This is a genomic window from Sporosarcina sp. CAU 1771, from assembly GCF_054482775.1.
Genome location: NZ_JBTLRN010000008.1, coordinates 1 through 57,671 on the forward strand (window position 1 = coordinate 1; position 57,671 = coordinate 57,671).

At 38.9% G+C, this 57,671-nt stretch carries 61 protein-coding genes, 5 tRNA genes and 1 rRNA gene (1 of these 67 running past the window's edge); 13 read left to right on the forward strand and 54 right to left on the reverse strand.

Going from position 1 to position 57,671, the window contains the following annotated elements:
• The 21 genes from ACXYMX_RS07820 to acpS all read right to left on the reverse strand — a co-directional run.
• A 16S ribosomal RNA gene (locus tag ACXYMX_RS07820) occupies window positions 1–142 on the reverse strand; the annotation flags it as partial.
• Between the two features lie 373 nt (window positions 143–515).
• A tRNA-Gly gene (locus ACXYMX_RS07825) sits at window positions 516–589 on the reverse strand.
• Between the two features lie 13 nt (window positions 590–602).
• Window positions 603–689 (reverse strand) — tRNA-Leu (locus ACXYMX_RS07830).
• A gap of 67 nt (window positions 690–756) precedes the next feature.
• Window positions 757–832: transfer RNA gene (locus ACXYMX_RS07835), tRNA-Lys, on the reverse strand.
• Between the two features lie 424 nt (window positions 833–1,256).
• Window positions 1,257–1,331, reverse strand: a tRNA-Gln gene (locus ACXYMX_RS07840).
• Between the two features lie 64 nt (window positions 1,332–1,395).
• A tRNA-Glu gene (locus tag ACXYMX_RS07845) sits at window positions 1,396–1,467 on the reverse strand.
• Window positions 1,468–1,697: 230 nt separating this feature from the next.
• Window positions 1,698–2,153, reverse strand: coding sequence for a SprT family protein (locus ACXYMX_RS07850; RefSeq protein WP_459043695.1), 456 nt, complete (start codon window positions 2,151–2,153; stop codon window positions 1,698–1,700).
• A gap of 25 nt (window positions 2,154–2,178) precedes the next feature.
• Complete coding sequence (locus ACXYMX_RS07855; RefSeq protein ID WP_459043696.1) at window positions 2,179–4,338, reverse strand: Tex family protein; 2,160 nt, start codon at window positions 4,336–4,338, stop codon at window positions 2,179–2,181.
• A gap of 131 nt (window positions 4,339–4,469) precedes the next feature.
• Complete coding sequence (locus ACXYMX_RS07860; RefSeq protein WP_459043697.1) at window positions 4,470–5,066, reverse strand: PP2C family serine/threonine-protein phosphatase; 597 nt, start codon at window positions 5,064–5,066, stop codon at window positions 4,470–4,472.
• Window positions 5,054–5,848 carry an RNA polymerase sigma factor SigB gene (sigB, locus tag ACXYMX_RS07865; protein ID WP_459043698.1) on the reverse strand — a complete coding sequence of 265 codons (795 nt, stop codon included), beginning with the start codon at window positions 5,846–5,848 and terminating at the stop codon, window positions 5,054–5,056. The genes ACXYMX_RS07860 and sigB overlap by 13 nt, the downstream gene beginning before the upstream one ends.
• Window positions 5,826–6,296, reverse strand: a complete 471-nt coding sequence (gene rsbW, locus ACXYMX_RS07870; protein WP_459043699.1) for an anti-sigma B factor RsbW — start codon at window positions 6,294–6,296, stop codon at window positions 5,826–5,828. Before rsbW ends, sigB begins: the two co-directional genes overlap by 23 nt.
• Complete coding sequence (locus tag ACXYMX_RS07875) at window positions 6,283–6,627, reverse strand: STAS domain-containing protein (protein WP_459043700.1); 345 nt, start codon at window positions 6,625–6,627, stop codon at window positions 6,283–6,285. The genes rsbW and ACXYMX_RS07875 overlap by 14 nt, the downstream gene beginning before the upstream one ends.
• Window positions 6,628–6,696: 69 nt before the next feature.
• A complete protein-coding gene (locus ACXYMX_RS07880) occupies window positions 6,697–7,710 on the reverse strand; it encodes a SpoIIE family protein phosphatase (RefSeq protein WP_459043701.1) in 1,014 nt (337 codons plus the stop codon).
• 14 nt (window positions 7,711–7,724) lie between these two features.
• Window positions 7,725–8,126: an anti-sigma regulatory factor gene (locus ACXYMX_RS07885; RefSeq protein WP_459043702.1), complete on the reverse strand. Its 402-nt coding sequence runs from the start codon at window positions 8,124–8,126 to the stop codon at window positions 7,725–7,727.
• Window positions 8,127–8,128: 2 nt separating this feature from the next.
• Complete coding sequence (locus ACXYMX_RS07890; RefSeq protein ID WP_459043703.1) at window positions 8,129–8,491, reverse strand: STAS domain-containing protein; 363 nt, start codon at window positions 8,489–8,491, stop codon at window positions 8,129–8,131.
• A gap of 2 nt (window positions 8,492–8,493) precedes the next feature.
• A complete protein-coding gene (locus ACXYMX_RS07895) occupies window positions 8,494–9,318 on the reverse strand; it encodes an STAS domain-containing protein (RefSeq protein WP_459043704.1) in 825 nt (274 codons plus the stop codon).
• Window positions 9,319–9,463: 145 nt separating this feature from the next.
• Window positions 9,464–9,814 (reverse strand): type II toxin-antitoxin system PemK/MazF family toxin, encoded by a 351-nt coding sequence (locus ACXYMX_RS07900; protein WP_459043705.1) that lies wholly within the window; start codon window positions 9,812–9,814, stop codon window positions 9,464–9,466.
• Window positions 9,815–9,818: 4 nt separating this feature from the next.
• Window positions 9,819–10,103 carry a transcriptional regulator gene (locus ACXYMX_RS07905; protein WP_459043706.1) on the reverse strand — a complete coding sequence of 95 codons (285 nt, stop codon included), beginning with the start codon at window positions 10,101–10,103 and terminating at the stop codon, window positions 9,819–9,821.
• 192 nt (window positions 10,104–10,295) lie between these two features.
• Window positions 10,296–11,417: an alanine racemase gene (gene alr / locus ACXYMX_RS07910; RefSeq protein ID WP_459043707.1), complete on the reverse strand. Its 1,122-nt coding sequence runs from the start codon at window positions 11,415–11,417 to the stop codon at window positions 10,296–10,298.
• Between the two features lie 68 nt (window positions 11,418–11,485).
• Window positions 11,486–12,505 carry a LolA family protein gene (locus ACXYMX_RS07915; protein ID WP_459043708.1) on the reverse strand — a complete coding sequence of 340 codons (1,020 nt, stop codon included), beginning with the start codon at window positions 12,503–12,505 and terminating at the stop codon, window positions 11,486–11,488.
• Window positions 12,506–12,563: 58 nt separating this feature from the next.
• The gene (gene acpS, locus ACXYMX_RS07920; RefSeq protein WP_459043709.1) at window positions 12,564–12,917 is read right to left on the reverse strand and encodes a holo-ACP synthase; all 354 of its coding nucleotides are present in this window, start codon (window positions 12,915–12,917) and stop codon (window positions 12,564–12,566) included.
• Between the two features lie 68 nt (window positions 12,918–12,985).
• Between acpS and ACXYMX_RS07925 the strand changes: the two genes are divergently transcribed.
• A complete protein-coding gene (locus ACXYMX_RS07925; protein WP_459043710.1) occupies window positions 12,986–13,597 on the forward strand; it encodes a rhomboid family intramembrane serine protease in 612 nt (203 codons plus the stop codon).
• A 4-nt stretch (window positions 13,598–13,601) separates the two neighbouring features.
• Here ACXYMX_RS07925 and ACXYMX_RS07930 read toward each other — a convergent pair whose 3' ends face one another.
• From ACXYMX_RS07930 to ACXYMX_RS07955, 6 genes are all read right to left on the reverse strand, one after another.
• A complete protein-coding gene (locus ACXYMX_RS07930) occupies window positions 13,602–15,098 on the reverse strand; it encodes a PH domain-containing protein (protein ID WP_459043711.1) in 1,497 nt (498 codons plus the stop codon).
• Window positions 15,091–15,570: a PH domain-containing protein gene (locus ACXYMX_RS07935; protein WP_459043712.1), complete on the reverse strand. Its 480-nt coding sequence runs from the start codon at window positions 15,568–15,570 to the stop codon at window positions 15,091–15,093. The genes ACXYMX_RS07930 and ACXYMX_RS07935 overlap by 8 nt, the downstream gene beginning before the upstream one ends.
• Before the next feature lie 220 nt (window positions 15,571–15,790).
• Entirely contained in the window at window positions 15,791–17,326 is a 1,536-nt protein-coding gene (locus ACXYMX_RS07940) for a DEAD/DEAH box helicase (RefSeq protein WP_459043713.1), read from the reverse strand.
• A gap of 329 nt (window positions 17,327–17,655) precedes the next feature.
• Window positions 17,656–18,360, reverse strand: coding sequence for an alpha/beta hydrolase (locus ACXYMX_RS07945; protein WP_459043714.1), 705 nt, complete (start codon window positions 18,358–18,360; stop codon window positions 17,656–17,658).
• Window positions 18,357–19,727 (reverse strand): UDP-N-acetylmuramoyl-tripeptide--D-alanyl-D-alanine ligase, encoded by a 1,371-nt coding sequence (locus tag ACXYMX_RS07950; protein WP_459043715.1) that lies wholly within the window; start codon window positions 19,725–19,727, stop codon window positions 18,357–18,359. Before ACXYMX_RS07950 ends, ACXYMX_RS07945 begins: the two co-directional genes overlap by 4 nt.
• 10 nt (window positions 19,728–19,737) lie before the next feature.
• Window positions 19,738–20,808, reverse strand: a complete 1,071-nt coding sequence (locus tag ACXYMX_RS07955) for a D-alanine--D-alanine ligase (protein ID WP_459043716.1) — start codon at window positions 20,806–20,808, stop codon at window positions 19,738–19,740.
• A gap of 238 nt (window positions 20,809–21,046) precedes the next feature.
• Between ACXYMX_RS07955 and ACXYMX_RS07960 the strand changes: the two genes are divergently transcribed.
• Window positions 21,047–22,231 (forward strand): FtsW/RodA/SpoVE family cell cycle protein, encoded by a 1,185-nt coding sequence (locus ACXYMX_RS07960; protein WP_459043717.1) that lies wholly within the window; start codon window positions 21,047–21,049, stop codon window positions 22,229–22,231.
• A gap of 66 nt (window positions 22,232–22,297) precedes the next feature.
• Here ACXYMX_RS07960 and ACXYMX_RS07965 read toward each other — a convergent pair whose 3' ends face one another.
• On the reverse strand, window positions 22,298–22,447 hold the full coding sequence (locus ACXYMX_RS07965) for an Lmo0850 family protein (RefSeq protein WP_459043718.1): 150 nt from the start codon (window positions 22,445–22,447) through the stop codon (window positions 22,298–22,300).
• A 305-nt stretch (window positions 22,448–22,752) separates the two neighbouring features.
• Between ACXYMX_RS07965 and ACXYMX_RS07970 the strand changes: the two genes are divergently transcribed.
• Window positions 22,753–23,931, forward strand: a complete 1,179-nt coding sequence (locus tag ACXYMX_RS07970; protein WP_459043719.1) for an MFS transporter — start codon at window positions 22,753–22,755, stop codon at window positions 23,929–23,931.
• Window positions 23,932–23,978: 47 nt separating this feature from the next.
• Here the strand turns inward: ACXYMX_RS07970 and ACXYMX_RS07975 are convergent, their stop codons facing one another.
• Window positions 23,979–24,563: an RNA polymerase sigma factor gene (locus ACXYMX_RS07975; protein WP_459043720.1), complete on the reverse strand. Its 585-nt coding sequence runs from the start codon at window positions 24,561–24,563 to the stop codon at window positions 23,979–23,981.
• Window positions 24,564–24,867: 304 nt separating this feature from the next.
• On the opposite strand from ACXYMX_RS07975, the gene cls reads away from it, so the two are divergent.
• Window positions 24,868–26,319, forward strand: coding sequence for a cardiolipin synthase (cls, locus tag ACXYMX_RS07980; protein ID WP_459043721.1), 1,452 nt, complete (start codon window positions 24,868–24,870; stop codon window positions 26,317–26,319).
• A 68-nt stretch (window positions 26,320–26,387) separates the two neighbouring features.
• Here the strand turns inward: cls and ACXYMX_RS07985 are convergent, their stop codons facing one another.
• Complete coding sequence (locus ACXYMX_RS07985; RefSeq protein ID WP_459043722.1) at window positions 26,388–27,248, reverse strand: M15 family metallopeptidase; 861 nt, start codon at window positions 27,246–27,248, stop codon at window positions 26,388–26,390.
• A gap of 122 nt (window positions 27,249–27,370) precedes the next feature.
• On the opposite strand from ACXYMX_RS07985, the gene ACXYMX_RS07990 reads away from it, so the two are divergent.
• On the forward strand, window positions 27,371–28,525 hold the full coding sequence (locus ACXYMX_RS07990; protein WP_459043723.1) for an MFS transporter: 1,155 nt from the start codon (window positions 27,371–27,373) through the stop codon (window positions 28,523–28,525).
• Window positions 28,526–28,684: 159 nt separating this feature from the next.
• Here ACXYMX_RS07990 and yidC read toward each other — a convergent pair whose 3' ends face one another.
• The 3 genes from yidC to ACXYMX_RS08005 all read right to left on the reverse strand — a co-directional run bounded on the left by yidC (window position 28,685) and on the right by ACXYMX_RS08005 (window position 30,849).
• Window positions 28,685–29,512: a membrane protein insertase YidC gene (yidC, locus tag ACXYMX_RS07995; RefSeq protein ID WP_459043724.1), complete on the reverse strand. Its 828-nt coding sequence runs from the start codon at window positions 29,510–29,512 to the stop codon at window positions 28,685–28,687.
• A gap of 91 nt (window positions 29,513–29,603) precedes the next feature.
• Window positions 29,604–30,380: a helix-turn-helix domain-containing protein gene (locus ACXYMX_RS08000; RefSeq protein ID WP_459043725.1), complete on the reverse strand. Its 777-nt coding sequence runs from the start codon at window positions 30,378–30,380 to the stop codon at window positions 29,604–29,606.
• A 157-nt stretch (window positions 30,381–30,537) separates the two neighbouring features.
• Entirely contained in the window at window positions 30,538–30,849 is a 312-nt protein-coding gene (locus tag ACXYMX_RS08005) for a hypothetical protein (protein ID WP_459043726.1), read from the reverse strand.
• Window positions 30,850–31,036: 187 nt separating this feature from the next.
• Between ACXYMX_RS08005 and ACXYMX_RS08010 the strand changes: the two genes are divergently transcribed.
• Window positions 31,037–31,534, forward strand: a complete 498-nt coding sequence (locus ACXYMX_RS08010; RefSeq protein WP_459043727.1) for a GNAT family N-acetyltransferase — start codon at window positions 31,037–31,039, stop codon at window positions 31,532–31,534.
• A gap of 44 nt (window positions 31,535–31,578) precedes the next feature.
• Here ACXYMX_RS08010 and ACXYMX_RS08015 read toward each other — a convergent pair whose 3' ends face one another.
• From ACXYMX_RS08015 to mntR, 5 genes are all read right to left on the reverse strand, one after another.
• Window positions 31,579–32,049: a DUF4064 domain-containing protein gene (locus ACXYMX_RS08015; RefSeq protein ID WP_459043728.1), complete on the reverse strand. Its 471-nt coding sequence runs from the start codon at window positions 32,047–32,049 to the stop codon at window positions 31,579–31,581.
• A gap of 129 nt (window positions 32,050–32,178) precedes the next feature.
• Window positions 32,179–32,460, reverse strand: a complete 282-nt coding sequence (locus ACXYMX_RS08020; protein ID WP_459043729.1) for a GNAT family N-acetyltransferase — start codon at window positions 32,458–32,460, stop codon at window positions 32,179–32,181.
• Between the two features lie 205 nt (window positions 32,461–32,665).
• Window positions 32,666–33,547, reverse strand: a complete 882-nt coding sequence (locus ACXYMX_RS08025; RefSeq protein ID WP_459043730.1) for a DUF1002 domain-containing protein — start codon at window positions 33,545–33,547, stop codon at window positions 32,666–32,668.
• Window positions 33,548–33,613: 66 nt separating this feature from the next.
• Window positions 33,614–34,471 carry a CvfB family protein gene (locus tag ACXYMX_RS08030; RefSeq protein WP_459043731.1) on the reverse strand — a complete coding sequence of 286 codons (858 nt, stop codon included), beginning with the start codon at window positions 34,469–34,471 and terminating at the stop codon, window positions 33,614–33,616.
• A gap of 19 nt (window positions 34,472–34,490) precedes the next feature.
• Window positions 34,491–34,907 (reverse strand): transcriptional regulator MntR, encoded by a 417-nt coding sequence (gene mntR, locus ACXYMX_RS08035; protein ID WP_459043732.1) that lies wholly within the window; start codon window positions 34,905–34,907, stop codon window positions 34,491–34,493.
• A gap of 453 nt (window positions 34,908–35,360) precedes the next feature.
• Here mntR and ACXYMX_RS08040 point away from each other — a divergent pair, with 453 nt between their 5' ends.
• Window positions 35,361–35,561: a hypothetical protein gene (locus ACXYMX_RS08040; protein WP_459043733.1), complete on the forward strand. Its 201-nt coding sequence runs from the start codon at window positions 35,361–35,363 to the stop codon at window positions 35,559–35,561.
• A gap of 68 nt (window positions 35,562–35,629) precedes the next feature.
• Window positions 35,630–35,785: a lmo0937 family membrane protein gene (locus ACXYMX_RS08045; RefSeq protein WP_459043734.1), complete on the forward strand. Its 156-nt coding sequence runs from the start codon at window positions 35,630–35,632 to the stop codon at window positions 35,783–35,785.
• 59 nt (window positions 35,786–35,844) lie between these two features.
• Here ACXYMX_RS08045 and ACXYMX_RS08050 read toward each other — a convergent pair whose 3' ends face one another.
• The 3 genes from ACXYMX_RS08050 to ACXYMX_RS08060 all read right to left on the reverse strand — a co-directional run bounded on the left by ACXYMX_RS08050 (window position 35,845) and on the right by ACXYMX_RS08060 (window position 39,508).
• On the reverse strand, window positions 35,845–36,966 hold the full coding sequence (locus ACXYMX_RS08050; RefSeq protein ID WP_459043735.1) for a GNAT family N-acetyltransferase: 1,122 nt from the start codon (window positions 36,964–36,966) through the stop codon (window positions 35,845–35,847).
• A gap of 78 nt (window positions 36,967–37,044) precedes the next feature.
• The gene (locus ACXYMX_RS08055) at window positions 37,045–39,153 is read right to left on the reverse strand and encodes a heavy metal translocating P-type ATPase (protein WP_459043736.1); all 2,109 of its coding nucleotides are present in this window, start codon (window positions 39,151–39,153) and stop codon (window positions 37,045–37,047) included.
• On the reverse strand, window positions 39,140–39,508 hold the full coding sequence (locus ACXYMX_RS08060) for an ArsR/SmtB family transcription factor (protein ID WP_459043737.1): 369 nt from the start codon (window positions 39,506–39,508) through the stop codon (window positions 39,140–39,142). The genes ACXYMX_RS08055 and ACXYMX_RS08060 overlap by 14 nt, the downstream gene beginning before the upstream one ends.
• Before the next feature lie 238 nt (window positions 39,509–39,746).
• On the opposite strand from ACXYMX_RS08060, the gene ACXYMX_RS08065 reads away from it, so the two are divergent.
• Both ACXYMX_RS08065 and ACXYMX_RS08070 read left to right on the forward strand, forming a co-directional pair.
• Window positions 39,747–40,163 (forward strand): universal stress protein, encoded by a 417-nt coding sequence (locus ACXYMX_RS08065; protein WP_459043738.1) that lies wholly within the window; start codon window positions 39,747–39,749, stop codon window positions 40,161–40,163.
• Between the two features lie 23 nt (window positions 40,164–40,186).
• Window positions 40,187–41,209, forward strand: a complete 1,023-nt coding sequence (locus ACXYMX_RS08070; RefSeq protein ID WP_459043739.1) for a P1 family peptidase — start codon at window positions 40,187–40,189, stop codon at window positions 41,207–41,209.
• A gap of 85 nt (window positions 41,210–41,294) precedes the next feature.
• Here ACXYMX_RS08070 and ACXYMX_RS08075 read toward each other — a convergent pair whose 3' ends face one another.
• From ACXYMX_RS08075 to ACXYMX_RS08110, 8 genes are all read right to left on the reverse strand, one after another.
• The gene (locus ACXYMX_RS08075) at window positions 41,295–41,504 is read right to left on the reverse strand and encodes a hypothetical protein (protein ID WP_459043740.1); all 210 of its coding nucleotides are present in this window, start codon (window positions 41,502–41,504) and stop codon (window positions 41,295–41,297) included.
• Between the two features lie 505 nt (window positions 41,505–42,009).
• Complete coding sequence (locus ACXYMX_RS08080) at window positions 42,010–42,369, reverse strand: Na+/H+ antiporter subunit G (RefSeq protein ID WP_459043741.1); 360 nt, start codon at window positions 42,367–42,369, stop codon at window positions 42,010–42,012.
• Window positions 42,347–42,631: a Na(+)/H(+) antiporter subunit F1 gene (locus ACXYMX_RS08085; protein WP_459043806.1), complete on the reverse strand. Its 285-nt coding sequence runs from the start codon at window positions 42,629–42,631 to the stop codon at window positions 42,347–42,349. The genes ACXYMX_RS08080 and ACXYMX_RS08085 overlap by 23 nt, the downstream gene beginning before the upstream one ends.
• Complete coding sequence (locus tag ACXYMX_RS08090) at window positions 42,631–43,113, reverse strand: Na+/H+ antiporter subunit E (protein WP_459043742.1); 483 nt, start codon at window positions 43,111–43,113, stop codon at window positions 42,631–42,633. The genes ACXYMX_RS08085 and ACXYMX_RS08090 overlap by 1 nt, the downstream gene beginning before the upstream one ends.
• Before the next feature lie 26 nt (window positions 43,114–43,139).
• Complete coding sequence (locus ACXYMX_RS08095; protein WP_459043743.1) at window positions 43,140–44,624, reverse strand: Na+/H+ antiporter subunit D; 1,485 nt, start codon at window positions 44,622–44,624, stop codon at window positions 43,140–43,142.
• Window positions 44,617–44,955, reverse strand: coding sequence for a Na(+)/H(+) antiporter subunit C (locus tag ACXYMX_RS08100; RefSeq protein WP_459043744.1), 339 nt, complete (start codon window positions 44,953–44,955; stop codon window positions 44,617–44,619). The genes ACXYMX_RS08095 and ACXYMX_RS08100 overlap by 8 nt, the downstream gene beginning before the upstream one ends.
• A gap of 3 nt (window positions 44,956–44,958) precedes the next feature.
• Entirely contained in the window at window positions 44,959–45,384 is a 426-nt protein-coding gene (locus ACXYMX_RS08105; RefSeq protein WP_459043745.1) for a Na(+)/H(+) antiporter subunit B, read from the reverse strand.
• Entirely contained in the window at window positions 45,377–47,779 is a 2,403-nt protein-coding gene (locus tag ACXYMX_RS08110; RefSeq protein WP_459043746.1) for a Na+/H+ antiporter subunit A, read from the reverse strand. Before ACXYMX_RS08110 ends, ACXYMX_RS08105 begins: the two co-directional genes overlap by 8 nt.
• Window positions 47,780–48,074: 295 nt before the next feature.
• Here ACXYMX_RS08110 and ACXYMX_RS08115 point away from each other — a divergent pair, with 295 nt between their 5' ends.
• A complete protein-coding gene (locus ACXYMX_RS08115) occupies window positions 48,075–48,743 on the forward strand; it encodes a histidine kinase (RefSeq protein WP_459043747.1) in 669 nt (222 codons plus the stop codon).
• Between the two features lie 66 nt (window positions 48,744–48,809).
• On the opposite strand, the gene murB is transcribed toward ACXYMX_RS08115, so the two are convergent.
• The 3 genes from murB to ACXYMX_RS08130 all read right to left on the reverse strand — a co-directional run bounded on the left by murB (window position 48,810) and on the right by ACXYMX_RS08130 (window position 50,817).
• A complete protein-coding gene (murB, locus tag ACXYMX_RS08120; RefSeq protein WP_459043748.1) occupies window positions 48,810–49,730 on the reverse strand; it encodes a UDP-N-acetylmuramate dehydrogenase in 921 nt (306 codons plus the stop codon).
• Between the two features lie 178 nt (window positions 49,731–49,908).
• Window positions 49,909–50,286, reverse strand: coding sequence for a hypothetical protein (locus ACXYMX_RS08125; RefSeq protein ID WP_459043749.1), 378 nt, complete (start codon window positions 50,284–50,286; stop codon window positions 49,909–49,911).
• 180 nt (window positions 50,287–50,466) lie between these two features.
• The gene (locus ACXYMX_RS08130) at window positions 50,467–50,817 is read right to left on the reverse strand and encodes a thioredoxin domain-containing protein (RefSeq protein ID WP_459043750.1); all 351 of its coding nucleotides are present in this window, start codon (window positions 50,815–50,817) and stop codon (window positions 50,467–50,469) included.
• Between the two features lie 230 nt (window positions 50,818–51,047).
• Between ACXYMX_RS08130 and ACXYMX_RS08135 the strand changes: the two genes are divergently transcribed.
• Both ACXYMX_RS08135 and ACXYMX_RS08140 read left to right on the forward strand, forming a co-directional pair.
• A complete protein-coding gene (locus ACXYMX_RS08135; protein ID WP_459043751.1) occupies window positions 51,048–54,092 on the forward strand; it encodes an efflux RND transporter permease subunit in 3,045 nt (1,014 codons plus the stop codon).
• Window positions 54,093–54,399: 307 nt separating this feature from the next.
• Entirely contained in the window at window positions 54,400–56,841 is a 2,442-nt protein-coding gene (locus tag ACXYMX_RS08140) for a sensor domain-containing protein (RefSeq protein ID WP_459043752.1), read from the forward strand.
• A gap of 112 nt (window positions 56,842–56,953) precedes the next feature.
• Here the strand turns inward: ACXYMX_RS08140 and ACXYMX_RS08145 are convergent, their stop codons facing one another.
• Window positions 56,954–57,151, reverse strand: coding sequence for a hypothetical protein (locus ACXYMX_RS08145; protein ID WP_459043753.1), 198 nt, complete (start codon window positions 57,149–57,151; stop codon window positions 56,954–56,956).
• A gap of 337 nt (window positions 57,152–57,488) precedes the next feature.
• On the reverse strand, window positions 57,489–57,671 hold the 3' portion of the coding sequence (locus ACXYMX_RS08150) for a DsbA family oxidoreductase (protein ID WP_459043754.1). It continues 525 nt past the right edge of the window; the window shows 183 of its 708 coding nt (coding positions 526–708); its start codon lies beyond the right edge, outside the window — the gene reads right to left on this strand; the stop codon is at window positions 57,489–57,491.

The following is a 57,671-nucleotide window of genomic DNA, read 5'->3' on the forward strand; positions in this document are numbered from 1 at the left end:
TCTGCAGGGCAGGTTGCCCACGTGTTACTCACCCGTCCGCCGCTAAACTTACAGGAGCAAGCTCCTATAAGTTTCGCTCGACTTGCATGTATTAGGCATGCCGCCAGCGTTCGTCCTGAGCCAGGATCAAACTCTCCATAATATCGGTTTTCGATACGCAGCACATTGCTTCGTCGATTTCACTCGATCAGTCAGTCACGTACTAATGTACGCTCCTTCCCTTTCTCGTTCATCTCCTAGCACTGCACTACGTCTCGAAACCCTACAGTATTACAGAAGAAAATGATTGCTCATTTCTTGCTGACTTTGAACCCGAAGGTTCGTTTTTCGCTTGAGTATAAATACTCTTGCGTGTATTTCTTGACGTTTTGCTGTTCAGTTTTCAAGGTTCATTTGCGTTTCTTTTATTATGTCCGTTGCAACTGCAACTTCTCTAATATAACATTCACTCCAGAAGTTGTCAACAACTTTTTTAAAAATTGTTTTTCACTTCGTTTTGAGTCAATTAAATAGTATGGAGCGAGTGAAGGGAATCGAACCCTCATCATCAGCTTGGAAGGCTGAGGTTTTGCCATTAAACTACACTCGCATTAAATGGTGTTTGGTGCGGTAAAGAGGATTTGAACCTCCACGGGGTTAACCCCCACTAGGCCCTCAACCTAGCGCGTCTGCCGTTCCGCCACTACCGCATTATTTTAGCGACAAATTTCATTATATACGCACCAATTGGTTTGTCAACCTAATTTACAAATAAAATGGTGAGCCATGCAGGATTCGAACCTGCGACCCTCTGATTAAAAGTCAGATGCTCTACCAACTGAGCTAATGGCTCTATATAGTATAGAGTGATTGCTTAAAGCATGTTTCAAGTCAAAGACCAACATGTGCTCATAATACCTTGCGGTATCACTCGCAAATCTTTTTAAACGCTAGGCGTTTTAAAATTCAAAACAAAGACCGACATGTGCTCCGAGTGCTTCGCACCCATCGCAAATCTTTTTAAACGCTAGGCGTTTTAAAGTTCAAAACAAAAACCGACATGTGCTCCGAGTGCTTCGCACCCATCGCAAATCTTTTTAAACGCTAAGCGTTTTAAAGTTCAAAACAAAAACCGACATGTGCTCCGAGTGCTTCGCACCCATCGCAAATCTTTTTAAACGCTAGGCGTTTTAAAGTTCAAAACAAAAACCGACATGTGCTCCGAGTGCTTCGCACCCATCGCAAATCTTTTTAAACGCTAGGCGTTTTAAAAAGATTGGCTGGGGTAGCTGGATTCGAACCAACGAATAACGGAGTCAAAGTCCGTTGCCTTACCGCTTGGCTATACCCCACCGTTTTAAACTAAGGTAACTATTCAATTACATAGTGAACTTTCCCTGATCGAAAAAGTTCTAATGACCCCTACGGGATTCGAACCCGTGATACCGCCGTGAAAGGGCGGTGTCTTAACCGCTTGACCAAGGGGCCATGATAAGGTGACTAAAATTAAATATCAGAATCTCTAGCATTTGAATTCATTTTAAAAGCAATCTTTTTTTAAAATGAAACTAATGAAATTCCGTATTCGTTTGAGTCGACTTTACCTATTATAGACAGGTCATATTGATTCGTCAACACTTTTTACAATGTTTTTTCGCATCACCCTACAAACACTGTTAAATCAACATTCTAGTGACCATTGAATTATATACACTTTATTATATAGGCACTTCTTTTATAGAGCCGGCACATTTGCCACATCTAAATTTATGAATATCCACCTTTCTCTTACGATGATACTTCAGCTGACATGAAGAACATTTGTATATATAGAAGGTGAGTGATTTTTGGTTCCTTTCTAAAAGAGGTTTACAAAACCTTGGAGATGAAGTTGCTGCTAACAGCTTTCTGAAATCCGCATCCCGATGTTTATAACCCTTTCCTTCTATATGAAGGTGATAATGACAAAGTTCGTGTTTGATAACTCCAATCAATTCTTCTAATCCATGCATTTTATATACGGCTGGATTAATTTCAATTGAGTGATCGGTAAGCAAATACCGACCACCCGTTGTTCTGAGCCTTTTATTGTGTCTCGCTAAATGGAGAAAAGGTTTCCTGAATACCTTAATAGACGTTTCTTCAATAAGCGCTTGTAGTTCGCTTTCCATCATAGCCATTCACTCCAAGATTCATACGTTAGTCTTTTGATGGCGGAAGCATAGTAAGTGAAATCCTACCTTTTTCTTTGTCAACGCCATCTACCCATACTGTGACGATATCACCTGAAGCAACTACGTCTAATGGATGTTTAACAAACCCTTTTTTCATCTTCGATATATGAACAAGTCCATCATCGGTTACCCCTATGTCAATGAACGCGCCAAAATCGACAACGTTTCTAACAGTCCCTTGCATTTCAATCCCTACATACAAATCCTTTAAATCTAGTATGTCTGCCTTCAGTAAAGGTTGTGGATAATCGTCACGTGGATCACGATTTGGTCTTTGCAACGTATCAATTATATCCTTCAACGTAACTTCTCCAACGTCTAACTCGGTCGCTAATTCTTTGATATCCAATGAAGATAAAGCTTCCGTAGTCTCTAGTTTTCCAAGATCAACTTTACGAACCCCGGCTTTTTCTAGTATTTGCTCCGCCACTTTGTAACTTTCCGGGTGAATTCCCGTTGAGTCGAACGGATCTGCCGCATCAGGTACTCGTAAAAAGCCTATTGCCTGTTCGTATGTTTTTGCGCCTAAACGAGGAACTTTCTTCAATTGATTCCTCTTCGTATATAATCCGTTCTCTTCACGCGATTTCACAATATTTTCGGCTACCGTTTTTGATAAACCCGCTACGTATTGCAAAAGAGATGATGAGGCCGTATTTACATTCACCCCAACCCGGTTTACTGCAGTCTCCACCACGAACGTTAAGGATTCTGATAATCTTTTTTTGGCGACATCGTGCTGATACTGTCCAACACCTACCGAACCAGGGTCTATTTTCACGAGTTCCGATAACGGGTCTTGAAGTCTTCGCGCAATAGAAACCGCACTTCTTTCTTCGACCATTAAATCAGGGAACTCATCTCTTGCCTGAGCTGAAGCAGAATACACACTTGCCCCCGCTTCGTTTACAATAACATAAGACACTTTCGAGTCTGCCTCTTTTATGCATTCTGCGATAAAGAGTTCGGTTTCTCTTGAAGCAGTACCATTCCCAATTGCAATAATTGAAACGGGATACTCTTTTAACAATCGTAAAATTGCTTGTTTGGATTTTTCTTTTTCTGGTTTTGGAGGATGCGGATAAATAACCGATACTTCCTCTAACTTCCCTGTTTCACTAACAATTGCTAATTTACATCCCGATCTAAAAGCCGGATCGACTCCAAGTACCACATTCCCTCTAAGAGGTGGTTGCAGCAACAAACTCTTTAAGTTCTCTGAGAATACATGTATCGCTTGTTCCTCTGCCTTTTCCGTTAATACATTTCTAATTTCTCGCTCAATTGAAGGGGCAATTAATCGCTTGAAAGCATCCTCTATTGCTTCTTCTACTTGAGGTGCGGAAGGCGAATGTGCTTTACGAATTAATTCCCTATTCATTCCACCAATAATACGTTCTTCCGGAAAACTAATACCCACTCGTAAAACATCTTCTTTTTCACCGCGATTAAGCGCAAGAGTACGATGCGGAACGATTTTCTTTAACGGTTCATCGTATTCATAATAGTTACCAAAGACTTTTTTATCGTCTTTCGCATTCTTTTTTAAACTCGATACTATAGAACCTTGAGACCAAGCCAACTTTCGAATGCTTTCTCGGATCGCAGCATCGTCTGCAAATATTTCTGCAATAATATCACGCGCTCCCGCTAATGCATCTTCTATCGTTTCAACTTCCGCTTCAACATTCACAAATGGTTGAGCTAGCGCCTCTAGTGAATCCGCAGAAAACTCAAGTAGTTGTGTAGCAAGTGGTTCCAACCCTTCTTCTTTTGCCATCATGGCACGGGTACGTCTTTTTTGCATAAATGGTCTATAAAGATCCTCAACGCGTTGCAATACAGTTGCGTTAACAATTGACTTTCTTAATTCATCGTCAAGTTTTCCTTGTTCCTCAATGATTCGAAGTACCTCTTCTTTTCTTTGTTCTAAACCTTTCACATACCCGTAGGCATCTTCAACCGCTTTAATTTGCACTTCATCCAAGGATCCTGTTTCCTCTTTACGATATCTCGCGATAAACGGAACCGTATTTCCTTGATCAAGAAGCGCAATTACTTTTTCAGCTTGATGGATACTTACAACAGCTCTTTCTGCAGTCGTTTTCAAAATATGATTAGTCAATTATAACCATCCTTTCCTTCACTTCCTCATTTTAACACAGGCTAGTAATTCAAGCAGATGAGAGCTATATATCTGACTTTACTTTCCGGCACACGCCTCATTTTTACATACAAAAAAGCCCGCCACTATAATTAAAGGAGCAGGCTTCCGGTTATAAAGGTAGCGTCATCATTATCTTTCATAGTGCTAGAAACTTTTTGATATAGATCGTATGCATTAGAACTTTCTTTCAACGCTTCTCTAGGATTTCTTAGTTCAACACCGTCCGAATGCATAAAGAATAGATCATTACGTTCATATTTATACACTTGTGTGTTTAGCTTTTGAGGTCTACCATTCAAATAACCCATTACAGGAAGAGGGTAAATCATCCTCTCCTTGCCCTGAAGCATGTAAAATCTAATATTTCCAACACAACTATATTGTATGGTTTTTAATTTGAAGTCCACTTTTACAATTGCGACCGCTGCCCCACGCTTACGCAACATTTCAACATTACAACGATTCAATAGACTATCAATCGATTCATGATGAAACTCCTTTAATACATTCGGAATAACTTCTGCTGATTTACGAGCAATCGGACCACTCCCAAGACCATCTGCAATCGCGAAAATAAAATACTCTTTTTCTGATTGAAGAAAATAGGCATCTCCAGATTCATTATTTCCATGCTTCGCTCTTTGATATGCATAAGCCTCTACATGTTCATTAATTATTTCACCCAACCAACTTCACCACCGGACTCAGAAATAGCTTTTTGTAACTTCTTAATTGCTTTTCGCTGCAATCTAGATACATGCATTTGAGAAATACCTAAAAGCTCTCCTGTTTCCTTTTGACTTAGTTCTTCAATGTATGTATGTTGTATAATCTGTTTTTCTCGCTCTGTTAATACATCAAGCACATTCTCAACAATCATATTTCTATCAATCGTTTCATAACCTTCATCTGATCCACCAACTAAATCAAAAAGCGTCACCGCTCCACCTTCTGAGTCATCCCCAAATCGATGATCCATAGAAAGCGCTTGGTAACTTCTTCCCATCTCCATTGCTTCAAGCACAACTTCTTCATCAAGGTCTAAGTATTCGGCAATTTCTGTAACTTGAGGGGAGCGCTGTAGCTCTACTGTCAACATTTCTGCGGTAGATCTAATTTTAGGACCGAGCTCCTTGATTCTTCGCGGGACATGGATTGCCCAGGTTTTATCCCGCATAAACCTTTTTATTTCCCCTATAATTGTCGGTACGGCAAAAGCTTCAAAACTTCTTCCAAGTTCGGGGTCGTATCTTCGAATTGCTCCCAGTAGACCAAGCATTCCAACTTGAGCAAGATCCTCATGATAAGATTTCCCATTGGAGTATTTACGAGCGATTGACTGCACGAGTCTTTCATAATGCAATACTATATTGGTTTGTGCTTCATCATCATTCGTTTCCTGATACAATTTAATCCATTGCAAAATCTGCTCATTGGTCCCTGCTTTAGGAGGAGATTGTTCCGACATCCTTTTTCACCCGCTCTCCGCCGAGATACTTAGTTATTAGAATCGTTACACCCTTTTCATGGTATACCTTAACTTCGTCCATAAGCGTTTCTATTAAATATAGTCCGAGACCACCTTCACGGAGAAATTTCACTTCCTCGTTTTCACTGTAGGGTCCCACACGTTTTTTAGTTTCTTCAAAATTAAAACTTTGCCCGTAGTCCGATACCATAATTTCAAGTTTGTCTTTAAAGATTGCACATCCAACAACTATTTCGCCGTCTTCATGTTCTTTATAAGCATGTTGAACTGCATTTGTAATTGCCTCACTAGCTGCAATTTTAAGATCTTCAATATCTTCATAAGTAAATCCCATTCGACTTGCCAGTCCAGAAATAGTTAGACGTGCTACACCGACATATTGTGCTTTAGCTGGTACTCTCACTTCAATATAATCATACAGTTGCATCTTTTGCCCCACCTTCTTCAAATTCAATATCCATAACCTCTATCAGACCGGTTATTTCAAATAGCCGTTTTAATCGAGTATTAACGCCGATAATCTTCATATGACCGCCGTTCGCTTTTATTGCTTTATAAAACCCAACAAATACACCTAAACCGGTACTGTCCATATATGCGACTTCAGAAATATCAAGTTCCGCCTGCATTCCCATTTCTTTGTGTGCGGTTGCAAGTCGTTCCTTTAATATAGGTGCTGTAAAGACATCAATTTCCCCAACAATTTTAAAACGTTGAACACTACTACTTTCTTCTACTAACTGGACTTGAAGCTCCATTTCTCCACCTCAAACTTTTCTATTCTTATTTAGGTTTCTATATACCTATGTACCACTACAACAAAAGAATTAAACCTTTGAGTTATCTTTTTTAAAAATTACAATTGTAAAATCATCGCGAAGAACAAAATCTTGCATTTGCCCCAATTTTCCATATACTTCGTCCACCATTGTTTGGGCAGATTCATCTTTTACTTCCACTAACAAGTTCTTTATAAAATCTTCTTCAATAAAGCCTTGGGTCGTTCGAGTTTCCGTTACACCGTCCGTAAGTATTACAATAAAATCATTCTCTTCAAGTTCGATAGAACGTTCTTCATAGACAACATTTGGCTGCACACCAAGAAGCAGACCTTTTGCGCCTAGTTCAATAAACGTTTGGCTCTTCGCTTTGTATAATAGTGCAGGCTCATGACCTGCAGATGCATAATAGAATACGGATTCCTTCGCATCGTACTTACCATAAAACATCGATATGAACATTGAGTCGTCGACGCTTTTCTCCACAATTCGGTTAACCATATCTAATACTTCACGCGGTCTTGTTTTGTTACTCTTTATACTATCCATGGCGAACTTGATCATTGACATGCAAAGTGCAGCAGGTATTCCCTTACCGATAACATCGGCGACTGCGACACACGCACATTTATCATAGTCATAGACAAAATATATGTAATCCCCATTCATTTCCTTAGCTGGGACGGATAACGCTCCTATATCTAAACCTTGTATTTTAGGTATTTTCGTTTTCAGTAAAGTCTCTTGTACTTTAATAGCTACATTCATCTCCAACTGGATTTCTTCTTGCTTCCGGACTAAACTTTGATTTTCCTTTAACGCTAGCCCATAATGAATCATCATTTCAATTAAAAAATCAAATGAATGCACTAGTTCATCCGGCATAGACTCCAACACTTCTTTAAGCGCTAATTTATGAATACTTATCACGTCTTCAGGAGATATCTTCTCCTCGATTAACTTTCTACTAAAGTTTTGCCCAGCATATAATTCTTCTTCTCTTTGATTTAATATATACTGGTTCAATAATTCTTTATATTGCTTCCCCAATTCAACGTGCATTCAGCATCTCACCCTTATCGAAGCCATTTTATTGCAGTAACTGTCGTCCCGCAACCTTTTTTTGTCTCCATATTAAATTCATCCATTAATCTTCTTACACCAGGCAATCCTGCGCCAAGCCCTCCAGATGTCGTATATCCGTCTTCCATTACTTTTCTTACATCTTCAATTCCAGGCCCTTTATCAGAAGCTATAATCGAAATTCCGTGTAAGTCATTCTCATGTAAATGCTCTATTTCAAGTTTGCCTACTTTTGCATACAAATAAATATTCCTTGCTAGCTCACTGATAGCCGTCGTTATTCGGGCTTGATCAACGACACCGAAGCCTATTTTCTTTGCTTCGTTCCGGCCTAGCTGACGTGCAGCAACAATATCCCACTCCGTACAAATATCTACAGAAGACCGGTCATCCATATCTAATCCTCCAATTCTTTATAAAGTTTCGATAATCCATTCTCTAAATCAAGAGCAGTTAAAACGTTTTCCAAACGAATTCCAAGTTCAATGAGAGTAATCGCAACAGCAGGTTGAATCCCCGTAATTACAACTTTCGTTCCCATCAACCCTGTCATGCTAATGACATCGCCTAATACTTTTGCAATAAATGAATCAATAAAATCAATTGGCGTCAAGTCAATGACTACTCCTGTCGCAGCTGTCTCATGAATTTTCTTCAACAAATCTTCTTGGAAATGAATCGCAGTTTGATCGTCTAACTCCCACTGTATCGAGACGAGCAATGTATCATGCAATTTCAAAATCGGAATTCGCATATGCATTTCTATTCTACCTCCACTATTGCACGATTTGTATATTCTAAAGCTTCTTTCATTCCGCGTCGTAGTGTGCTAGTCGTCGTAAAGTCATTGAGATTTATTCCTAGAGTTACGATAGTTTGTGCAATTTCAGGGCGAATGCCGACAAGCATGCATTTTGCACCTACGAGGCGGACTGCATCAGCAGCTTGAATAATATGGTGCGCAACCATTGTATCGACAATAGGAACTCCTGTTATATCCAATAAGACAACCTCTGACCGATGCTTCACTACTCCATAAAGTAAGTTTTCGATAATTAACTTAGCTCGTTCAGTATCAACCGCTCCAACTAATGGCATGACTGAAATTTTATCGAAAATCGGAATTAGTGGTGCGGACAATTCCTGTAATGCAACCCTTTGAAGATTAAAAGTCCGACTCCATTCAAGTGAGTAAGCTTTTATAATACTTGAGCGCAATGGAGAGATCCATTCAGTTAACATTTTCATATAACTTCTCAAGTTGTCATTCGTAATAATACCTTCATCTTCTAACCTTTTAAAAGTAATACGAGCAAATGTATCCACCGCTTTATTAATAAAGGTGATCGGGCAATTCAATCGTACCAGATTCCTAGTAAACTCTCTTGCAGCCTCCAACTCAACATCTTTAGGCGCAGTTAGATACATAACCATCAGTTTTCCAAACTCGCAACTCACCTCTTCATGATAATGAGCTGGAATAAAACTGCTCAAACGCTCTTCTGGACTCTCGCTTATCGAGGAATTCCAATCCTCAACAAGTTCGTCAATATTAGTACTCACAAACTTAACTAGTTGCTTATTCATGATAAATCTTGTCAGCCCCTTACTATCCGAATTTACTGTATAATCCCATTGTAACGAAAACGGGTTGATAATCCAGCTTTTTTAATAAAAAAATTGAAAAACACCATAAGATTTAACTCTTATGGTGTTCCAGTTATATGTATGCTCAGAATTTGACGAGGCCGAAACTCACTTCAAGAGCTTCATCAACCTGTTCCATCAAAAATTCGTCTAGTTGAGTGATCTTATCTGTCAATCTTGACTTGTCAATTGTGCGGACCTGTTCGAGCAAGATTACTGAATCTCGCTCGAAACCATAGCGTTCCGCATCAATTTCTACATGTGTTGGCAATTTTGCTTTTTGAATTTGTGCAGTAATTGCCGCAATGATAACTGTCGGACTAAACCGGTTCCCTATATCATTTTGAATAACAAGAACCGGTCTCGTTCCACCTTGCTCAGAACCTACGACAGGCGACAGGTCTGCAAAAAAGACGTCTCCACGTTTTATTGGCAACTTTTCATCCCCCGCTTACGAGACGTTCCACCTTATGCTGGGCTTCAAACTCTACGTGCAAGCATTCCGCGGCAATTTTTAAGTTAATATGTGACATTTCGATATAACCTTTTATCATTGTTTCCCGAATTGAATCAGACTTGCTATCAGTTATATACCTTTTTGTCGAAATATAAACAAAATCACCACGATCCGGCTCCTGATGGACGACCGTATGTTCATTTTCGTTCAACATTCGTTTAGGAATCTTAACGATAATTTCCCTGGTATTCTTATTTGCACGCAACATCAGCACCTCCAACAAACCCGCTCTCTAATTTGACTACGTCTCCATCTTATCACTTATACGTGACAAAGAGAAGACATAGAAGTAAATAGATAGACATGATTCAGCAAGAATACAAGATTCTTTGTCGAAAGTACTCAAATTATAGCCAATCGCTTCCCATTAACTTTCATCCAAATATCCTTGGATTCGTTTTCAGACAAACACTCTTGGCACTCTCTTCGAAATGGATGTTGCAATTTCATAGGGTATCGTATCCAGTTTATTTGCCCACTCTTCCACGGTAATCTCTTCATTACCTTGGATACCGATAAGAATAACCTTTTCACCAACCGGCATTTCATAAGGTAATTTAATCATACATTGGTCCATGCAAATCGTACCGACTATTGGAGCCCTCACCTCGCCAATAAGTACATCCTGCCCAACCAACCCACGCCGCAAACCATCTGCATAACCAATTGGCAGCGTTCCAATCCACTCATCAGTAGATGTTTCATACTTTGCCCCATAGCTAATCTTTCTTCCCTTTTCAACTAACTTTATAAAGGCAAGTTCACTTTCAAGCGTCATAGATCTTTCTAGCTTGAAAGGTAAATGCTCATTTACAAATTCAGAAGGGGCAATACCGTATAATCCTATACCTATGCGAACTGCATCCAATCCATATTCGGGGTATAAAGATGCTGCAGCAGTGTTCGCTGCATGGATTAGTCGAGGTTTTTCTGGTAACGAATTTACGAATTCCATAAACACCTTATACTGCAAATCTGTTGTAAAACGACTCTCCTCATCAGCACATGAAAAGTGAGTAAATATCCCCTCCATCAATACAGATGATGAGTGCCCACTAATTGCGGATGTTAAGAGCTGAAGCTCGTGAATATCCCTAAATCCAATTCTACCCATTCCACTATCAATTTTTACATGAATCTTTAAAGGTTTCACATTTTTTTTATATTCATCCAAAACAGCATACATCCACTTCAAATCTGATACCGCGATTGAAATATCTAATTCTACTGCCTTTTCCACAAATGAAACTGGAGACAACCCCATGACAAGAATATCTCCATCGATACCAGCCAGACGGAGCTGAACAGCCTCATCCGGCGTACTAACTGCAAGCATGTCTGCACCCGCTTCAAGTGCAGCTTTTGAAACTTCCAAATCCCCATGACCATAGCCATACGCTTTCACTACAGCAATTATTGATGTTTCGCTTTTTAACTTCTTTTTAAAGTGATTTATATTATTCTTAACTGCTTGCAGGTTGATTCGGGCAATTGTTGGGCGATAGTTCTTTGTAATATCCATCAGCGATTCCCTCATTTAAATGTAGTACATCTATTATGAATTCTTTGCCCGTCATACGTCAACAATTGTTATTTCATTTCTCCAGGAGACATCGATGATGCTACTTCGATTAACTCCGCTTTCGATAAGTTCTCGGAGGCTATGAAAAATGAAATTCCGTCACTTTCCCACCGAATGGATTTATCGGTAACTGCAGCAACTGCGAATCCAAGATCGACTGGATCTCCTTCTACAGAAACAGCCATGGCGTTCTCAGGTCGTGCAGCCGGCTCTTGAATAACTGTAAATCCTTTTTCACCACTAAAAGTCATAAAGGAGCGCTCCCCACCATCCGTTTTCACAATCCCCTCTTCTTCAAGTACGGCTGATTGAGTTACCATAGGATAATACGGGATAAAACGTGCCTCATCTTCTTGTTCTTCAGATTCATTTCCTTCAGTTTCTTCTTCCTCTTCAGTTTCTGCACTATTTAACTCCACTGCATAATCGGAAGCTTTTCGTTCTGTACCGAGGGTGATTTTCGTAAAAGTAATTCGGATTTTCTCTTCTTTACTTTCATCTAAAACTGATACATGCCCTGGTAATAATGTCTTTTTATCAATATAAATTTGTTGCGTTGGAAGTACTTTCTTATGATTATTTCTAGTTACAGTTTCAAAAATGTACATTTCATCCTTTTCCGTCATCGTCGCATTTTCGTCCGACTTAATATCATCAGATAAGGCACCAATTAAATACGGTTGGCTATTTTGGGCTGGCCAGTCACTTTGAAACTTATATGTCTTGCCTAGAGAAGGCGTCACAACAAACACACCGTCTTCATTTCTGACAATCATCTGTGAATCTTCTTTTCCTTCTTCCGTTACATGTACACGGTAAAGATCTGGTTTCGTGTGCCAAACTGTGACATCATATAACCTTGGCTCGGCCCCCGTCTTTATTTCCATTGTTGCTTGTAACTCGTACCCTTTCGTATCATTCCATTTTCCACTGAGCTTCTTCATAACATCTTCTTTCGACGGTGCCCCACAAGCCGCGAGGACAATCATAACTACAACAAACATGAAAGCAATTATTCGGCTACGCAAATAGTTCATCCTTTCTCATTTCAATCGGGTAAATCATCTTATGAGGAAGGACAGAAGTTTATGCGAGCAAGATAACCTGAGCTGCCGCAACAGTTTGAGTATGAGTTATAGAAATAAAACCAGAAACCTGTGCCTCTTTGAAATAAAGTAATGGTTTCCCCTTCTCGTCGGGCACAATTTCGATATCCAAAAAACTACATGACGCTCCAATTCCGGTCCCTTTAGCTTTGGCGAATGCCTCTTTTCCTGCAAAACGACCGGCAAGAAATTCAGTGCGTCGATGGTCAGTTAAAGAAGTATATATATCCATTTCTTTCTTCGTTAATATACGCGTTCTAAATCGCTCGTTGCGTGCGTCTAATTTTGCAATTCGCTCCAGTTCGATGATATCCAAACCAATTCCTTCAAGCATTAAAAACGTCTCCTTTCCACTATCGTTAAATACTATGTATAATGAACTGAAAGATTGAGGTGAAAATAGTGTTCATACGTAGAGAGAGTTTTTCCCAATACAAAAAACTGTACCCGGTTGTATCCATTTTACTTGCTTTAAACATCTTTATTTTTGTCCTCACCATCCTGCCATTCATCGGAAACAAAATTTATTTTTCCGGTATGGGTATTAACGCATACATCGCTGCAGGCGAGTGGTGGCGATTGTTCACACCTATGTTTTTACACGCTGGATTCATGCACATATTATTTAATATGTTTGCACTCTTCATTTTCGGTCCAGAACTAGAAAGAGTAGCTGGTAAAACAAGATTCCTTACAATCTATTTATTATCAGGGATTTTCGGAAACGTTGCCGTCTTTTTCCTTGAGGACTTAAATTACGCGCATGTGGGTGCTAGTGGAGCTATCTTTGGTATTTTCGGTGCTTTTGGAGCACTTGTTTACTATACTAAAAATGTTTTACCTGAATTACGACAAATCATTATACCAATTATAATCATAAGTGTTGTAATGACATTCCTACAACCAGGCATTAATATACTTGCGCACCTTATTGGCCTAGTCGTCGGATTCCTCATCGGTTTGAGTTACTTCCACCCTAAAAAAATTGTTAGTTGGCGAAAAACCAAGAGGTAGCATTCTACTTCTTGGTTTCATTTTCACCAGACGGTTCATACCAACCTAAAATACGTTCCGCTTCTGATTCTTCCATATGACTCACTTGTGCATTGAACATGGAGGCCCCTGATTTAATTCGGGCAGAAAGTGTTGCAACACCCTTCTTTTTATGAAAATAATTCTGTTTCATTTCCATAGACTGAATCCTTTTCTTCATCACGTAAACCGTTTGTAAACTAAACTGTCTAAAACGCATTGTTAACTGCTGATTGGTAAGTGTGTAAGCTGCTGAACGATGCTGCCACAATCCTAAAAGAACGACCAACGGCAAAACCAAGAATGACAACAGTCCATACGGAAAGAAAAAGTACGACACTGCTCCAAATAGTGGAACCATCCAAATAAAGTAAATGCGGTAATAATAGCGTTTTCCTTTACTAGGCAACTTATTAACAGGATCCTCAAATAGAAAGTCAGGGAATATCTCCTTTAATGGCTCTATAACTTTTTCTCTTTTTACTAGTGGAAGTAAAGTAATCCTCGCATCTTCTCCCAATCCACCTCCCGCATTATCAATTACTACAGTTGCATAGCCAAAGAATTGCCTGAAAGGGTTCTCGATTATACGTATACCTTGAATCCTATTTAGCGGGACTGTGGCCCTTTTCTTCTCAATAAGTCCTTTTGTAATAACAAGATCCTCTTCTTCTAGCGAGACTTTAAATCCATAATAAGAAAGAAACGTCATCGCTACAGAAATCCCCCACACGATTATTAAACCAAATAAGGCAGCAATAACGACGATGAAAACTCCAAACTTAACAAATCTGGCAAACTCATCATATACGGTTTCATATGGAAGTAAATCCCCAAACTGCATTATAAAAATGAATGCACCCGATAAGATTAAACCAATTCCACCTGAAGTCGTTGCCAATATAAGCAAATCTTTTATAGACATCGTAAAGACAGACTTGGACCTCGGTACTTCCACTTCAACCATCATGTCCATTTCTTCATTTTCTTCGATAGGAACAGTAATTCTTCTTTTTTTAGCCTCTGCTATTACTGTTTCGATACGCTTAGCATCTTCCTTTGTAATCGCAGTAAGCTCAGCCTCTGATTTTAACGACGCTGTATTGCCAGCCGTTTCCACCTTTACTTTAACTAACTTTAATGGTCTGTGCAAAATCCCCTCCGTATAATCAAGGCTCTGTATACGATCAAAGGGTATGTATCTTTTCTTTTTCACAAACAAGCCATACTCAATCCTAAGTTCATCTTCCTCAAACCAATACACAAAGCGTTTCCACTTAATAATTCCAGAAATGAAAAACGTAAGAATCAATACACCGAAAATAATAAATGTAAGATACTCAAAGTACCACTTTCCTGAGCCTGTATCTTTAAACCCATTCGCAAAAACGAGTACAAGTAGTGGAATTATCATCTCTTTTAACGTTTTCAACACTTCAATAACTGCAGTGACCCAATGAAGTTTGTACCTAGCATTAGACATCGTCTTCGGCCACCCTTGCAAGTGCAGAAATACGGCTTCGAAGTTCATCCGCTTCATCTATTAGTAATGCAGGGATTGTATGATTGGTTGCCGCTGTTGAAACTGTGATACCTGCCAAATTATATTTTCGAAGAATGGGCCCTTGTGAGGTATCCACATGTTGAACACGCACCATTGGAATTAGCGTCCGTTTAACGATAAATAAGCCATGTTGTAATTCTATCTCAGATTCTCGCACTTCATAACGCCAGCGCATCCATCTGACTTTTGGAAATAAATAAATGAATAAATACGCGTAAAGCAAGATGGCTACCGAAGCAATTGCATAGATCCACCAAGGTCCATCTGTCAGATAAGTAATTACACCAGCGCCTACTCCCAACAGTACAAATAAAACAGTTTGTATGATGCCATATAAACGCCAAACTTTTAATCCTTTTACTGAAATTTGATTCACCGGCTGCGACCTCATCTTAAACACCTCTTTCTTTCTTCTATTCTATACGAATGCAAGCGATAATGGTTTCAACTACGCATAAAGAACTTATTTCATTCGTTTTTTTCCTAACCCCCTATCGATTGCTCAGCTTTTTTATATGCGTTTCCAGTTCTTGTATTGACACAATGCACTTCCACAAAACAAAAAAGCCGGAAATACGCAAAATGCGATTTCCGGCTTTGGATATTTATTATTAAGATTCTGTACGACCACTGCGTGAACGGCTTGCACCTCTGCTACCGCCACCACTTTCACGTCCACGACGAGCTCCACCACTACGGTCTGAGCTACGGCCTCCGCCACTGCCGCCACGACTTCCGCCGCCACGTCCAGCATAAGGACGACCGCTTCCACCACTGCCGCCGCCACGGTTGCCTTTATAGCCGCCGCCTCCGCCAGATCTTCTTTGTGGAAGTGGACGCTCTTCTGAAATAGATACAGGAGCATCGTTTGGTTCAACTGTCATGTTTCGAAGAGCTGCTGCAACAATCTCAGTTGCATCAAACTTTTCAAGCATTTCAGCCGCAAGTTGTTTGTAATCACTTAATTCGTTTTTCTCAATTACTTCCGTCAACTGTTCAACAGAAAGACGTTGCTGTCCAATTAGAGCCTCATCAGATGATGGAGGAACTAAAGCAGTCATACGCTTCTTTGTTGTATCTTCAACAATTCGAAGATAACCCATTTCACGAGGTGTAACAAAAGTAACAGCTACTCCACTTTTCCCTGCGCGTCCAGTACGACCAATACGGTGTACATAACTTTCAGGATCTTGAGGAATATCGAAGTTGTAAACATGCGTAACACTTGAAATATCAAGTCCACGTGCTGCAACATCAGTAGCAACTAGAATATCGATTTTACCTTCTTTAAATTGACGAAGAACAGACATACGTTTCGCTTGTGTTAAATCGCCGTGAATTCCTTCTGCGATATAGCCACGAACTGAAAGTGCATTTGAAAGCTCGTCAACACGACGCTTTGTACGGCCAAAAATAATTGCGAATTCTGGCTGTTGAACATTTAAAATGCGTGATAATATATCAAACTTTTCACGTTCTTGCGCCTTCACGAAAAACTGATCAATGTTGTCAACTGTCATTGCTTTTGATTTAATTTTAACAACTTCTGGGTTTTTCATGAATGTTTCAGCAATTTTTTGAATCGGTCTAGGCATAGTAGCAGAGAAAAGAAGCGTTTGACGCTCATCTGGCACACTAGACATAATTGTATTAATATCTTCAATGAAGCCCATGTTCAGCATTTCATCTGCTTCGTCTAGGACGAGCGTTTGAACGCCATCAAGCTTCAATGTTTTACGTTTGATATGGTCTAGAATACGTCCTGGAGTTCCGACAACAATTTGTGGGTTGTTGCGTAACGCACGGATTTGTCGTCCAATTTCTTGTCCGCCATAAACCGATAGAACACGTACACGTTTGTCGTTACCGATACGGTGAATCTCTTCAGATACCTGAATAGCTAATTCCCGTGTTGGCGCGATTACAAGTGCTTGTACTGCTGTTTTTCTTGTGTCAACTTTTTCAATGATCGGAATACCGAATGCAGTAGTTTTACCTGTACCCGTTTGTGCTTGCCCGATAATGTCGCGACCTTCCATACCAAACTTAACTGTACCTTCTTGGATGGGTGTTGCTTCTTCGAACCCCATGTTTTTTAACGCACGTTGTGTGGATTCGCTGATATTTAGTTCTGAAAATTTAGTCAAACTTTTCAATCTCCTTTGTTTTCTTCATTTGACAATTGGTTACATTTGCAAATGAAAGCGCGGCAAATTCGAGCCTGAAAGGGGACGTTTCCGATATTTTTACATTCTCTATATATTCTTTATTAGAGGTTGTTGTTGAAAAGGAAAGCCCGGTCTTTGCCGAGCGGTTTGGTCAATGAACGCAAGTCCATAATTGAACGATCAAACCGTTTTATTCAAAAAAAAGTACTCTTCAACAATTGAAGAGCCCCGTTGAAATGTATCCAATGCTCAATACATTGTAGCATGCATAATGACATACCGCAATCAATCTGCTCAAGTACTAATAATCAGTTTTCAGGTGTTTTGTCGTCGATAAACTCGAGTACCTTTGGAAACCAATCTAAGTGGTCATCACTGTAACATATATGATGCTTTCCTAGTTCAGATTTTATAAATATCTTCTCTGAGGAACCCAATGTTTTATATAGATGTTCAGCTGAAGAAAAAGGGACAATGCCATCTTTCCTTCCTTGAACTATGCAGACTGGTGTTTTAATCTGTTCATAGTAAGGTTCCACCATTTTCACAATACGTAAAAATTCAACAGTTGCCTGAAATGGCGTATGTCGTAGTTTGTAGTTATACATTTGATGAAATGAGTTTGGTGGATACTTTTTAGTAATTGTTTCAATTAACATAACGCCCATGTCTTCCAGTAAATTACGTGGACTTATATATTTTGCAGCAGCACTTAGTAACACAAGTTTTTCAATCGGGTACCTTAGAGACAAGTACATCGCAATTAAGCCGCCCATAGAAAAGCCGACCACAACAACCCGGTCGGCCTCCGCCTGTAGCTTCCTCATTGCAAGTTCAGCTTCCATCATCCATGACTCCGCTGAGGTATTTGCCAAATCGAGCGTGACGCCGTGCCCTGGTAGTATTGGTACTTCAATTAACCATTCCGTTTTTTCTTGCATGTATTTAACCAATGGTTCCACTTCGAATGGACCACCTGTAAACCCATGAATGAATAGAACCCCCGTCTTCATGACTCGTACCCAAGAAGTACATTTTCAAGAGCAATCCCGCGAGACCCTTTTAATAAAATCACTGAGTTCCCGTCCGTATTTGTCTGCAAAGCACTGATGATCGGGCGATAATCATTTTTCGTCCAGATTAAGTGACCGCCGAGTCCACGTTTTTTCAACGCCTTGTACAGCCATTCCATCAACTCTCCGTAAAGGCAAATACCAGAAAGATCCATCGCACTCAGTTGGTCTGCGAACATTTCGTGATAGGCAATTTCTTCATTACCGAGCTCAAGCATATCCCCGAGCACAACCCATTTTTCTTTTCGAAGATTCGTTTCTTGAATAAAATCAAGTGCCGCCCGCATTGAGGTTGGTGCAGCATTATACGCATCATTAATAAATAAAGCGCCGTTTTTAGCCAATACAGGTTGCATTCGCATATCCGTTAGAACAGCCTTAGTTAATGCGGAATGGATATCTTCACTGCTAACCCCTACTTCATGTGCAAGTAAAATCGCTGCCAACGTATTTTTCACTTGATGGACACCGTAAACTGGAATCGTAAATTCAGCAGTCAGTAACCCTGAAACAGTGAAACTGCTCCCATTTTCAACGGTTTCAACCAATCCATATGTCAAAGCATTGTCTTCCCCATAACCAAACGGGATGGAATGAATTGTAGTTTCTTGCTTCAATAATTTACGTAGTAGTTCCTCGTCTCCGTCATAAAAAAGCTTGCCTTCACTCGCAAGTCCATCGACGATTTCGAGTTTCGCCTTTGCAATTCCTTCTCTTGAACCAAGATCCTGCATATGAGCTTCCCCGATATTTGTAATTACAGCATAATCCGGTTTAGCTAATTTCGATAAAAAAGAAATTTCACCAAAGCTGCTCATTCCCATTTCAAGGATAGCAAATTCCGTTGCATCCTCTAACGCTAGAATCGTTAATGGCAACCCCAGTTCATTATTATAATTCCCTTCTGTTTTATGCACATTAAAATAAGGGGAAAGGACGCTGGCAATTAGATCTTTCGTTGAAGTTTTACCATTTGAACCGGTAATCCCAATCACCTTACACGAAAGAGTATCCCGATAGATCCGAGCCATTTCCTGTAAAGCAAGGGCTGGATTCTTTACGAAAATTAAAGGAATATCCTTTGGCGGATTTGGTTCATCTTCCATCCATAAAGATGCAACTGCACCCTTCACAATCGCACTCTCGACATATTTATGCCCATTCACTTGTTCCCCACGGAATGGAATGAAAAGGTCTCCCTCTTTCACTTTTCGAGAATCTATCGAAGCACCTTTAACTAAGACGCCCTCCATACTTTGTCCATCGGCTTGCAACCAATTCGCAAGTTCTGTTAGTTTCTTTCTCACTTTATATCACTCAATCCATTGTATATTGTATGTTTTGTTTTTCAGCATGACGTTCAAGCGCCAAATCTATTAGACTTTCGATTAACTCAGGGTACGTAACCCCTGTTTTCTGCCATAATAGAGGGAACATGCTTGTCGGCGTAAATCCAGGCATCGTATTCACTTCGTTTATAAGCACTTCATCGTCCGCAGTCACGAAAAAGTCGGCCCGAACAAGACCTGAACAATCTAACACTTTATAAGCTTCAAGTGCCATTTCCTTCATTTTGACTGCCACTTTTTGCGTAACTTCAGCAGGGATGACTAAAGCGGTATTGCCATCTTTATATTTAGCTTCATAATCGTAGAAATCAGATACCGGTTTTATCTCTCCAGTAACAGAACATTTTGGAGTGTCGTTACCCATAACACCCATTTCAATCTCACGCGCAGTCACACCTTGTTCTACGATAATTCTTCGATCAAACTTTAGTGCGAAATTAATTGCCGTTATTAAACCTGCTCGGTCCACAGCTTTACTAATTCCAACACTTGAACCTAAATTTGCCGGTTTAACAAACATTGGATAGCCGAGTTCTTGTTCCATTTGGTCGATTAGTTGTTCCTGATTAGTTGCCCACCCTTTGCGGATGAAATAAACATAAGGAACTTGTTCCAATCCTACTTGTGCGAAAAGCTGCTTCATAGATACTTTATCCATTCCAGCTGAAGACGCTAACACACCATTACCTACATAAGGAATATTCATTACTTCAAAAAAACCTTGAACCGTCCCATCTTCGCCGTTCGTACCATGTAGGAGTGGAAAAAGAACGTCAGGCATTCCGGATCCCCCATTTAAGAAATCATGGATACTATCAGGGTTATCTTCACCGCTCCCAACTAATCTAAGCTCTTCAATTGTCTTCACAGGACGTTCTAGTGATTCCCCTTTACGCCATTCCCCGTTATATGTAATATAGACCGGGACAACCTCATAGCGTTCAAAGTCAATCGCTTGAATCACAGCTCTTGCTGTAGATAATGAAACTTCATGTTCAGCCGATTTTCCACCATAAATTAAACCTAATGTTTTTTTCATTTATTTTCCCTCGCCGTTCATTTAAATTTGTTATTACAGTTTACCATGAGACGACCAATTACATGAATGATAAACACAAAATAAATACAATTTGGCACAACAACCAAGCCAATGACTAATTTCCTTGAGCTGAGATAAGCGTTCAAATAGGAAATGGCAACTTCTTCACGAGCAAGGTCGTCTTGTTTGCGGTATAATTAAAAAAGCTTAAACTTAAAATTAAAGGTGATTATAAACTATGAAACTACCAAACAGGCCCGCTGACCGTTTCGACTGGACGCTCGCCTTTATCTTATTACTTTTCGCGATTATTAGTCTATTTGCTATTTCTTCGGCTCAAACATCAGGTCAATACAAACCCGTTTTTGTCCCTTCCCAAATCCAATGGTATTTGGTTAGTTCTGTTATCATTGCACTGGCTATGTTTTTCGAACCAGAACAATATAAAAAAGTTGCTTGGTATGTTTATGGATTTGGAGTCTTTCTACTCGCTTTCCTTTATTTTGCCCCAAGTGGTGCTGAAGGCTATATCGCGGTAGAGAGATTAGGAGCTACAAGATGGCTCAACATTCCGGTTATAGGTCAAATTCAACCTTCGGAGTTCGTCAAAACATTTTTCATCCTTGCATTAGCTCGTTTAGTTAGCAAACATCAGGAGATAAATGTGGATAGAACATTAAAATCAGACTTTCTTCTCTTAGTGAAAATTGGAATCACTTCCTTAGTTCCAATTGGCTTCATTTTTTTACAACCAGATTTGGGAACTGCACTCGTCTATATGTCAATTTCCGCGGCAGTAATTATTGTTTCCGGAATATCTTGGAGAATCCTTCTTCCACTCTTTTTGTCCGCTGCTGCTGCGGCGGGAAGCTTGTTTTGGATGGCTCTCTATGCCCGCGACTTCATGGAGAAGCTCGGCTTTGAAGAACACCAATTCAAAAGAATTTATTCCTGGCTAGATCCTTACTCTTATCCGAGCGGTGAAGCGTACAATCTTATTACTTCACTTAATGCCATCGGTACTGGCGGTATGACCGGAAAAGGTTATATGGGGCGTGAAGTTTACGTTCCAGAGTTACATACCGACTTTATTTTCAGTGTGATTGGTGAAGAATATGGATTTATCGGAGCAAGTATTGTTATTAGCTTGTTTTTCATCCTTATTTATCATTTAACGAAAGTCGCTCTTGAATTAAAAGATCCGTTTAGCGTATATGTCAGCACGGGCGTCATTGCGATGATTACATTTCACGTTTTTGAAAATGTAGGAATGACAATTCAACTATTACCCATAACAGGTATTACCTTACCTTTCATTAGTTACGGTGGAAGTTCTCTAATGAGTAATATGTTAGCTATAGGCCTAATTTTTAGTATGAAATTCCATCACAGAACGTATATGTTCGGAGAAGAAGATGAATAAGAATGATTCTATGAATTAAGAAAAGCTCCAGCAAAAAAATGCTGGAGCTTTTCTTATTGTTCTTTATTATTGCGACTGAATATGCGGGTCATGTACAGGCGGCGCGAGGGCTTTCAGCATGTCAACACGGGATTTCGTCAATGTAGCCGAAACACCCAACTTCGCCAGGTTAGATATGATCTTTTTTAAATCGATTTCTTTTGGCACCTTTTCCACCTCGACCTTTCTTTGAAGTTAAGACGTAAACGTACGAATAAAGTTTCTTGAAATCTAATGATTGGTGTTTCCTTTAATGTTATTCCTATTGTACCACTCCTTAAGCATTTCAAATTTATCAATTATGTTACAGATTTGACTTATTTCAATGTTTTTATTCAAACAAAGCAATAATCATTATTGAATTCCGCACCTTTTTGAGGAATCACTTCGAATTGCAGATAAATTCATCCATTTCAATTGTATGAATATCCTTGGAAATGTAGAATGATGGTATTAGACCATTAGGAAAGCAGGGTTACTCCATGAAAAAAGCAATTCTACTTCTGATGTCAGTCCAATTTTTTGTTTACCTTGGATTCGGTATCATTATTCCAATTTTACCGGAAGTTATTATCGAACAAGGATTTTCAGAAGTACATGTAGGGGGATTATTAACGATATATGCTCTTGCATCTTTCTTTACCGCCCCACTCTGGGGTGCATTCTCTGACAGAACCGGACGTAAAAAACTTATCCTTATCGGGCTTATCGGTTTCAGTTTAAGTTTTTTCTTGTTCGCAGTGTTTATGGACAACTTGCTTCTTTTATATGCCTCTCGAATAGTCGGAGGGTTCTTCTCAGGCGCTCTCTATACAGCAGTTACAGGATTTGTTGCAGATATGACGGATGATGAGGATCGAAATAAATACATGGGTCTTCTTGGTATGTCCATTGGACTCGGATTTATTTTTGGACCAGCAATCGGCGGGGTCTTGGGTGACATTTCAATCCAGCTTCCATTTCTTGCATCCGGTACTTTGTCTTTCCTGATTTTCATTTACGCGAGCATTATTTTAAAAGAACCTGAAAAACGTGGGGATGCAACTAAGCGAGCATTGTTACCCAAAGGTGGACAAGTGCTTTGGAAATATAGAATTCGCTACTTGTTCTTATTCTCATTTATGGTTACATTTCTATTGGCTGGTATAGAAGCTACGTTTCAGCTTTTTCAAATCGATAATATCCAGATTACACCACTTGAACTCGGTTACTTATTTATGGCCAGTGGATTTGTCGATGCAGCCGTACAAGGCGGTATCGTACGCCGTATCAAGAACGGAACCGAAACCACATGGATCATGATTGCACAATTTGTTGCGGCGATTGGGATTGTCTTGATTCCATTCACGACGAATCTGATATGGGCCGGGGTAGCGTTAAGTATATTCACCGGTGGTAATGCACTTGCTCGAACTGCACTTGTATCCCTTACAACAAAGGAATCTGGCGGAAAATACGGAACAGCAGCGGGAATGACGTATTCAATGGATAATATGGGACGTATTTTCGGCCCTTTATTATTTACTTTCATTTTCACAAAAGAAGCTGGGAATATGTATTTCCTATCAGCGATTCTTGGCGTGTTATCCATTGGACTCATTATCGCGTTTCGTAATTCGGCGAAAGCTTTAAAAACTTCAAGCCTCCCGACTGAAAAGTAAAAACAGATTGTTTTATCGCCATAGATGGCGATAAAACAATCTGTTTTTTACACTTCTACACCCAGTATTGATTGCTTCATCTCTGGTTTTTGTTCAATTGCTTCTTTTAGTTTTGATTTCGCCCGATGAATGCGTGTTTTTACTACATCCAGCTTAATATTTAATGCCAAAGCAATCTCGGTATATTTTAAATCTGTAAAGTATTGAAGAATAAGCACAGCCTTATGTTCGGGTGAAAGTTTGTCTATCTCTTCCAGTAACGTTTTTCGTATGAACTTTTCTTCTAAATTGGTTTCAAGTGTTGAAACGTTTTTGTATTCTTTGGAATGAATACTACAAATGATTTCATCTTCCGTCGCGATTTCATAGCGGTACTTTGATTTTTGAAGATGATCAATTGCCGTTCGAGTAGTAATTGTTGTTAGCCATGCGCCCAATTTTTCCCCATCTCGTAGCGCATCCAGATTTTCGAATGCCTTGATAAACGATTCCTGCAGCACGTCTTGGGCCAAATCATGCTCTTTCACGATGTAATAAGCTGTGTAATAAACACGTTTGTAAAACATTTCAAAAATGATTCTTTCCGATTCATTTTCCTTTTTATATAAATGCTTTACTATTTCTTTTACCATAACAACCGCCCCATTCCATATGTCTTATATGCACTACTTCTACTAATTCCCCACGTCTCCTTTATCCAATTTCACCGAACTTCTATCATTCGTAACAATCCTTTATAAGTCCTCATAATCATAGCGAAATAGCTATTTTCCGCGTCAAATAAAGCATTGTTTTTCATAGGAATTTTAAAGTGTATTATGCAATTGATGGTTCAGACCAAACGGATTCAATCCAACTTACTCTCTATTATTCAGCATTTTCAACTCCATAAGGTATACTTGGCATATGTATATAAGTGATTGGAGGGTAATGTGTATGGTCGAATTATTCACTTTTACAGTTACTGCAATTCTAGTGTCAAACATTTTTCTTGCAATCGCCATTATTTTCCTTGAGCGAAGAGACCCTACATCTACTTGGGCTTGGGTATTAGTACTTTTTTTCATCCCCGTTTTAGGTTTTATTATCTACCTTCTGTTTGGTAGAAAACTTAGGAAAAAGCATCTTTTTCGCTGGGAAGGACGAAAACGAATTGGCATTGAACAACTTATCGATTACCAAATTGAAGCTATCGAAGAAGGAACGCTAGAGTTTAGATTAGACGATGCGGAACATTACAAAGATATGATTTACCTGCATTTGCGAAACAATCATGCTGTTCTTACGCAAGACAATGACATTGAGATATTTAATGATGGTGCAGTTAAGTTTGATGCCTTACTAAAAGATCTCGAAGCAGCCAAAAATCACATTCATTTTCAATATTACATTATCCGTCTAGATACACTTGGAAATCGAATATTGAATGTACTCATAAAAAAAGCACAACAAGGAGTAAAGGTCAGAGTTTTGTTCGATGATATCGGTTCAAGACGGCTTTACAAAAGACATTTTAAAGAACTAATCAAGCATGGCGGAGAGGTTGAGGCATTCTTCCCTTCTATTTTCCCAATGATCAATCCTCGCCTAAATTACAGAAATCACCGTAAAATTGTGGTAATAGATGGCCGAATTGGCTATGTGGGTGGTTTTAACGTTGGTGATGAATACCTTGGACATAATAAAAGATTTGGCTATTGGCGTGACACACATTTACGTTTTGAAGGAAGTGCCTTACACCCACTTCAAACTAGGTTTATCCTTGATTGGAACCAAGCATCTGTCACTCACTCAATCGAATATTCCGATCGCTATTTCCCTATCATCCCGGCAAAAGGTTCTGTAGGGATGCAAATCGTTTCTAGTGGACCCGATTCTGAATGGGAGCAAATCAAGGATGGCTATTTGAAGATGATCTTCCTCGCCCAAAAGTATATCTATATCCAAACACCTTATTTTATTCCCGATGTCAGTTTTCTAGACGCTTTACGTATTGCTTGTTTATCTGGTGTCGATGTTCGAATTATGATTCCAAACAAGCCTGACCATATGTTTGTTTACTGGGCTACGTATTCAAATGTGGGGCTATTGCTGAAAGCGGGGGCCAAAGTATATATCTATGAGAACGGCTTTATTCACGCGAAAACGATTGTCGTTGACGATGAAGTCTCAACTGTTGGTACTGCAAATATAGACGTTAGAAGCTTTAAATTGAACTTTGAAATCAATGCTTTTATCTATGACCGAGAAAAATCACATGAACTTGCTAAATTATTTGAACAGGACATTCTCTTGTCTACCGAATTGACTTCTGAGATTTACAATGAACGAACGAGGTTAATTAAGATAAAAGAATCCTTAGCTCGACTCGTATCACCAATTTTATAAAATTAGGGACGCCTCTTTTAAAGAGACGCCCCTTTTCTTTGGTTCTATCTAAAGCGACTTCGTCGAACTTATATACCTAAGTATTCTTCCAACGTTATTTTCTGCTGATAGAGTTCTGTGGCTACTTCCTCTCCTACATAGCGGTAATGCCAGGATTCGTACATATAGCCAGTAATCTCTTCTTTCCCTAATGGATAGCGCATTATAAAGCCGTATCTATGCGCATTTGAAGCAAGCCACTTACCTGCTTCTGATTCTCCAAATTCTGCAGTTAGCCAAAGATCCTGCTCGTTTTCCTCACCGATATCAAACGTAAGTCCGGTTTGATGCTCAGAGTAACCTGGGCGTGCGCTATAGCGATCCGCTGCCTCGCGTCCATCTTTATCAACGTAGCGTTTATAGAGCCCTTGCTGATATTCAAAAGATCGATACGTACTGAATGCAACGAGTGAGTATCCAGATAATTTTGCCTCGGCAGCCATTTCTTCATACTTAGACCGTGCCTCTTTATCTTCTCCCGGAGCATACGTTGCTGGTAATGGATACTTCTTACTAGCAATAAGTATTCCTTGAATATAAGTTGGCTCTGAAGGAAGTTCCTGACCTTCAATATAACCTCCCGAATCTGTAACGGGGAGATTTTGCTCTTCCTTTACCACATCTTCAACTTTGTTTTCCTCAATCAATTCCTCTTCGTTACTCTTGCTAGGTTTCTCTAAGAAGTCTTCAGGTTCTTTTACCTTTTCACGGTCCGGCAGTGCGACCTCAACTCCAATTTGATTAAAGCTTTTCTCGATATCCCAATTATTTAGGCCTATCCAAGTAACAAGACTAGTCGAAATAATAGCCATAATAATGAGCCCGATGGTAATTCCTTTACTGTTCCTTTTTTTCTTCTCTTTGAATTTGTACTTGTTATTTCTCTTCATCAATCGCAGCCTACCTTTACTAAGTATTCATCCATTCTATCATCATTTTTATTTATAGTCTTCGCATGGTATCATTTGAGATAACTTTATAAATATTCCTATGGATTGGAAGGATGCACCTAATGAACAACCAACGATGGCTTTCAATGAGCTTCCTAACCTTCTTTTTTACTTGGGGCGTTTTCCTACCCTACTGGACTGGATGGCTAACCATTGAAAAAGAATTATCTGTAACTGCAGCAAGTGTAGTAATGGGAGCGGGTATGATTGCGAGATCACTCTCAACGTTTTTCATTTTTCCATACATAACGAATCGAATATCAATGTCACGCACTATAAAGTTCCTGTCTATTATCGCACTTGGTTTATCTTTTTTATATATTCCTATATCCTCTTTTAATTCCTTACTAATCGTTACCGTTCTTTTTAGCATTGTCTATCCAATTATTTTGCCTGCCGTTGAAAGTAGCGCCTCAATACTGATGCAGACCGATCGAATCCATTATGGGAAAAGTCGCTCATTCGGTTCTATTGGCTATACAGCTGCGCTTCTACTTATTGGTGCAGCAACAGCTTTATGGAGTGAACAAGCAATCCTTTATATATTGATTGCCTCCTTATTCGCACTGGTCCTATTCTCACTTCAACAGACGCCCAGTGTATTACAACAACAAACTGTAATTAAAGAACCCACTCAAAAAGGGTTTGAGTTAAAACAATTGCTTTCCATGAAATCCTTTGTAACCATCATGATTATCGCGACGCTCCTGCAAGGAGCACATGCCTCTTATTATAACTATGGATTTATTTTTCTTGCTGATTTAGGTGTGAACGGCTTTTATATAGGCATCGTTTTAAATATCGCTGTCCTTTTTGAAATTCTATTCTTTTCTCGCGCAGATCGTTTACTTTCCAACATGAAAATATCAACAATGTTTCTAATCGCGGGTGTTGGCTCTACGGTTCGTTGGCTACTAATTTTCTTTTTTCCATTTACACTCGTTTTTATCCTAAGCCAAGTCCTACACGCTGTATCTTTCGGTTTTGCACATTTTGCATTCATACAATTTGTTTCTGCTCGACTTCCACACAACTTGATACCGACCGCCCAGGGTATGTATGCAGCATTTGCGATGAGTTTGAGTGTAGCCCTTCTAACTTTCTTAGGTGGCTGGCTATACGACCTCTCACCAGGCTTTGCATTCCTCGGGATGATTGCTTGCACGATTCCAGCAATCATCATCATTTTGTTAACTCGTAAACGTTTCGCCTATTGATAGACAAAAAGACTCCTTTATTTTCGGGAGTCTTTTCACTTAACTAAGCGTACGAGGATGCATATAATAAATCCTTGGCTGAAGAACGTTGATAACCACATTCCTTACACTAAAAATAACCTTCAAAAAAGCCAGAGATTTCTCTCCGGCTTCAATTTATTAAGACTTTTTCTTATTCTTCTCATCGTCTACTTCAGCTTCGATTACTTTAGTTTCATCTACAACCTCAGCAACAGGTATATCCTTAAAATACAATTTTCGTCCTAGATATGTCTGGATTATTAGAAGAATTCCTCCAACTGCCCAGTAAAGTGGCAGTGCAGACATTGCTTGGAAAGAAATAAACATAATCATAATTGGTGACAGATAAATGAACATTTTCATTTGTTTCTTTTGTTGTTCAGGCATCGTCCAAAGTGATACTCGAGCCTGCACAAAATAAACTGCACCTGCAATAACCATCATAATCATATCGGGCTTTCCAAGATCGAACCAAAGGAATGTGTAAGCTTTCACTTCAGGAGAGTACATAATCGCAAAATACAAGCCCATAACGATCGGCATTTGAATAATGAGTGGCAAACATCCCATGTTCAGTGGGTTGACGCCATGCTTCGAATAAAGCCCCATCATCTCTTGCTGAAGCTTCATTTGCTCTTCTTTTTCTCCTTTTTCCTTCGCTTCTTTCAAACGTTTCTGAATGTCTTCCATTTCAGGTTTCAACGCGTCCATCTTGATTTTCATCGTCTGTTGCGCCTTGTAATTTTTCAGCATAAACGGCATTAGGATTAGCCTAATTATAACCGTAATAACGATTATCGCGAGGCCATAGCTTCCAAAGAACTGCCCACTAAAATAGTCAAGCAACCATTCCATCGGACTAACAAAAATACTATAAAAGGTACCTTCTTTGTTCTCGACACCGGCACAACCACTTAACAAAATTGCCATTGTCGTTAATAACGATAACAAACCAATTTTCTTCATCAATAGATTCACCTTCACTATTTCAAACTATAGAGAAGTATACATCAAACGAGTGTCACTTTACAAACATTGCCCTTCCCTCAATTATAATTTATTCGGTAAGTGAGTAATGAAAATACTCTCCCGACAAATTGTTTCGGAATTTTTTGGGTGTTTCCCCTGTATACTTCTTAAAAATGCGAGTGAAATAGCTTTGGTTACAAAAGTGAAATTGATTGGATATGTCTTCAATTCTTTTTTCAGAAAAACGTAAGTAATACTGTGATTCTTCTACTTTTCTAATATTAATATATTCTACAAGTGTTATTTTTGCATGTTCCCTAAAAATCCGAGATAAATGACTCGTGCTTACATCAAACCTTTTAGCTATCGCTTCAACAGTCAAAGGGGATTCTACTTCCTCATTAATATACCGAATCACCTTATTTACAGTTGTATGTTTAAGTAGCGGACTCTTCCTTTCGGTAAGTACATATGTGTAAAACTCAATCAGTTCATCCGCTATTTCTAAAACATTGTCGGCACTTAACTTTCTTTCGACTAGTAGAATACATGTATTATTAAATGCAAATGCTTTTCGTGGGGTTAAGAGTGTCTTTTCCATACGCCTAGCAACTAACGACGATAGGATAATGAAGTAATTTTTAACCCCCAATAACCTTTCACTCTGATCATACTTCGATATACTTGCAAGAATTGAACGTAATATTTCTTGTGTTTTTTCCTTCTCTTGATTAAAGAGACTATCTAAAAGTTGCGTCTCCATCGTAAAGAAGTTTTCAATACGATCGTAACTTCTAGCTCTTTCTATTTCATTTATAAATTCATTCGTAGACATTAACTTTTCATTAACTCCTTTTTTCTCCACAATACCCACACCCCAATCTTCACGGGTCACCAAGCAACGATTCCCTATATTCGGCATTCATATATTTGGCACTCTATACCCTGATTACGTAGGCATTCAAACATAAGCACTAAAAAAAGATGTCTCCCTGGGGGAAACATCTTTTCACATACTATTTTTAAGGCTTCTTGTTGTACAGCCCATCTGTATCCTTCGAGTCATCTTCAACTTCCTGATTGTAATAATGAACACTTGTCTGTGCACCTTCACTGACCATATTATTATCCATTAAATCATATGGGTCTGAATGGCCTACTTTTGTTTCTGAAGAGCGATCCATTTTTTGAGATTGTATAAACGAATCTACTTTAGTCATCATATTATTAACTGCAACTTGCGCCTTATCCCTATTTTCTTTTTTACTAAAATATGCATATGCACCTGCTGCAATGGTCGCTAACAATAAGCCATTCTTTTTTCTACGAGCCATTTTACATTCCTCCATTAGATGTTAATTTGTCTTCTAAAACAAGTATACCCTCACTAGGCAGTTTAGAAACTTCCTTTGTTTTTTTTACCTACCACAATAAAAAAACCTTTTGTTTACTAGGCTAAGAGTAGTTTTTAACTTAATTATTTGTTATGATTACAAAAAGAACCGTTGAGGTGACAGGGTTATGATTCGACCAATGACGTCTAACGATATTCAACACGTGCAGCACATTGCTCGTAATACTTGGAATGCCACATATGAAGGTATCATTCCAGTAGACTTACAAAATGAATTTATCAAGCAGTCCTACTCTGATGCCATGTTATTAATGCGGATGGAAAAAACAACCATCCTTATTGCGGAAGTTGATGACACTCCTATTGGATTTGTTAATTTCACAAAAAAAGATAACGATGGCGATTCTGAATTGACCGCCATGTATATTTTACCTCCATATCAACAATCTGGATATGGGAAGAAATTATTCGAAGCTACATTAACTATACTATCTGATGCCGAACAATTATTTGTTTATGTCGACGGGCAAAACCTACCTGGACGAAACTTCTATGAAAAACAAGGATTTGAATTAATTGACTTCTTTGATGAGTTATTCGAGGGGCATCCTGTAACAACCGCACAATATGTGTATTCGATAAAGAATAATGTTTTTTCATATTAATAAAACTGCTACCCAGACAATCCAGTCGGGGTAGCAGTTTTTTCTTATAAAGGTCTCATTGAATCTTCAGCAGTATTCGATGAATAAGGATTGTCGTTAATCATAGGTACTTTCTTTACAAGACATAAAATTCCTGTGATATACAATAGAATCGATGTTATTGAAAGGATACCAGCAAATAATCCTCCGATAATAAATAAGATTCCAGCAAGTTTCGGTTTTTTATTATTCCAAATGTTGATAGTTCCTATAAGAGTGACGATAAAGCTAATGACTAATCCGGCAATAATTATTCCACTAAAACCAATGACAACATCCAAAATTGAGTAAATCCCATCAATGTCCGTTGGAGTAATTGCAGGATCTGTAAGTAACTCTGCTTCAAAGTCTGCCATAATTTCCGAATTGGAGCTAAACATTTTGATAAAAGCAATCCCCATAAAACTCGCCATTATACCGAATACTGTAAATACTAAACTGATAATCGATAATACTCTTTCTGTAGTACGCTTCAAAACAATACACCTCTTTCATTTCTTTCAATATACTATACGTTCATTAAATAAATAGGTTTCATTTTGTACTAGTAATTAACAAAAGGCAACCCGACAATTCATATCTATGTCGGATTGCCTCTTATTATTTTATACTTTTAGATCATCATATTCAGTAGATTCTTCAAATGCAGTCACTACATAAGAACAAACAGGTTCCATTTTCAGCTCATTCTTCCTGGCGTAAGTCGCGGCACGGTCCAGCAATTTTTTAGCAATCCCTTGGCCCCTCAATTCCGGAGAGACAAATGTGTGGTCCATCGCCATGACGTCCCCTAGAATTGTCCACGTGATTTCTGCCACCACTTTATCATCCTGGGTATTTCTGAATGCAAATGCATCCCCACCTAGCTCAACAAACTCGAATTCCATTTACATTACCCCTTTCTATATTTCAATTACGCTTTGTTCTTCGAATACTTTTAGTACACCTCGTAAACTTAAACTCGCAACTGAATAAAACTAACTTTACCAATATCAGAAGATTTCTGCAATATTTCCGCATAAAAATAAATGAAGATGTCCATGAAAAAATAAATTCGATGAATTTTTGTTTTCAGGACACCTTCACACTAGATTATTTAAACCAAGACTTTACAGATTCAACGAGATTGTTAAAGAATTCTTGTACTTTATCCCAAAATCCAGGATCGATATCTCCAAACTTATCTTTGATTTTATCAGCCATGTCTGTCAATTGAGTAGATAGTTTACTGAAATCAATATCTAAACTACGTATTTTATCCATTAAATCAATCAGAAGTTGACGATCCGCTTCACTTAGTTCAATATTCAATTTTGATAATTGTTCATTTACAATACGCTCGATATCTTCTTTTGTTGCTGGATTTTGCTCAGAAATTTGTTTTTTAAGTTCCATCAAGAGTTCAGAAACCTTATCTCCGTCTATACTTTCCGAGAACTTCGTAGCCAAATTCAGCTCATCGTTCGCAACATCCGTACGTTCCATGTCTAACGTTTCACCAGTTTCTTCATAAGCTTTATAGATACCAACTAATGCTGAATGACCCGTTACAGGTTTCGGTGCGGCAACCTCAATTACTGCATCTTCTATTCCTGCTGTTAGTGCGGCATTCGCATACATATCTGCAGTTACTTGTGTAATATTATTGGGTGTAACAATTTTGATAACAAGCCCTTTTCCCGCATCTACCCTTGTAATTTTAGCTGAAGAAAACATTCTAGACTTACTATCGGAGTCTTTAATATATTTTGCAAGATCGTTGCCATCTACAGATATTTCTTCTACTTCTGCTTCTTCAGCAACTTCAAGACTTTTAGCCACGCTTGCCTTTTCCTCATCTGACAAATTGGCTCCGTAGACAACAATCGGAACACCTAGCCTTTCGTCTATTTCTTTAGCTGCAGAAGAGACAACCGGTGAAACCAGACCAACAGTTAGTATTGTAGTGATTACCATCAACATAATTCTTTTCATGTGCACACATACCTCCCATTCTTCATTAATAAGTACGTTTCACAATTGAATAAGTTTCCTGTAATGTTATTTTAAGATTGTCCAACCATCTTCTTGCGTTACTTTCCCCTCTTTCATCAACTTGCCAAGAGCCCTTTTGAAAGAAGCCTTACTCATAGAAAACATTTCTTTAATTTCCTCAGGTGAAGATTTATCCCAAAATGGCATCCGCCCGCCTATGTCAGTTAAATAGCGATAAACTTTTTCTGCGTCATCACCGAGGCGCTCCTCTTTTCGAGGCAGCATGGATCCATTTACTGTTCCATCATCACGGGTACCAATAATCCGTAAATCGACTTCTTGACCTAGACGAGGTTCCTTTTCCTGTTCGGTATTGTGAATAAAAATTCGATAGTTTTCCGGTACACTTAACATAAATGATCCTACCGGTAATAAGCGATAGGCTCTCGCTTTTAAATTTTGATTGAGCAAAGTAGAAGGTGCTTCAGTAATTTGTTCCATTACACGTTCTTCTGTTGCGAGTCTGCCAAAGATTTCGCCGCCCAAATCAGTTCGAAGCGTCATGTAAAGCTCGTCACCCAATATTGGCCAAAGTGAACGAATTTTTGGCATATCGGCCCCATTCACAAGGACTTCGAAAGAAGAACCTATGTCTACATAAACGCCTTCTCTGTCATCGATACGAAGAACTTTCGCCCAACCGTATGTATCACAGGTCATATTCGGCATTTTCATTGTCGCTGTAAGTTCACCGCGCCTGTTCGCATAAAGGAACACCTCAACCGTGTCGCCTTCTTGTATGGATTCATCCGCATCTGAAACGTTCATCATAATATCCTCTTCGTCGCCTTCAAGCACCCATCTAGAACCTTCTAAATCTAGTACTTTTAATTTCGCAACGTAACCTGATTTTAACTCTTCCATGTTATCAACCTCTTTCTCGTTACTCACTTTCAATTTCCAAAATTCTTAATTTCTTAACGAACTCATCGTCATTTTCTAACGTTTCAACTAAATCTGTAATCCGATCAATTGCATTCCAGCTCAAGTGGTGTTCGATTCCTTCTACATCGCCATAAATATTTTCTTCGTCAACACCAATAATACGCAGAAACTGCTCAAGAAGTTCATGGCGTCTTAATAATTTCTTTCCAAACTTAAAGCCTTTTGCTGTCAATTCCAAACCTTTATATCTTTCATAATACACATATCCTTCACGACTCAGTCGCTGCACCATTTTAGTTACTGACGATGGGAGAACTTCAAGTGATTCCGCAACGTCCGAGACTCGGGCAACACCTTTCGATTCAATCTGCAAATAAATTTGTTCAATATAATCTTCCATGCCTGGTGTAGCCATATTTACCGCCTCCTATTTATAATGAACGATAGGGAGTAGCTTATGATAGTCTGAAGCTTTTTAATGCTCCCTTGAAGTTACCCCAAATATCTATATGGAAGCAAATATTTGCCATATCTTTTCATTTTCTACTTTCAGAATTACATTATTATTTGCTCTGTTAAATAATAATGTTGATAAAGCCCATTACACAATATTTCTCGAGTGAGTGTATCTAACACTTTGATTTCCGTTTCAGACCCTAAGTGCGGAAAGATAAAGTTCAATCTTTCCCTGACGCGTTCCGGAGGGCAGGCGGTGGACCAACCCGCTGTTGTTTCACCTGACCCGCTGTCCTCCCGGAGTCGCCGTCTTCCACTTCAATCAACTAGGAGTGTACAAGTCGTATGATTGCTCCACTCTTAGTACTGCAATAACCATGAGGTAAATGGAACCAGCGTAGAAGCGACAAGTGTGAGCCGAAGTAGTAAGACCGACAGTGAACTTTCTGACGGGCTTACTACGGGAGGCCATCACCAATTAATGTTCATTATTTTAGCTATGCTAAAAAACGTTGACGAAGCGATATTCTCACGACTCCCACTCAACTCGACAAGTAGTGTACAAATTATTTATGAACTACCAACAAGGTTTTTTAACATAGTCTTATTATAAGATAATTGTTTAATAATTTTTTAGTTGGGGTAATTAATAAACTAACATAACGAAAGGAATGAATAAGAATGGGTAGAATATTATGGTTAATAATTATGGTGTTAATTGCATTTTGGGTAATTGGATTAGTCGCAAAAATCGGTGGAGGACTCATACATTTCTTACTGTTAATTGCAGGAGTCATCTTTATCATTCAACTTATTTCAGGTAAACGATCCGTATAGTTGGGTTATAAATTGAATAACCCAACTTCAATTTATTAAGAGGTAAGGCATACTATGCCTTACCTTTCTTCATGATCACTATCTATTTTCGCATAAATGCATGTATTCCGGATTACACTTCCATCCATCGACATAGAATTGTTTTTCAAAGTGCCTTCGAGTACAAATCCAGCTCGTTCTGCAACTTTACGACTTTTCGTATTTTCTTCATCGCATCGAATTTCTATCCTACGTGCTCCAAGCTCGTCAAAAGCAAACTCTTCAATCCTCTCGACGGCCTCCTTCATATACCCTTGCCCTTCAAACTCCGATGCTAACCAGTAGCCAATTTCAAACTTAGGTATCGACCAATCAATCCTGTGAAGACCAGACGAACCAATGAATTCCCCTGTATCTTTCTTAAATAAATGCAGGCGTAAATCTTTACGTGTGATGAAATTCGCTACTGCTTCTCGTAAATTGTCTTCTGTACTTTCTAACTCCGGCTCCGACTGTGCGAAAGGCATCCATTCGCGAAGAGCAGGCAGTGAGTGACAGATTGCATTCCAAACATCCATTACATCTTCCATTTTAGGCGCTCTAATTAATAGACGTTCCGATTCAAACGACTCCGAAAATGCAGGTATAAGTAACTTATCCCTCTTTTTTTCAATGTCATTCCAAATGACAGGCGTAGTTGTTCCACCCATGAAATCTTCTCTAGTAATTCCATACGTCACCGCATCATAATAGGAATACTCTTTCGGCGAAAACCAAGCTTTCCGTAAATGGGCCTCTTTAACAAAGCCAGCTCGCTCAAATGTTTTTCGCATCGCAATATTATCTAATCTTGTATGTCCTTCGAGTCGAATTTTTTGCTCTGGTAGTTGGAAGACGTAATCTGCAACTAAGCGCAATGCTTTCGGTCCATAACCAAACCCCCGAGACATATCCGCAATCTTCAAATCAAAGAGTGGTATATCGTCTTGCATATCGTAAATTTTAACAATACCTACTTTTTCACCTGTTTCATTTTCAACCCAAAATGTTTTAACTTCATCGGATGAATATCCGCCTTCTTCAATTGCTTTTTCAATTATTTCACGCCCCGGATGGGATTCACCATCATATGGCCAAGTGTTTGTTGTCATGAAATGAATAAGCTGTTCTTGCTCTTTCATTGTCCACTCTTTTAAACGCATTAGGATCCTCCTTTATCATTTAATCAATACTTCCCAGGAGTAATTCTATCCAGAGGAATTGATTGAATTAAGTTAGAATTACTTATGAACCCGCAGTAAACGTAACGAATTCAATACGACAAGTAGCGTCGCACCCATATCCGCAAAGATGGCAATCCAAAGTGTAAGCCAGCCTGGAATGATGAGAAGTAGTGCTATTATTTTTAACCCTAATGCAAACATAATATTTTCCTTGATAATTCGCAACGTTTTTCGGCTTAATTTAATAGTATATGGAAGTTTTTCAAGGTCATCCGACATAAGTGCGATGTCTGCCGTTTCTAAAGCGGCGTCTGTTCCCGCTCCACCCATTGCAATTCCGATTGTTGATGCGGCAAGTGCGGGAGCATCATTCACTCCGTCGCCCACCATTGCAACACGCCCATACTTTTCCTTTAATTCTTTAATAGCTGTAAGTTTATCCTCAGGCATCAATCCCCCACGAACATCTGTCATTCCAAGATCGTTCGCAATAGCTTGTGCCGTTTCTGGATGATCTCCCGTAAGCATTACCGTATGATGCATGCCGATTCCCTTCAATTTCTGGAGAACGTTTCGACTTTCATCACGAACCGAATCAGCTACTGCGATTAACCCGCTAAAGCTGGTTCCACTTACGATTGCCATCACCGATTTCCCAGCTCGTTGAAGCTCGGTTGCTTGGCTTATTGCTGCTTCTGGCAATGCACACAATTCCTTTGCCCAGCTAATGCTACCTACATAGGTGTTTTCCCCTTCTATCTCTGCATACGCACCTTTTCCAGTTATTGATTGGAAATTAATCGGTTCTACATGTATCGCACCATTATCATAAGCATAAGTTGTAATTGCTTTCGCTAATGGGTGTTGGGATAGAGACTCTACAGCCGCTATGGATTGCAAAAGGCTTGCCTGATCTACACCATCTGATGGAATGAAATCTGTCACTTCGGGATATCCTTTTGTAAGTGTTCCTGTTTTATCAAAGGCAATCGCACGAATATGTCCGGTTTCTTCAAGGTGAATACCACCTTTAATAAGCACTCCTTGACGCGCAGCGTTTCCGATTGCTGTAACGATGGCAACTGGTGTAGAAACAACAAGCGCACACGGACAACCAACGACAAGCACTGCTAGACCTTGGTATATCCATATACTCCAATCAGCTCCTAAGAGAGGTGGAACTGTTGCAACGAGAAGGGCCAACACCATTATTGCCGGTGTGTAATACTTAGCAAAGCGATCCACAAACTTCTGAGATGGTGCTTTTTCTGCTTGCGCTTCCTCAACGAGATGGATAATTTTCGCAATTGTTGTGTCCCCAACTAGCTTTGTCACGGTAACTTCAAGAGCACCTTCTTCATTAAGAGTGCCTGCGAAAACTTCGTCACCTTCCGTTTTTAAAACTGGAACGGATTCACCTGTAATAGCGGCTTGGTTAATACTGGACCTACCTGTTAAAACCGTACCATCCATCGCAAGTTTTTGACCCGGCTTTACGATAAGGACATCGCCTATTAGGATGTCTTCTGTTGCCAACTCCAACAATTCACCACTTCTTCTAACGGTGGCAGTAGGCGGCGCAATATCCATTAATAATTGGATAGATTGACGTGCTTTATTCATCGAATAGGCTTCTAATGCTTCACTAACTGCAAATAAGAAGACGATTACTGCACCTTCCCGCCACTCACCAATAATGACGGCACCAAGTATAGCAATTGTCATTAATGTTTTCATGTCAAATTCAAAGCGGACTAAGTTTTTAATACCTGTCTTGAACATACTCGCTCCGCCAATAGCTATAGAGAGTGCAAATAAAAGAATCGCTAATGGATAACTTTCCGACTCGGTATAGGATAGGACGACTCCAGGAATTAAAAACACTAGAGAGAGCGCTGATATAATATTTTCTTTTCTTTTATAGAACGGAATCACTTCAATTACTCGGCGTTCGGTGGCTGGAATTACTTTTATTCCATCAAATGCACCTGCAGCTTCAAGGTCATTTAGCGTCACATTTCCTGTAAGCGATAGTTTGGATGCTCCAAAGTTCACCTGAACGCTTTCTACTGTATCTAAATTTTTCACGTTGTTTTCAAATTTCATTGCACAGCTTGCACACGTTAGATTTTCTAACCTATACTCCTTTTTTTCAAGTACTACCATGTATATCACCTTCCTGTGCGTGTTCGTATGCGACCTTCACCAATTGATGAACATGATTATCCGCAAGGGAATAATACATCATCTTCCCTTTACGACGTGATTTTGCTAACGAATGGTCTCTTAAGTAACGAAGATGATGAGATGCAGTCGCAATCGAGGATCCAATTACTGCAGCCAAATCACATACACACATTTCATCTTCCAAAGTTAAAGAGTATGCGATGCTTAGTCTTGTTTCATCCGCAAGTGCTTTAAAAATCTGCACCATCCCTGTTAAGTCTGGTAGACTATTTTGTACACGCTCCACAACTTCTTTGTGAACAACAGTTATTTCGCAAACTTCTTTGATTGTCATTTTCACACCTCATTCAAATGGTCGTTTGATTATAGTATATGCAATTCTAAAAATGATTGCAAGAACATTCAAGCGATAATTTGAATGAATAGTTACGTTTCTAAAACGAGATGCTATTACATATACTATAACCAGTTAAATAATTCTTTTATAATTCAATTAAAAGGGTTCAAATGGACTTACGCAGAATATCTAAGGTAATTACTACATGAAGATTTTACAGAGGAGAGGTTATTTTATGTATAAGAATATACTTGTAGCTATAGATGGTTCGGATAACTCCAAGAGGGCCGCAGCTCATGCCGCACATATAGCATCGTTGAGCACTGAAACTAAAGTGGGCCTAATTTACATTCTAGATTACGACCCAAGGACTTACATGGGGCAAGTAATATCCAGAGACGATTTACATAGCAACAGAAAAAAGCAAATCGAACCTATAGAGACGATATTCGATAATAAACACATTACTCATGAACTTTTCATTACACACGGAGAACCTGGACCAACTATCGTCCACTTTGCCAATAACGGTCCTTATGATTTAGTTATTGTCGGTAGCCGCGGATTAAATACGCTTCAAGAGATGATTCTCGGAAGTGTTAGCCACAAAGTAGCAAAGCATGTAAAAGCCCCTGTTTTAATTGTAAAATAGGTGCATAATTAGGAGGCCAGTCGATGGAACGCGGCAAATGGAATGCAATTACAGATGTGCCCGGGGTACAAGTTGGGCATGTGACACTTAATGAACAACTACCAGATAATGAAGCTGTTTGTACGGGGGTAACAGCAATTCTCCCCCATAACGGAAATATTTTTGAAGAAAAGGTACCCGCAGCAAGTTTCGTCTTAAACGGCTTCGGTAAAACGGTGGGACTGATACAAATTGAAGAGCTTGGCCTACTTGAATCTCCGATCATGCTAACGAACACTTTTAGTGTAGCAGCCGTTTTGGAAGGTACTCTTTCCCATCTACTTAAAGAAAACGAGACCATTGGAGACTCAACAAGTTCTTTAAATATTGTTGTAGGAGAGTGTAATGATAGCCACTTAAATTCGATGCGTCTCATGAAAGTCAAACCTCTTCATGCCACTGAGGCTATTCAGCAGGCTGAATCAGGGCCATTGGAACAAGGAGCTGTTGGTGCTGGGAAAGGTATGATTTGCTACGGTATGAAAGGCGGTATAGGTTCTTCCTCGAGAATTGTAAGTGAAGGCGACTCACAATATACAGTTGGCGTGTTAACTCTAACTAACTTTGGTAAAGTCAATGAGTCCAATCTAAATGATTGGTTGACAAAAAACGAATTCGAAACTCTTGCTTCACAACCTTACTCTGAAGCAGATGATATAAAGCCTGATGGCTCCGTAATGATCGTTGTAGCAACAAATGCACCTGTCAATGAACGCCAGTTAAAACGCTTTGCTAAGCGGGCAGCAATTGGGCTTGGACGAACAGGGACCCACGTCCACAATGGAAGCGGCGACATCATCATCGCTTTTTCAAATGGACTAACTATCCGACATACTAGCGATGCCTTAACCAATACATACGAAGTACTGCGCGATGACCATCCTGTAATGGCTGATCTTTTTCAGGCCGTTATTGAAGCGACCGAAGAGGCTGTCTATCAGTCTTTGCTGCATGCAGAAACAACGACTGGGCGCCTAGGACGTATTGTGGAAAAGTGGTCTGACTAAAATTCTTCTCACTAATTTTTACCTTTAACAAAAAATTGCCAACTTCTATTAACAAAGAAGTTGGCAATTTTTTCGTTTCCTTTACTTATAGCTCATCTTTAAGTGGTTGACACTCTTCACATTTACGCTGGTTTTTATTTTTAAATTTAGTGAATGTTTTTTCAAAGTTATTTCCACATGTACATTTAAAAAGTAACTTTTGAGAAAAACCATGATATTCTGTCGACAACAACTGACTCTCCGAATTCTTCTCAACAAATTCTTTAATTTTACCGATTGTCCATTTCTTATTCATAATAATGTTCCTCCGCCTGCTAGATTGCTCTATAATTTGTACGTCCTATTAGTATAGCGTTAGTGGTCCGCTTTAACATAATCAAACACTTCAAGTCGTATATTGTTCGTTATCACGGGAGATTTCCCTTCATTTTATGAAACGTTGATTTAAAGCAATTACTTTTCCTTTTGAATACGGGATTTTCTTTGATCCGCGGCACTTAATATAAATAAAACGCCAAATCCCCAGATAAGTCCCTGAATGATTACTATCATCCATTCTTGAATAGTAAGAAGTTGCGAAAACACAAATAAAAACAGTGGACTAAGTATGTTTAAAGACAGTCCGATTAGAAGCGCCTTTTTTTCAGGTAACGATTTAATTTTAGTTAAAATCAGAATCACTCCCTTGGATTACTGACTACTTGAAACAATCTCTTTGATCATTTTAAAATAACATCGTTTCTATTCAGGACATTTATTCACAAGTAAAGGAGTGGAACTCAGGCTCCTCCTACCAAGTTCTACTCCTTTTTCTTGTGCAACTCTTCATATAAATCATCTGTTCCAGATATATCTGCCAACTTAACTTTTGACCGGTACGCAGCTCGGACAAGAAGATGCCCCGCTACTGGAGCCGTTAAGAATACGAAGACAATTCCTAAAATAAGTCGAACACTAATAAAGTGCTCACTAAACAAGAAGTACACAAATGCACCAGATAACGTTAATAAGACGGCAAGCGTTGAGCTCTTCGTTGCTGCATGGGACCGAGTGTAAACATCAGGCAAGCGAATCAGACCGAAAACACTGATGACACTCATTATTCCGCCTGTCAAAATTAAGAAAGCACCTACAAATTCACCGATCTCGTCTACGTTCAACAATAACACCCCTTAAAATAAATTTTGAGTAAGCGATTGTACCGATGAAAGACAAGATCCCTAAGATTAGAATAACTTCTAAAAACGCTCGCGTATTCAAAATGACCGAAATGACCGCAATTGAAGCAATTAGATTAACCCCAATCACATCTAACGCAAGTACCCGGTCAGGCATTGATGGACCAAGGATAATTCGAAGGAGCGCAATTCCAATTGCAACCGCAAACAACACGAGTGAAGTTTTGAGCATTATTTCAATTATCATCTCGTTACCTCCATTATTGCCTTCTCAAAATTTTTCAGCTGACTGAGAATTGCCCCGCGTTCATTTTCAACGTCCATAGCATGTACGAATAAAACGTTGCCCTCTGGCATGACTTCCATAACGACAGAACCAGGAGTTAATGTCAAAAGAAGTGAAATCATTGTAATTTCCAAATCACTGCGAAGTACTGTCTCATATCGGAAAATCCCTGGTTGAATTTTCAACTTAGGACTTAATATTTGTCTAAGTACAATGATACTGGATTGAAATAACTCTCTGTTAAAAATGAAAAATAATTTTAACACTGCAAACAGTCTTCGCAAATAAAAGCGAGTTCCAAAAAAGCGGTGCATGATAAAAATAATTAAAATACCTACAAGGTAACCCGCAAAAAAAGTAGTGAATTTCAGCTCATCTTCGTCTATTAATAGCATCCATAAAAATGCAATGAATATATTCAATAATATTTGCGATGGCATTCTCATTCACCCCTTCTTCTTTTAATTTAATCATGTTCAATCAATACTGCCTCAATGTAGATTTGAGGATTCATTAATGTATTCGCCGCATCTTGCACATAGATTGCTAGTGACTCCGCACCTAATCCGAGTGCGATCGTTGCGACACCTAATATGACACATGGTACGAGCATCCCTTTGGTAAGCGGAACTTCATCGTCCTCACTAATAATTGTTTCCCCCCAAAATGCGTTCATGAATATGCGCAGCAATGAGTAAAGAACGAGAATACTTGAAATGAAAGCTATTGCGAGTAATGGAAACGAACCTGCTTCAATCGCCCCTTGACCTACAAGTAATTTTCCGATAAAACCACTCAACGGTGGAATCCCAGCGACCGACATAACTGTTATAAAATACAACCACCCTAAAAGTGGATAGTTCCTAATCAAACCACTCATATCACCTAACATCGCTGTTTTTGTTAGATAAATCATCGTACCAGCAAGCATAAATAACAACGCTTTAATAAACATATCGTGAATAAGGTAATAGATAGCACCTTGGTAAGCTGCTTCAGTTGAAACCGCTAATCCAACGAGAATAAAACCTACCGTTATGACAACGTTATAAGATACAATCTGACGAATGTCTTTGTAAGCAATCGCTCCTATGCTACCACCAATCATCGTTAGTGCAGCCATGATTCCAATCAACGTATGTGTAATTGATGGTTCATGGTAAAAAATGAGTGTAAACATGCGGAACATCGCATAAATCCCAACCTTTGTAAGAAGCGCTCCAAAAAGTGCAGCGATTGCAGTTGGTGGCGCACTATAAGATCCAGGCAACCAAAAGTAGAGAAGCAACCCTGATTTGAGGCTAAACACAAGCAGGAATATAACTCCAATCGTTGTAAGTAATGGACCTTGTCCTACCTCCGCAATACGCACAGATAAATGCGCCATGTTCAGTGTGCCTACTGAACCATACAAATAAGCTATAGCGAGCAAGAAGAACCAAGATGACAATACATTTATCACTATGTACTTAATGGACTCCACAAGTTGAATCTTGCGACCACCTAACGTAATTAGTGCATACGAAGCAAGTAGCATAACTTCAAAACAAACAAATAAGTTGAACAGATCACCTGTTAAAAATGAGCCATTCACACCTGCTATTAAAAACAAAAAGAACGAGTAAAAGTACATGTTCTCACGGGACTTCCCTATCGAATAAAAAGCATAGAGCAAGACGATAGACGAGACAATTGCCGTCGTAAGTACCAACAGCATTGAAAATGAATCTGCAACGAAAACGATACCATAAGGCGCTAGCCATCCACCAAAATTTAGTTGCAAAATCCCTTCTACCTGAATTAAATTCAGTATATAGACACTGAGGACCGCAGTCGCAACAAGACTAACTAGGCTAAGAACCCTTTGAAGTTTAATAGACGAACCAAGAAATACAAGCAAAATCCCAGTCAATAATGGGATTATCATTGGCATAACTACAATATTATTCATGTTTGAATCCTCGCAATGCATCAAGATCATCAGTACCCATTTCTTTATACGTACGATAGGCCAACACTAAAATAAATGCCGTTACTGCAAAACTGATTACAATAGCCGTTAATATAAGGGCTTGCGGCAATGCGTCCGTATAGTTTGCTGCTTTTTCACCCAATAATGGAGCGGCACCTGTTTTTAATCCGCCCATCGCCATCAATAGTAAATGAACGGCATGAGATAGTATCGCAGTGCCTAAAATAATCCGTATCAAACTTCTGGAGAGTAGCAAATAGACTGCGACCGTCACGAGGACTCCGACAAGAATCGTTATTAACGTTTCCATAAGCTACACATCCTCACTTATACTTAAAATAATTGTAACGACCACACCAACCACCGTCAAAGCTACACCAGCCTCAAAGAAAATAACCGTGGTTAGTTCTGTCATTCCAAAAACCGGCAAATTAAAATAATCAAAAGCCTGTGTTAAAAAGGGAGCTCCAAACACTACTGAGCCAATTCCCGATAAAACAACGAGCAATACACCAAATGCAGCAACCTTTTTAAAATCTACCGGAATTCCCTCTAATACAGTTTCAATATCCGTAACTAAAAATAAAAGGACAAACGCAGAAGAAAGGACTAACCCTCCGATAAAACCACCGCCCGGGCTATTATGTCCGGAAAAGAACAACTCGATACCAAAAGTCAATATGATGAAAATAACGATTTTTGTAACCGTGGATAATATGACATCATTGATTTTAAACATCGTTCTCCCCCTTGCCCGCTTTCAATTTAATTAAAGTGTATACACCAATTCCAGCGATAAACAAGACGACAACTTCTAACATTGTATCGAAGGCACGGAAATCACCTAATATTGTATTGACTATATTTTTTCCACCTGCTAATTCGTAAGCATCTTCAAAGTAGACGGATATCGATTCAAATAATTTGTTGCCTTGAACCGAAAGAGCGATTACCGTTACCGTTAAACCTACAGACACCGCAATTATGCCATTCGTAATTTTTGTTCGTTTGCTCGAAATCTCTTTTTTCCATTCCGGTAAATAATGAAAACATAACAAGAACAGCGCAGTCGTTACGGTTTCTACGACGATTTGCGTGAGAGCTAAATCTGGCGCACGAAACACTACAAAGAAGATCGCGATTGAATAGCCCAATACACCATTCAATAAAATTGCTGTTAAACGCGACTTTGCAAAAAGAATCGCAATGCCCGCCACCATCATAACGAGGACAATCATCCAATCATATACCATGATTGGTGCATCCTCAGACATATCGAACGAATAGCTCCCCGTCCAAATAAGAACACCACCAACAGCAGCTAAAAAGAAGATGAATATATACACGAGATAATCACGTAAATAGCCCGTCATATAAAACCTGGTAAAGACATTCGAGAAGCTCTCCAATTGACTTATAAATCCATTATAGAGCGCATTGAAATTCCAACCCCTTGGTTCGAATGTATAAACGACTCTCCAGTAGCGCAATAGGATATACATGACAGTCCCTAGAGCAATTACACCAAGGGTCATAAAGAGCGCTGTATTTGCACCATGCCACACTTGGATGTGCGGCGTTAATTCAGCTGCGCTCGGAAACGTCGGATAGACTGCGGCCATTGCCGGCTGTAAAATATACTTTCCAATGACATTCGGGAAGAAGAAAATTCCTACAACAAGTGCCGCGAGAATAGAAGGTGCTAGAAGCATGCCTTTCGACGCTTCATGTGCTTTTCTATCTAAGCGATCTGGCTGATGCTCTCCAAAAAATGTCTGAAACACAATAATCATGGAATACACAAATGTAAATATACTTGCTATCCAGGCAATTACAGGGAAGAGAACTGTCCAAGAACTCATTTGAAACAAATCCAATGTACGGATCATCAAGACCGATTCAAAAAACATTTCCTTGCTCAAAAATCCGTTGAACGGTGGTAGACCAGCCATAGAAAAACTTCCAATTAAGGCAATTGTAAATGTCACAGGCATAATCGCCATGAGGCCACCTAACCTACGAATATCGCGCGTACCAGAATTATGGTCAATGATCCCGACAACCATAAATAAGGCACCCTTAAACGTCGAGTGATTCATAAGGTGGAACAATGCAGCAAATGTAGCTTGCGTATAGATCACTGAATCGGCACTATAACCGGAGTTCAGCGCCGCAGAACCCATACCGAACAAACTCATAACAAGCCCAAGCTGACTAACCGTTGAATAGGCAAGAAGTGCCTTCAAATCCGTTTGCCGAACTGCGTTGAATGAACCCCAGAACAACGTAATCATTCCCACGCATGTTACCGTGTAAAACCAGATGCTTTCTCCACCGAATATAGGTGTGAAACGCGCTACAAGGTAAATTCCCGCCTTAACCATTGTTGCTGAGTGCAAATAAGCACTTACAGGCGTTGGGGCTTCCATTGCATCTGGCAGCCATATATGAAATGGAAACTGTGCCGACTTCGTAAATGCACCGAGCAATATGAGTATCATTGCCACGATAAAAAGTGATTCATCTTTATATTGGCCAATCGACAGTAAAATTTCTCGAATACTATACGTTCCTGTCAATACATGCAGTATGATAAATCCAACTAGCATTGCAATTCCACCAGAAACGGTGATAAGTAAAGACTTTTGTGCACCGTATCTTGATTGTTTCCGATGGTACCAAAACGCAATTAGTAAAAATGAAGAAATACTCGTTAATTCCCAGAACACATAAAGAACCATTAAGTTGTCAGAAAAAACAACTCCGAGCATTGAGCCCATAAACATCAGTAAATATGCATAAAAATGACCCAACGCTTCTCTTTCAGTTAAGTAATAAATTGAATAAAGAATGACAAGGGTACCTACGCCTGTGATTAATAGAGCAAATATCATACTTAAACCGTCCAAGTATGTCGTAAAGTTAATGCCGAAAGACGGAATCCACTCAATTGTTTTTATGTATGTATCACCTGCAGCAAGTGAAGGAATATATCGTGCAAGTACTATGAATAAAAGAAGTGGGATTGATAATACAAACCAACCAATATTCACGCTATGTACTTTTCTATAAATAAATGGGATACAGGCAGCCGCCAAAAATGGGATGAGTATTGCCAATAGGATAGTGTACAATTTCAAAACTCCAATCTGTGACTCGATGAACCACTATATTTCAATGGGGGAACTTGACTCTTGTCATGACAGACAGGATAATAGAAAGCTACAGAGTAATTCTAAATGGTAATAAGTTGAAAAGCGGAGCGAATTTCCGATAGGTATTTATTTGATTATACACTAATATAGGCTTAGTCGCACTTTATACCCTTAACACGAATCGCAGTCTTGTAAAACTTGGTCTGTTCGTATATAATAACTTACGTTTTCAAATGAAAACACACTACTACAATGTAAGAGGTGAAGAACCGTCATGGGCAAAGTAAAAGGTCGAATGGACGAGAGCATTCTCGTTTGTGTCTACTACGGTCCAAATGGTGAACGTCTCATTAGACGTGGGCATAAGATGGCAAGTATTATGGATTGTCCCTTGTATATTTTAACTGTCGACCCACTTCCATTTGATGAATTTGACGCGGAAAAGTCGGAATATATCGAGCGTTGGAAAGAACTTGCGGAAGAGTTAGATGTCGATGACTTTTTTATTCGTGATAACGAAAAAAAGCCTTCTGCAAAAGTAATCGCTGAAGTCGCCCACCAAAATAATATTACACAAATTATCATCGGTCAAACGGCACAAAGCAGATGGGAAGAAATCACAAAAGGTTCCTTCATGAACGTCTTGTTACGTGAAATTACATTTGTCGATTTTCACGTTGTTTCTGTTGATCGCGCTATAAAAGATGAAGTAGAAGGTATGTTTGAAAAAGGGGTACGGGCCTACCTTGTGAAAGACCAAGATGGTTATCGCATCAATTTTACTTTGTCGAAAGAGGTACAATTCGAAGGCATTTTCTTCAAAGAAATTGGAACTGATTTTAACAACGGAGTATTTAAATTCATGAGTAACCACAAAATGTGCCAGGTCCACATTACCGACGATAAAGTGGCTGACCCATCTCTAATAAAATGTAAAAATTAATAATAAAAGTAAAACGGATAACTCAAACTTTTGAGTTATCCGTTTTTTTATTTGACGAGGCCACAGCTACTCCACCCTTTCCTCGCCAACAATTTTCACTTCAAGTTCAAGATCGATCCCAAAATTCTTTTTCACTTCTGATTTCACCATTTCAATTGTGCGAATGTAATCTGATGCCGTTGCATTATTTTTATTGACGATAAAACCTGCATGCTTAGTAGACACTTCTGCCCCACCATATCCTTTACCTTGCAGCCCGGAATCTTGAATCAATTTACCTGCAAAATAGCCAGGTGGTCGTTTAAAGACACTTCCAGCGGAGGGATACTCAAGTGGTTGCTTGGATTCACGCTGAAACGTTAAGTCCGCAACTTTTTCATCAATTTTTTCTTTTTCACCTTTTGAAAGTTGAAAGTCCGCTGATAATACAAAGTAACCTTCCTGCGTAATGACACTTTTTCGATACCCAAGCTCAAGCTCATCTTTTGATAAAACAAGAAGCTCTCCCGACTTAGTTAACACCGTTGTTTGTACGATGATATCTTTAATTTCACCACCGTAAGCACCCGCGTTCATCGCCATTGCGCCACCGACAGACCCCGGAATGCCACAAGCAAATTCTAACCCTGTAAGCGTCTCTGCAGCTGCTCGTTTGGAAGCATCAATGATAAGTGCGCCACTTTCCGCATGCATCCTATCTCCTTCTACTCGAATCTCATTCAACTCGGATAAATGAAGAACAATTCCCCGTACTCCGCCATCTTTAACAACCATATTGGACCCATTGCCAAGAAGCAATAAAGGTATTTGATTTTCATATGCATAGCGAACAGTTACTATAGTTTCTTCGATTGTTGCAGGAATAACAAGTAAATCTGCTGAACCTCCAAGCTTTGTCATCGTATATTTACTAAGTGGCTCATCTATTTTTAGAATTCCTAGAGTGATTTTTGATTTAAGTTCATTTAACCATTGATGTTTTGACATCAACATTCATTCCTTTCGATTGAAACCTTTTCACCTCTATTAGTATGCTTTGAATCTTCAATTTTGACAAGGAATTACCTATCTTTTTTCATTACCTGTTTTTAATGTTTTTGGAGACGTTTCACAGATTTGAATATAGTCCAATAAAAAAAGAACCTACACCAAATAGATTCCCCTTTTACTTATCCATACTCATTTCAAATACATCAATTACATTTTTATCAAATAAGACAGAAATCACCACAGAATCTCTTTCAAAGAAACGAACACTATCACTACTTTTCCCCTCCATAGCTATCCATCCCCAATCTTCTATTTCATCGAGGTATCGTTGTTGTGGTTCCTCCCCTGATTTTCCGCCAATATTTCTTAACTTATATTTGGCAGATTTTGAAATTTGACCCGTACACACTTCGGGTCTCATTTGCGAGGCATTTTTCGGCACAGGAAAACTATAGTTTATTAAAGACATCCGGTAGCCTTCCTCATCATTAAATGCATTGGTACAACCTGTCATCATGCTTAGAATTAACACTAAAAATAAAATCTTTTTCATCTTTCTGTCAACCCCCACACGTAAATGCCACAACCCTATAGTTTTACAATACTAGAATTTCACTCACCTGTCATTCGTAAATTCCGTGAACTAAAAAAACACTGAAAAATCATTCAGTGTTTTCGTTCGAACTTATATTATGCGCGGAGTGAAAAATAAAATCCACCGTTCGCAACAATGTTATTTATTCATATATGTTTGGATTTCTTCTTCTGACATTGAAGAATCACATTTAACGTTTACCGCTTCCCCTTTAGTGTAGATGAAGCCAGGAACCGTCGGAATGTCGTATTTTTTTCTGAAAGCTGTGATACCCTCCATATCCGATTCTTCAACACTGTTCACATAATAGATATGTGTGTTTGTTTCTTCCGCAACTTTTTTAAGTTTTTTAACAAAGTTTTGGCAATAAGGACATACTGCTTTACCGATATAAATTACCGCTTCAGCTTCTCCGTTTACCAACTCCTGCGCCTTTATAGAGTCGATTTTGTCAAAACCTGATACATCTGATTCATACATTGCAATCATTATTCCATCTCCTTTCACTAGTATCTCCATTATACAACAATGTTTTCATACTCAAACTGATTACACTTATCGGTTTCACCTGTGTACTATGACATACATTACTGTATATAAAACTTCATCTTTCCCCCGCTTTTAAGGTTCTTAGAATATAAATATTCGGTTTACTATTGTAAGATTAAGGGGATTAGAAGTTTTAAGATTACTTACTATATTTGGGGGGATTTACACAATTGACTTATTTGCTTAATCGGAGTAAATTATTTATTTTCTTAATTTTTATACTTATGCTTGTTGGAGCTTACACATTTTTAACGCTGCCTAAACGAGAAATCCCCGAGACGCCGGTTGATCTTGCTATGGTCTCTTCCATCCTTCCTGGTGCAGAACCGGAAGAAGTAGAAAGAACAGTAACCAATCGGCTCGAGCGAGCTATCAAGAAAGTAAGCGGTATCGATTCAATGAATTCTATCTCTGTGAACTCTGCTTCGATTATTACTTTGTCATTGAAAGACGGAATCGACTCTGAACAGACGATTAATAAGATTCAGCAAGAGGTTCAACGTGCTGCTAGTGAACTCCCTGAAAATGCACAAACACCTGAAGTAAAAAAGCTCAACTTAGCATTTCCACTCGTTTCATACATGTTTACTGGAGATGAGGAAGCACTTTCAGAGATGGAGACTTCCCTTGCCCGACTTTCAGATGATATTCAGTCTATTGATGGAATAGCAGGAACAACTGTTAAAGGATTTAATGAAAAGCAAGTAATCATTTCACTGGATCCCGACAAATTAGCTGAAAATAGGCTTCAGGCATTCGATGTACTAAGCGCTTTGCAACAAGCGAATCAACCCATTTCACTCGGCACACACTTTGACGGTAAGGAACGCGTCTTATTGACAGTGAAACAGGAAGACGGAGTTGAAAAGCTAAAGCAAATCCAAATCGGATCTACTGCTATACCGTTGGCAAAATTAGCCGACATTGAGGACACAGTAAAAGACGCAAAAGACATTGTGACTTTCGATGGTAAACCTGCAATCTCTTATACAATTTTCCTTCAACCAGGTCAAGACATCCCTTCTATGGACAGGATTATTGACAAGAAGATAGACCCGTACATGAATGATTTGCCTAAAGAAATAACAGCACACACGTATGAATCACAGGCAAGAAATGTGAACTCGATATTCAACAGTTTGTATATATCTCTTCTCATTGCAGTCATGGCAGTGCTCATAGTAACAACTGCTGGACTGACATTGTTTGGTTCATTTGCGGTAGCGTTTACCGTCCTTGCATCCGTGCTTATTGGCCTCATTCCAATCCCACAAATGGGCGTAGATTTGAACCTCATTTCAGTAATCGGACTTATAATTGCTATCGGAATACTCGTTGATGACAGTATTGTGGTAAATGACAATATTCAACGACGCTATAAGCTAGGAGATTCACCAATGGACGGTGCCATTAATGGCGTTAAAGAAGTCTATACGTCGATAATTTCTTCGAGCATGGCCATTGTTGTAACTTTTTCTCCATTACTTTTCCTATCTGGTGGAAACGGAGCATTTATTAAAGCTCTTCCTAGTATCTTGATCACGACAATTATTGCATCGACGATTTTATCAATCACACTTGTCCCAATGCTTCAATTCATCAAGACAAAAAGACGCAATCAGAAAATATCAGATACGCCAGGATTCCTGGGTAAACCATTAGAAAAAATAGCTATCTTCTACTCTGAAAAAGTATTACGTAAAGTCTTGAAGCGCCCATTAATCGTCGGAATAGGAGGACTAGGGGTAGCAACTGCACTTTTGTTTCTAACCTTATTAACTCCGTTTGAATTCTTCCCAGCTGCAGATAAAGAAGAAGTAACGATGAACGTTCGACTTGCAGTAGGAACAACCATTGACGAAACAAATATTGAAATTCAAAAGATTATTGACGAAGTTTCAAATGAGGATGAAAACGTTAAAGAAACGGCTATTTTCACGGGCACAGGCCTTCCGAATCTATTTGCCGCATCTATGGATAACACGGGAGAAAATACCGGGCAAGCAGTGTTTCGCGTGGATATCGACAAGACAACTGCTTCCGACTTCATCGATAAATGGGAACCCGTATTACGTGAGCGTTATAGGGACGCAGAAATCTTCCTAGGTACGATTGTTCAAGGACCCCCTGTTGGTGCACCAGTTACCGTTACGATTACAGGTAAGGATATCGACCAACTCGCACAGTTACGGGATAATTTAAAAAACCGCTTACTTGAAAACGGCGCGAACATCGTAACGGATAACTTGGGAGAAGCCGTTCCAGCTATCCAGTACATGCCGAATCGTCAAGCACTTGAGGAGAACGGAATTTCCTTAAGCTTAGTAACGAATCAATTGCAATTAATGACCCAGGGTATACCTTTGTTTGAAATTTATGAAGGTGATACTTCTAGACAGGTTGTGTTAAAAGAAAAAGGTGTGGTTGAAGGAGAACCGATTGACTTCTCCGAAAAAGTCATCCCTTCCCTATCAAGTCAAGGACCACCGAAATTTATTCCAATGGATGAATTACTATCTTCAGAAAAAACGACACGAATTGCCCAAGTCCCTCATGAACAAGGGGAACGAGCAATTACGTTAAAAGCTTATGGTACTGCGGATGGATTCAAAACAAATATGTTAGATGCTGCAGAGAAAGAAAAGAAAGAGCTACCTGAAGGATATACGATTTCCACAGGTGGAGAGAATTCAGATCAGCAGGCCTTTTTTACTGAAATCGGAATTCTATTTCTAGTTGTACTATTGCTTGTGTATTTAGTAATTGCATTCCAATTCAAATCATTCAGCTTGCCATTCCTTGTGCTGTTTGCAGTGTATCTAGGTATGTCTGGAGCGATTCTTGGTCTATTCATTACTCAAACACCACTAAGTTTCCTTGGCGTCATGGGGATTGTCTCATTGACCGGGATTGTAGTGCGTAACGCCGTCGTACTTATTGACTTCGTAGAAACACGTCGCCATCTTGGCAATATGGATATTATTGAAGCCATTGTAGAATCTGGATACGTGCGCATCAAACCAATCATTTTAACTACTCTAACTTCGATTGTCGCCTTAATCCCAGTTGCTGCATCAGGTGATCCGTTGTTTGAAGCACTTGCAATAACAATTATTGCCGGGCTTGCATTCTCTAGCTTGTTTACATTGGTGATGATTCCATCGTTGTATCTTGTGCATTATAAATTTATTGGACATAAAGCAGAACGTATATAAATAAATCGCCAAAAGATCCAATTCGTTCTTAAACGAATTGGATCTTTTGATTTTAAAGTATTCTTAAGGGAAAAAACTTATTCTTCACACCACCTCCCAAACTCCAATATAAGAAAATGAAAATACAATAAATCAGTCACTAATTCAGGCATTGATAGTTTCTACTTACACCTGTATTATGGAAATAACATAGTTCATTTTATTCACCGCCGAAATAGTGCATTTTGAACTACCATAAGATCAGAATGGTAGTAACGTGTTTATATGAGTGTTTTCTATAGCTTTGTAGAGAAATGAGGATGCTTTTATGGAATACTATGCATTGAGTGAGTATGTATTATCTATTTCGATTGCAAGTATAGCCGCTTTTATAGGAATAACCGTCATAAAGAAAATTGATATCGTTGAAAATAATAAACCTAAAGTACATATTTCTTCGATTGTTTTTGGTGCTATTATTTGCTTTATGTATCTCAACACCTATTTCTTTGAATCATATTCAAACACTACTTTAGTGTTCGGTTTATTCGTCTTTCTTTATAGTTTTTTTGCAGTTAATACCGCAATTAATACAATATGCTATAGAGAAGTTTCATTTTTGAAGTTAGTAGCGGGCTCGATTATCTTTGCCTCTTGCATCAGTTTAGTGAACTCATTCGACATTTGGAATGAAATGGTAAAAAATAACATTAAAATGAATCTTTTGTTGTTTATTAGTGCAAACCTTTTACTGATTGGAAATACAATCGCTACGATTCGGTTCATCCGCCAATTAAGGGCAATCAAAAAGATAAGTATTCAATGGGTAATCTTCGGAAGTATTGCTATTGGTATAGCATTTGCAAGTATTCGATTCACTCTTTTTTCCAGTATCACTTTATTTTCTACGGTAGACCTATTTGACAATCAAAATTTCGCAATTTCTAATTCACTTTACTACAACAATACGTTGCTCCCTTTAACAATTAACGTGTTTGGTTTAGTTTTCTTAGAATTATTTACTGGCTTCGTTTCAGATTTTCATAGTAAAAAACAGAAAGAACTTATTAGTGAAACCAAACAAAATTACCAAGCCCTATTTGATAATCAAGCGATTGCAATTTTTTCATTAAACACTGTTGGACAAATAGTTAAAGTGAATAATGCAGTAAAAGAAATGTTAGGTTTTCAATTAAAGGAGTTACAAGAAAAAAACTCGTTTAATGAACTGATTTATTGCGATCAAAACGAAGACTTTTTCATCTATTTAAATTCCGCAATAAAAGGCGAATCACAAATGTTTGAAACAAAGTTGTTCACTAAGTCAGGAGAATATGTGAATGTACAAATCACATTAGTTCCCCAATTCACAGAAGATGAAATTGCTACAATTAGTATTCTAGCTAAAGATATCTCTGATATTTTTGAAGCAAGGGAAGAAATTCGACATATGGCGTATCACGATGCACTTACTCGACTTCCTAACAGAAGATTTTTTAAAGAAGAGTTAGATCGGAGAATAACAAGTTCTACTAGCGATACTCGAATGGCAGTTTGCTTTTTGGATTTGGATCGTTTTAAGTTAATAAATGATGTGTTAGGTCATCAAACCGGTGATGAACTGCTTACCGCAATCTCGGATCGTTTCAGATCATTTATTGATAAGGATGTGTTGATCGCGAGATTAGGTGGGGATGAATTCACTTTTCTATTTCCAAACGTTGCTTCAGTAAATAGTCTTCAAGAACAAGTAGATGAAATTATATATCAAGTACAGACCCCCTTTCTCATTGCCAATCAGGAACTTTATATTACTGGTAGCTTAGGTATCTCTTTATTCCCCCAGGATAGTCTAATGGGGGAAGACTTAATGAAGTTCGCGGATATGGCAATGTATAATGCCAAAGATAAAGGTAAAAACACGTTTGAATTTTATCATAATTATTTAATAAACCTAGATCCTAAACAATTATTATTAGAAGGGGATCTAAGAAAAGCGGTTAAAGACAAACAATTCGAAGTTTATTATCAGCCTCAGATAAATATTTCTACCGGAAAAATCTTTGCTGTAGAAGCCCTACTTAGATGGAATCATCCCGAGGAGGGAGTTGTCGGAGCGAGTGATTTCATTCCGCTAACCGAGGATAATGAATTAATAAATGAATTAGGGGACTGGGTGTTAGTCGAGTCTTGCAAACAGGTCAAGATTTGGCAAAACGAAGGGTATAAGGAATTGAAGTTAAGTGTGAACGTTTCATTCAAACAATTTTACAATCAAAACTTTATTCAAAAAATTAAAGATGTATTGGAGTCGACCGGTTATAATCCTCATCTTCTTGATTTAGAAATAACTGAAAGCATGGCAATCAAAGACGTAGCCTATGCTATAAACAACTTTGAGGAACTAAGAAGTCTTGGTATATCGATTAGTATGGATGATTTCGGAACGGGATACAGCTCCTTAAATCATTTGAAAAGTTTCCCTATTGATCGCTTGAAAATTGATGGTTCACTTGTTCAGGATATTGCACATGATCCAAAGGCTAGAACAATTATTACTACTATAATTGTTATGGCGAATAACTTAGACTTAATTACGTTGGCAGAGAAAGTCGAAACGATTGAACAATTGGACTTTCTAAAATCTATTGATTGCGACGAGGTTCAAGGCTATTTTTACTCCAAGCCTTTAAACAGTCAGGAATTGATTGATTTCTTGAAAGATAATTTCAATAGAAGTTTGGAAGTAACTGATGCAACTCAGATCTAATTTTAATGCGTTAGCTAAAGAAGCTAGATTTATATATCAACTTTTATTGTTCATCTGAATATAAAAAAATCAGAGTTAAACCTAATGTAAAGGTTTACTCTGATTTTTTGTTTCATAGGCCATCTAAAATAGCTCTGTTGATAGTGGATAAAGAATTTGTACACTCTTTTTCAAGTGGAGTGGAAGGCATGAATAATCTCGCTTCGTCAACGTTTTTTAGCATAGCTAAAATAATGAACATTAATTGGTGATGGCCTCCCGTAGTAAGCCCGTCAGAAAGTTCACTGTCGGTCTTACTACTTCGGCTCACACTTGTCGCTTCTACGCTGGTTCCATTTACCTCATGGTTATTGCGGTACTAAGAGTGGAGCAATAATACGACTTGTAACACTCCTAGTGGATTGAAGTGGAAGACGGCGACTCCGGGAGGGTCAGCAGGTCAGGTGAAACAACAGCGGGTTTGTCCACCGCCTGCCCTCCGGAATGCGTCAGGGAAAGATTGAACTTTATCTTTCAGCTTTTTAGGTCTGAAACGGAAATCAACGTGTTAGATACGCTTACTCGAGCACTATTGTGTAATAAGCTTTATCAACATTATTAGTTAACATAGATACTTTATTAAGAAGTTGAATTGAGTGTACCTTTTCTCAGATTTCACACTGGTCATCGGTACATACATTTTTGGCATCGTCGCCTAAAATTTTTAATTCAGGTTGGATTCCTTCTTCTTCAGCAACTTTACGAAGTGCATCTGCAAAGGTTGCAGTTGGTTGCGCACCCGAAATTGCATACTTACGGTTAATGACAAAAAACGGAACACCTTGTACACC

What these genes read in the sequence shown, in the direction of transcription:
- ACXYMX_RS07895 (WP_459043704.1), bottom strand. Translation starts at nt 9,318, where the DNA reads ATGAATAAGCAACTAGTTAAGTTTGTGAGTACTAATATTGACGAACTT.
- sigB (WP_459043698.1), bottom strand. Translation starts at nt 5,848, where the DNA reads ATGTCGGAACAATCTCCTCCTAAAGCAGGGACCAATGAGCAGATTTTG.
- ACXYMX_RS07960 (WP_459043717.1), top strand. Translation starts at nt 21,047, where the DNA reads ATGAAACTACCAAACAGGCCCGCTGACCGTTTCGACTGGACGCTCGCC.
- cls (WP_459043721.1), top strand. Translation starts at nt 24,868, where the DNA reads ATGGTCGAATTATTCACTTTTACAGTTACTGCAATTCTAGTGTCAAAC.
- ACXYMX_RS07990 (WP_459043723.1), top strand. Translation starts at nt 27,371, where the DNA reads ATGAACAACCAACGATGGCTTTCAATGAGCTTCCTAACCTTCTTTTTT.
- yidC (WP_459043724.1), bottom strand. Translation starts at nt 29,512, where the DNA reads ATGAAGAAAATTGGTTTGTTATCGTTATTAACGACAATGGCAATTTTG.
- murB (WP_459043748.1), bottom strand. Translation starts at nt 49,730, where the DNA reads ATGTCAAAACATCAATGGTTAAATGAACTTAAATCAAAAATCACTCTA.
- ACXYMX_RS07985 (WP_459043722.1), bottom strand. Translation starts at nt 27,248, where the DNA reads ATGAAGAGAAATAACAAGTACAAATTCAAAGAGAAGAAAAAAAGGAAC.
- ACXYMX_RS08130 (WP_459043750.1), bottom strand. Translation starts at nt 50,817, where the DNA reads ATGATTGCAATGTATGAATCAGATGTATCAGGTTTTGACAAAATCGAC.
- acpS (WP_459043709.1), bottom strand. Translation starts at nt 12,917, where the DNA reads ATGCTTGAAGGAATTGGTTTGGATATCATCGAACTGGAGCGAATTGCA.
- ACXYMX_RS08060 (WP_459043737.1), bottom strand. Translation starts at nt 39,508, where the DNA reads ATGACAATCAAAGAAGTTTGCGAAATAACTGTTGTTCACAAAGAAGTT.
- ACXYMX_RS07885 (WP_459043702.1), bottom strand. Translation starts at nt 8,126, where the DNA reads ATGGATGACCGGTCTTCTGTAGATATTTGTACGGAGTGGGATATTGTT.
- ACXYMX_RS08025 (WP_459043730.1), bottom strand. Translation starts at nt 33,547, where the DNA reads ATGAAAAGAATTATGTTGATGGTAATCACTACAATACTAACTGTTGGT.
- ACXYMX_RS08115 (WP_459043747.1), top strand. Translation starts at nt 48,075, where the DNA reads ATGGGCAAAGTAAAAGGTCGAATGGACGAGAGCATTCTCGTTTGTGTC.
- ACXYMX_RS08100 (WP_459043744.1), bottom strand. Translation starts at nt 44,955, where the DNA reads ATGGAAACGTTAATAACGATTCTTGTCGGAGTCCTCGTGACGGTCGCA.
- ACXYMX_RS08075 (WP_459043740.1), bottom strand. Translation starts at nt 41,504, where the DNA reads ATGAATAAGAAATGGACAATCGGTAAAATTAAAGAATTTGTTGAGAAG.
- ACXYMX_RS08045 (WP_459043734.1), top strand. Translation starts at nt 35,630, where the DNA reads ATGGGTAGAATATTATGGTTAATAATTATGGTGTTAATTGCATTTTGG.
- ACXYMX_RS08070 (WP_459043739.1), top strand. Translation starts at nt 40,187, where the DNA reads ATGGAACGCGGCAAATGGAATGCAATTACAGATGTGCCCGGGGTACAA.
- ACXYMX_RS07970 (WP_459043719.1), top strand. Translation starts at nt 22,753, where the DNA reads ATGAAAAAAGCAATTCTACTTCTGATGTCAGTCCAATTTTTTGTTTAC.
- ACXYMX_RS07890 (WP_459043703.1), bottom strand. Translation starts at nt 8,491, where the DNA reads ATGCATATGCGAATTCCGATTTTGAAATTGCATGATACATTGCTCGTC.
- ACXYMX_RS08105 (WP_459043745.1), bottom strand. Translation starts at nt 45,384, where the DNA reads ATGTTTAAAATCAATGATGTCATATTATCCACGGTTACAAAAATCGTT.
- ACXYMX_RS08055 (WP_459043736.1), bottom strand. Translation starts at nt 39,153, where the DNA reads ATGGTAGTACTTGAAAAAAAGGAGTATAGGTTAGAAAATCTAACGTGT.
- ACXYMX_RS08050 (WP_459043735.1), bottom strand. Translation starts at nt 36,966, where the DNA reads ATGCGTTTAAAAGAGTGGACAATGAAAGAGCAAGAACAGCTTATTCAT.
- mntR (WP_459043732.1), bottom strand. Translation starts at nt 34,907, where the DNA reads ATGGCTACACCAGGCATGGAAGATTATATTGAACAAATTTATTTGCAG.
- ACXYMX_RS07975 (WP_459043720.1), bottom strand. Translation starts at nt 24,563, where the DNA reads ATGGTAAAAGAAATAGTAAAGCATTTATATAAAAAGGAAAATGAATCG.
- ACXYMX_RS08140 (WP_459043752.1), top strand. Translation starts at nt 54,400, where the DNA reads ATGGAATACTATGCATTGAGTGAGTATGTATTATCTATTTCGATTGCA.
- ACXYMX_RS08020 (WP_459043729.1), bottom strand. Translation starts at nt 32,460, where the DNA reads ATGGAATTCGAGTTTGTTGAGCTAGGTGGGGATGCATTTGCATTCAGA.
- ACXYMX_RS08125 (WP_459043749.1), bottom strand. Translation starts at nt 50,286, where the DNA reads ATGAAAAAGATTTTATTTTTAGTGTTAATTCTAAGCATGATGACAGGT.
- ACXYMX_RS08030 (WP_459043731.1), bottom strand. Translation starts at nt 34,471, where the DNA reads ATGGAAGAGTTAAAATCAGGTTACGTTGCGAAATTAAAAGTACTAGAT.
- ACXYMX_RS07955 (WP_459043716.1), bottom strand. Translation starts at nt 20,808, where the DNA reads ATGAAAAAAACATTAGGTTTAATTTATGGTGGAAAATCGGCTGAACAT.
- rsbW (WP_459043699.1), bottom strand. Translation starts at nt 6,296, where the DNA reads ATGCAACTGTATGATTATATTGAAGTGAGAGTACCAGCTAAAGCACAA.
- ACXYMX_RS08090 (WP_459043742.1), bottom strand. Translation starts at nt 43,113, where the DNA reads ATGCCATCGCAAATATTATTGAATATATTCATTGCATTTTTATGGATG.
- ACXYMX_RS07875 (WP_459043700.1), bottom strand. Translation starts at nt 6,627, where the DNA reads ATGGAGCTTCAAGTCCAGTTAGTAGAAGAAAGTAGTAGTGTTCAACGT.
- alr (WP_459043707.1), bottom strand. Translation starts at nt 11,417, where the DNA reads ATGGATATTACAAAGAACTATCGCCCAACAATTGCCCGAATCAACCTG.
- ACXYMX_RS07930 (WP_459043711.1), bottom strand. Translation starts at nt 15,098, where the DNA reads ATGTCTAATGCTAGGTACAAACTTCATTGGGTCACTGCAGTTATTGAA.
- ACXYMX_RS08005 (WP_459043726.1), bottom strand. Translation starts at nt 30,849, where the DNA reads ATGGCTCGTAGAAAAAAGAATGGCTTATTGTTAGCGACCATTGCAGCA.
- ACXYMX_RS07945 (WP_459043714.1), bottom strand. Translation starts at nt 18,360, where the DNA reads ATGAAGACGGGGGTTCTATTCATTCATGGGTTTACAGGTGGTCCATTC.
- ACXYMX_RS07935 (WP_459043712.1), bottom strand. Translation starts at nt 15,570, where the DNA reads ATGAGGTCGCAGCCGGTGAATCAAATTTCAGTAAAAGGATTAAAAGTT.
- ACXYMX_RS08095 (WP_459043743.1), bottom strand. Translation starts at nt 44,624, where the DNA reads ATGAATAATATTGTAGTTATGCCAATGATAATCCCATTATTGACTGGG.
- ACXYMX_RS07850 (WP_459043695.1), bottom strand. Translation starts at nt 2,153, where the DNA reads ATGATGGAAAGCGAACTACAAGCGCTTATTGAAGAAACGTCTATTAAG.
- ACXYMX_RS08065 (WP_459043738.1), top strand. Translation starts at nt 39,747, where the DNA reads ATGTATAAGAATATACTTGTAGCTATAGATGGTTCGGATAACTCCAAG.
- ACXYMX_RS07905 (WP_459043706.1), bottom strand. Translation starts at nt 10,103, where the DNA reads ATGTTGCGTGCAAATAAGAATACCAGGGAAATTATCGTTAAGATTCCT.
- ACXYMX_RS07880 (WP_459043701.1), bottom strand. Translation starts at nt 7,710, where the DNA reads ATGCACGTTGAATTGGGGAAGCAATATAAAGAATTATTGAACCAGTAT.
- ACXYMX_RS08010 (WP_459043727.1), top strand. Translation starts at nt 31,037, where the DNA reads ATGATTCGACCAATGACGTCTAACGATATTCAACACGTGCAGCACATT.